The sequence below is a fragment of the Wielerella bovis genome (assembly GCF_022354465.1).
In the GTDB taxonomy this organism is placed as follows: domain Bacteria; phylum Pseudomonadota; class Gammaproteobacteria; order Burkholderiales; family Neisseriaceae; genus Wielerella; species Wielerella bovis.
Map to the genome: position 1 here is coordinate 230687 of NZ_CP092361.1, position 57671 is coordinate 288357.

The following is a 57671-nucleotide window of genomic DNA, read 5'->3' on the forward strand; positions in this document are numbered from 1 at the left end:
ACCATCTGCCGCATCAGCTTGTGGCGTACCCGATAATTTTAACATTTGTACCACCATATGCTGCACCTGTTCTTTCGCCGCTTTTCCTTGTCCCACCACCGCTTGTTTTACTTGTAACGCGGTGTATTCGTACACAGGCAAATCGCGCAACACCAACGCAGCCACCGTCGCACCACGCGCTTGTCCCAGCATCAGCGTGGCTTTGGGATTCACATTGACAAAAACCTGTTCAATCGCGGCTTGCGTGGGGCGATAAGTGTCAATGATTTCGCTGATATGGCGCACAATAATACCAATGCGTCCAGCCAGTTCATCATTGGGAATGGTTTTGATGCAGCCTGATGCGACATACAAAAAATCGCGCCCGACCACATCAATAATGCCAAAACCTGTGGTGCGGCTACCAGGGTCTATGCCAAGAATGCGTATGGGTTTATTCATTATTGTTGTTTATCCAAATGAGTGATTGAATTATATTTTAACATATTGATTTTTAGTATCAAATTTTATCAACCATAAATATAGTCGTAGAAATGAAAATGCAGTACAAGGCGACAATGCCCGCCGTGTACGAATAGTACATAAGGGCGTTGGCAACGCCGTACTGCTTTTTCAGTTCTGCGACTATATTATTCAAATCATTATCTAGCAAAATGTAGCCTGAAAACATGAATTTTATTTTCAGGCTGCCTTTTATACAATGCAATCAATGTGCATCGTCCCAATTTGCACCCACGCCGACTTCTGCCAACAATGGCACATTCAACACACCCTCTCCCACGCTCGCCATGATTTCAGGCAATTTTTGGCGGATTAAATCCAATTCATCTTGCGCCACTTCCAAAACCAATTCATCGTGAACCTGCATCACCAATTGACTTTTCAGGCTGCCTGAAAGCAAAAATTGTTGCACCGCAATCATCGCACGTTTAATCAAATCGCTCGCCGTGCCTTGCATGGGCGCGTTAATTGCTGCACGTTCTGCGCCAGCGCGTGCCATCGCATTTTTCGCATGAATATCAGGTAAATACAAACGTCGCCCAAACAAAGTTTCCACATAACCCAACGCTGCTGCCTGTTCTTTGGTACGCTGCATATAATCCGCCACACCGACATATCGCGCAAAATAGCGTTTGATAAACATATCTGCCGATACATTATCAATCCCCAACGATTTCGCCAAACCATAACTGCCCATGCCGTAAATCAAGCCAAAATTAATCGTTTTCGCATAACGGCGTTGTTCAGGCGTAATGTTTTCAGGCAGCATACCAAATACTTCTGCCGCCGTTCTGCGATGCACATCTTCATTATTTTGAAAGGCAGCCTGCAAAGTAGCATCGCCCGACAAATGCGCCATAATCCGCAATTCAATTTGCGAATAATCCGCCGAAACAATCACATATCCTTGTTGCGCAGAAAATGCACGGCGGACTTTGCGCCCTGCTTCTGTGCGAATCGGGATATTTTGCAGATTGGGATTATTGCTCGCCAAACGCCCCGTAATCGCCACCGCCTGCGCGTAATTGGTATGCACGCGCCCCGTTTGTGCGTTAATCATTTCAGGCAGCTTATCGGTATAGGTAGATTTCAATTTCGCTAAACTACGGTTTTGTAAAATAATTTTGGGTAAAGGATAATCGTCCGCCAATTTTTCCAACACGCTTTCATCGGTAGAAAAACCGCCTTTCGCCGTTTTTTTCACGCCTTTGGTGGGAATGCCCAATTTATCAAACAAAATTTCTTGTAATTGTTTAGGAGAATTGAGATTAAACGGTTGTCCAGCCAAATCAAAGGCTTGCTGCTCCAATGCCAATAATTCTGCGCCCAAAATCGTGCTTTGTTGCGCCAATTCCGCGCGGTCAATAAACACGCCCGTGCGTTCCATCGCAAACAAAACTTGTGCGACAGGCAATTCCATTTTTTCATACATTTCAAGTTGTTGCGCGTCCATTTGCGCTTTGAGATGCGATTCAATACGCAAAGCAAAATCCGCATCTTGGCAGGCGTATTCGGTGGCGTGTGCAATATCCACATCGGCAAACGAAATCGCTTTCGCACCTTTGCCACACAAACTTTCGTAAGTAATCGTTTCCAAGCCGAGCCATCTCGCCGCCAATTCGTCCAAACCGTGTCCTTTGTGGCTTTCCACAATATACGATGCGAGCATGGCATCACCCACAATTCCTTTTAAATCAATGCCATGGTTTTTGAAAACGTGTTGGTCATATTTCAGATTTTGCCCGATTTTGCCCAAAGATTCGTTTTCCAAAAATGGTTTCAGGCTGCCTGAAATGGTTTCCCAATCCAATTGTTGTGCGGCAAATGTGTGTGAAATGGGAATATACACCGCTTCTCCCGCTGCAAATGCGATGGAAATGCCCACCAATTGTGCGGCGAGTGGGTCAAGCGATGTGGTTTCCGTATCAAGCCCGATTTGTGAACAAGATTGCAATCGTGCCACCAAGTCCGCCAATTGTTCGGCTGTGGTAATCGATTGATAATTCAAATGATTGGGTTGTGGCGCAAGTGTGATTTCATTTTCAGGCTGCCTGAAAGTAGTTTGCGCTTCTGTTTCGGCTGATGCAAATAAATCGCCCGATTCACCTGTGGATAAGTGGCTTTCTGCTTCTTTGAGCCATGTTTTGAAACCCAATTCGCGAAACTGTGGCGCAAGTTCTGCCCACATCGGTGTTTGACGCGACAAATCGGCTAAACCGCGTGGCAATTCTGCTGACAAATCCACATCGGTTTTAATCGTAACCAATTCATACGACAATGGTAATTGTGGCAATGCGGCGCGTAAATTTTCACCAATTTTGCCTTTAAATTCATCGGCACGGCGCATAATTTCGTCCAGCGAATTAAATTCTGCCAGCCATTTTGCTGCGGTTTTTTCGCCACACTTTTCCACACCTGGTACGTTGTCCACTTTATCGCCCATCAGCGCGAGAAAATCGCGGATTTGCGTGGGTTTGACGCTGAATTTTGCCATCACGCCATTTTCGTCCAGCGTTTCATCTTTCATGGTATTAACCAGCGTGATGCGGTCATTGACCAGTTGCGCCATGTCTTTGTCGCCCGTGGAAATAATCACGCGCATATTTTGTGTGGCAGCCTGAACGGCGAGTGTGCCAATTACGTCATCGGCTTCCACATCGTTGATTTTTAATACTTTCCAGCCCATTAATTGTACCAATTCGGGCAGCTTATCGGCTTGTGGGCGCAAATCATCGGGCATGGGCGGACGAGTGGCTTTGTAATCGGGATACAGGGTGTGGCGGAAATTTTTGCCTTTGGCATCAAATACGACAGCGCAATATTCATGTGGTGTTTCATCGCGCAATTTTTGTAGCATTTTCAATACGCCGTAAATGGCGTTAGTGGGCATGCCGTTGGGCGCGGTTAGGTGTGTGAGTGCGTAAAATGCGCGGTATAAATAGGACGAGCCGTCCACGAGTAAAAGGGTTGGTGCGGTCATATTAGGCAGCCTGAAAGTAAAATAAATAAGGTGGAATTATACGCGAAAGGCAGCCTGAAAGTGTTCAGGCTGCCTTATGTTGATATTATCGTTTATTACAACGTTGCCAGTTCCCTGATGTACTTATTTGTACACGGGTTTTAGATTTTACATGCACCGCCAACGCAATTATCATCTTCTTGCGCAGCGTCTATGCCCCCTTCTACAACCATGCCGTCAAATTGTTCAAACAGATTGTCTAAATTGTCAAAATCCAAATCGTCTTGTTCGTTCATAATGTGCTTTCTTTAAAAATAGGATAGATTTCCAGCAAAATTGAATAGACTGCCTGAAAAATAAATGTATAGTGAATTCAATTTAAACCAGTATAGCGTTGCCAGCTCCCTTATGTACTATGTGTACACGGCGGTTGCTGTCGCCTTGTCCTGATTTAAATTGAATCCACTATATTTTTACTGGAAAACTAAATGGGTTTATGGAAATGGGAAAATAGGGTTATTGAGGTAAATTTCAAGTTTTCAGGCTGCCTTAATGATAAGGCAGCCTGAAAATAAATTAAAAACACCATTTGAATTTATGGTATTTTTTACAAAATTATTTAGCAGCAAACAGTTTCGCAAAAACTTTTTTCAAATCTTCTTCGGTTAAAGATAAACATTTGCGAATGTCGTCAAACGATAAACTACTTACGGCACGATTGACCAATTCTTCTGGTGCGCCCAGTTGTTTCAGTTTGGCGGCAAGCATTTGTCCCACCATAGATTCCAGAGCTTCTTGTCCTTCTGCTGAATTCATTTCCGTTCCTTTCAATTAGGGTCAAAATCAAAATTGCTATTATAACAATATTTTTTCAGGCTGCTTGATTATTTGCGCATTTCTGCTTCTAAAGCCGATAAATTTTGTTGTCTATCGTTGATTAATGTATTTAAGCGTGCAATCGTTGCGGTATTACCTGATTTTTGTGCGGCAGTCAGTCTTGTTTGTGCTGTACGCAACGCTAGTTTTTCGCGGTCAATTTCTTTTTGTAGAACTTGGCGACGGGTTAAAACTGGTGATTTAGCTGGTATGGCAACAACTTTTGCTGTTTGGATTCGGGTTTTGCTTTTGGGTTTATTGCGAACGATGGTTTTACTTTTAGTGGTTTGTTGAGTAGTATCTGTAATTGGTTTAGATGTGGGTGGAATAATTATCGTATCATCAAATGAACCGTATTCCGTTGTGTTCCAAATGCGACTGATTTCATCGTTAATGGTTTGAGGAACGCTGGTTGTTGACTCAATGGGTTCTATTGTATTGCTGCTGTCCACAGTTTGTATGATTGGTGCATCTATGATGGTATTGGGTGTTTGTGTGGCAAGAGCTAATGGTGTGTGAGCAGTGCTGTTGAGTGCTGAAATATAACATTGTCTACCTGTTTTTTGGGTGGTGTAGTAGGGTTTATCATTAATCACGCAGATATAGGTTGTTTGGGCGTATACGAGGGGGCTAAATAAACCTGCAAGTAGGAAAAATATTGTTGAAAATAAATGGGTTTTCATAATTTTAATGTAATGTGAGGCTATGTTAAAGTTGGTATTTATCAAGTTTCAGGCTGCCTGAATGGTTGAGATTAATGACATCGCTAGGCTGTTATTGACCCTTAAGGCAGCCTGAAAATATTTTTCAGGCTGCCCTTTTGTGTTTATTTTGAAATAAGCCAAATCATTTATTTTTTAACACGATTATTTTTTTTCACAGAAGTGTTTTTGGTGCTACTGCCTTTTGGCTCAGTTTTTTTCGTTTGGGCTTTTTTGGCAGATGTTTTTTTAGTGGCTTTTTCAGCATTTGGTTCAGTAGTTTGTTCGCCAATCATGATGCCATTTGCTGCACCCCATTCTTGCAGTTTTTGCAAGAATACACGTCCCATTGGGCGAGGGTCGCCAGTAAACAGGGTTTTTAAGCCATTGTTTTCAATGATATAGCGACGTAATGCCAAGCGTTCTTCATGGTTTTCAGCTAAACGAATCGCGCAAGCAACATAGTCATCGGCGGTTTTGGTAATCAACCATTCTGGCAAGCCCAAGCGTTTGAACAAACCTTCGTCAATGTGTTCGTGTACTTCTGGACCTGTTTTGCATACGCCCACCAAACCAAGTGTTACCATGTCAATGATGCCGTTGGTGTTGCCAAATGGGAATGGGTTAATCATCATGTCGCATTGATTCAAGGTTTCCAAATATTTATCGTAACCTTGATGTGGATGGGCGGTAACATCGTTGCCCAAATAAGATTTTAGGAAACGTTCTACATACGGATGTGTGACACCGCTGGATTGCCCCAATGCAAAATGGAAATGTACTTTAACTTTGGCACGGTCGCGAATGGCTTTGCATGCTTCCAAGAAATAAGGGTTTAATTTCATGGTGGTTGATGCAATACCGATTTGTACAACTTCTGGGTGATTGCGCAAACGGCATTTTACCTCGTTAGGTGCTAATGCCGATGGTACATAGGGCAGTGCATCTTTGGGTAAACGCAATAATTTTTCGCTGAAACATTCTTCGCTGCCAACGTAATCGTCTTCTACAACTACATATTCAATGAATGGCGAATGTGTTGTACCTGGGTGTCCCAAGGCAACAGCTTGAATCGGGGCAACGCGCGTGTTGCTTAAAAAAATCGGTGCCATGTCCATACCGATGCTTGGCATATACAAAATAGCAGGTTGTACTTGTTCACATATTTCACGAATGCTTAATAATTTATCTATTATGCTGCTGCGTTCAATTTCGTGGAACTCATCAAATACTTCTCGTCCCGCTTGGTCAACGGCTGGTCCACCGATACCAATCAGATGAAAATGTTCACGTGCAGCAACCATAGAAGTGGAATGTGTGCGATAAATGGAATGCGCAGAATGGAAATGTTCCAGCAAAACCACCATAACAGGTTTGCCATTTTTATAAGCAATTTTGCTAACATCGCGGTCTTTCCAGCCGTATTCTAGTAAATGACGGCGAATGACTTGGTTCAATGCGTCTTTTACATTGTGTTTATTGGCGGCAACGTCATAACTGCAATGCATATAAACATCATGGCTAATGTTACTTGGGACTTTGTTCAAGTTGGGCAATGTTGCCAATTTTTCAGGGAACCATTGCAGAATATTGCCGCGTTTGGTAAATGCTGCTTTTGTGCCAATAAAGCGAGGTGATTGCAAAGCAAAACATAAAGATGCGCATAAATCAGGGTCGGCATCCCATAACATTTGGAAATTCAAATCTACATTAGATTCTGGCAGATACATAATCGCAAATTTGTAAAATGCAGATTTATTGCTATCCAAGCTCATGGCTTTCCACAAAGAGTTGGGTTCAGGATTGCGATTATAGGTTGCCAAAATGTGGTCGGCATTGACGTAAGGCGATGATGCAAACACCATATTAATCCAACGTTGCAACAATAAAAAACGTTGTGCGCCTGCTTCGCTGATAGACAATGCTGGGTCGGTGAATAAAGTGGTTGCAGCGGTGGCAACGCGTGTACAAAAATGTTTAACCACTTCATATCCCATGCCATTTAATTGATTAGGATAAGCCATATCAATATTTTGCAATCCACCAAAGTTGGCATCTAGTTTTCCTAAAATGGCTAAAAATTCTTGACAAGCTGCTTCATAATTTTTGGCAGCAACGGCTTGTTCAAAACGTTCTACGCTGGGATTTTGTTGTGGGGTAGACGAAGTAGACATAGGGTAATTCCTTTTGAATTAATGGTGTAATTGAAAAATATGGCTAATGGGAACAGCGTTGAAAATTATTGCCATATTATTTGCATCGTTATTTGAAATAGAAATTAAGACAACGCAACCACGACCGTTGTGTACAAATTAAATAATTTATAGGAAGCTGGTAACGTTGTATTCATTATTATTTTAAACGGCTATACTGTTTGCGCTTCACTGTTTCGTCTCATTAAGTAATTTTTATTCATAAACATAAAATCAAACCATTAATCTTATGCTTATGAATACAGTTTCTATTAATTGGATTAAAGTGAGCTTACCTACATAATATGTTTGCACATTCTGTGTTGCTATCGTTTTGAACGATACACAAATTTAGAGTTGCGCAAAGATTTCAGTCCACAAGTAATCCGCCATAAATATAAAATTAAGCAAACAATATGCCGATGCCGTATGTTAAATTTAGATTACTGATTTGTAAATTGAAAATATCAAAAATCGTTTGTTGATATAACGACATGTAGATAAAATAACGACAAATTTAAGAATTTGAAAAAATGATAAGCTGAATTTTTATATTTCCAACGCAAATAGTGTAGAAATAAACCGCGTTGTTTACATAACAGGTTGAGAAAAATAAGCTTGTAGCATTTCAAATGACGTATCGCCATTTAGTGTAGAAATTATGGTGGATTCAATTTAAATCAGGACAAGGCGACAGCGACTGCCGTGTACACATAGTACATAAGGGAGCTGGCAATGCTAGTAATTTCTACAGACGTCAGATTCAAGAGTCCTACAGTTTTGGATTTTGAAAGATTTCAAGATGCATGATTGTAGCGTGAAAAACAGAAAAAGGCAGCCTGAAAAGTTTTCAGGCTGCCTTTTTGTTTGTATCGTATAAATTGAATAGAATCAATCAGAAGCTAATGACAGCGTTGTTTTCCTTTGGATTGAACGATTTTGTCTAAAAAAGTTTTGTATCCAATATTGCTGCACTGCTATTGTTTTTTAAACTATCCAATCTGATTTATACATCATACATGATGACGACTTTCGCCACTACCTTCAATATTCTCTACACATCGTGTACATAGGGTTGGATGCGCTGCAACTGTTCCCACGTTTGGTGTGTAGTGCCAACAACGTTCACATTTTTGTGCATTAGATACGGTAACTTGTGCGGCTAATTCATCGCCTTGTTGTACATGAATAGAGGATACCAACATCACAAATTTCAATTCATCTCCCAGCGTGTCAAGGGCTGAGAATACATCGGTAGGTGCAGTTAATAACACTTCCGCTTGTAGTGATGAACCAATGGATTTGTCGGCACGCAGAGGTTCAATTGCTGCATTTACAGTAGCGCGAGCAGTGCGGATTGCTGTCCATTTGCTCAATAATTCTGTTTCGCTAGTAGCAGAGATGGTTGGGAAGTTGTGTAAAGTGTGATACAACACGCTATCTTCTTCGCCACCACCGATAATGTCCCACGCTTCTTCCGCCGTGAAACACAACACAGGCGACATCAGCAAAACCAAACTGCGTGTAATATGATACAAAGCGGTTTGTGCGCTTCGGCGCGCGTGTCCGTCTGCTTTGGTGGTATACAAACGGTCTTTTAATATGTCCAAATAGAATGAACCCAAATCCTCTGAACAAAATTGCACCAAATCTTGTACCGCAAAATGGAAGGCGTAGCGTGGATAATAATCACCAGCAATGCGTTCTTGCAGTTGTCGCGCTAACAACAAGGCATAACGGTCAATTTCTACCATATCGGCAAATGGTACGGTGTCTTCAACTGGGTTGAAATCTTTTAAATTAGCAAACAAAAAGCTCAACGTATTGCGAATGCGACGGTAACTTTCAGTTACACGTTTCAAAATTTCTTTGGAAATCGCCAATTCGCCCGAATAATCGGTCGCAGCTGTCCACAGGCGCAAAATATCCGCGCCAAATTCATTGTACACTTCCTGCGGTGCAACTACATTGCCCAAAGATTTGGACATTTTATGTCCATTTTGGTCAACCACAAAACCGTGTGTTAATAGTTGTTTATACGGCGCACGCCCAATGGTGGCGCAACCTGTGAGCATGGACGATTGGAACCAACCGCGATGTTGGTCGCTGCCTTCCAAATATAAGTCAGCAGGATATGCTAATTCAGGGCGTTGTTTCACAACTGAATAATGGGTGCTGCCTGAATCAAACCATACGTCCATTGTGTCGGTTAGTTTATCGTACACTTCACAATCTTCGGGCGACAAGATTTCTGCTTTGTCCAAATCAAACCATGCGTTAATGCCTTTTTGTTCAATCAGTTTGCAAACTTGTTCCAAATATTCGGCAGAATTAGGGTGCAGTTCGCCTGTTTCTTTATGCACAAAAAACACCATAGGCGTACCCCATGAACGTTGGCGCGACACCACCCAATCGGGGCGACCTTCAATCATAGCTTGTAAACGCGCACGTCCCCATGCAGGGAAAAATTCGGTATTATCTACTGCTTTTAGGGCATTGTTGCGCAAGGTGTTGCCTGATGTACCTGCTTTGTCCATGCCGATAAACCATTGTGCGGTGGCGCGGTAAATCAGGGGCGTTTTGTGTCGCCAACAATGCGCGTAACTGTGTTCCAATTTTTTATTAGACAATAACACATTGTTTTCATTCAGCCATTCAATAATCGCCGCATTGCCTTGTTCAAACACGTGCATACCTGCCAAACGCGGTACTTCGCTGATGTAACGTCCTTGCGCGTTCACAGGGTTATACAATTCAATTTTGTATTTATTGCAAACAATATAGTCTTCCAAACCATGTGCAGGCGCAGTATGCACCAAACCTGTACCTGCTTCGGTGGTAACGTGGTCGCCGTTTAACATCAAAATATCGCGTTGCAAAAATGGGTGCGACAAAACCAAATGTTCCAATGCTGCACCTGTGGTTTCCGCCAACACAGGGCTGCCTGCAAAACCAAATCGTGCCAATGCGGCTTCTGCCAATTCTTTCGCCAACACCAATTTGCCGCGTGGCGTATCAATCAATTGATAAACAATGTCCGCGCCCGCAGAAATCGCTTGGCTGGCTGGGAGTGTCCAAGGGGTGGTTGTCCAAATCACGGCAAAACATTCGCCCGAAAGTTCAGGCAGCCTGAATGCTTTTGCCAACGCTGCGTTATCGTGAAATGGATACGCCACATCAATGGCTGGGGAAACCTTGTCGCGGTATTCCACTTCTGCTTCCGCCAAAGACGAGCCACAATCCAAGCAAAATTGGACGGGTTTCGCGCCGCGATACAAATAACCTGCTTTGTAGATTTCGCCCAAAGTGCGGACGGTGTCGGCTTCGGTTTTGTAATCCATGGTCAAATAGGGTTGTTCCCAATCGCCCATAATGCCCAAGCGGATAAAGTCTTTTTTCTGACGGGCAATTTGTTCGCTGGCGTATTCGCGGCACAGTTCGCGGAATTTGCCTGCGGGCATGTCTTTGCCGTGTAATTTTTCCACCATCACTTCAATCGGCAAACCATGACAGTCCCACCCCGGAACGTAGGGCGCGTCAAAGCCAGCCAAAGTTTTGCTGCGGATAATGATGTCTTTCAAAATTTTATTGACCGCATGACCGATGTGAATATCGCCGTTGGCATACGGCGGACCATCGTGCAAAATGAATTTTGGGCGACCTGCGGCTTTTTGACGCAGTTTTTGATAACGTTTTTCGTCTTGCCATTGTTTAACCCATGCTGGTTCACGCTTGGCAAGATTGCCGCGCATAGGGAAAGGCGATTCAAATAAATGGACGGTTTTGCTGTAATCGGACATGGTTTTTGCTCATAAAATTGTTAAGAAATAGGGTTTCAGGCTGCCTTTTTGCGTTACAAATTGCTTATTTTGTTAAAAAATACCCTTTCAGACTACCTGAAAAAAGTATTTCATTTTATAAGGATTTAGGCAGCCTGAAAAGCAACTTTTCGTGTAAATCGGGAAGTAAATTTCAGTTAAACCAATAACAAGTGACTACATTTTTTCAAACACTTGATTATAATGTTTCTCAATTACTCGCAAACGAAAGGAAATCGTTATGAAAAAAATTGCATTTTTAGCAACGGCTGCTGTTTTAGCATTGAGCGCGTGCAGTCAAACTTCTGCACCACAATCGCATAATCATCACAACCATCACAACCATTCTGTTGCGACTCATACCGCAAGCAGCTTGTCTGACCAAGTATTTACTTGCCAAAATGGTATGACGGCTACTGTGAAACACAATGTGGGCGAAGATAAAATCCGTTTGCATGTGGACACGATTGAAAGCAGCACTATTTTGAGCCTTGCTCCATCGGGTTCGGGTGAGCGTTATATCAATGCCAATGGTTTTTATAATAAAGCCACCGAGTTTCATATGAAAGGCAAAGAAGCTGCATTCAACTTCCAAGACCCTTATGGTAATCAAGTGCAAACGGCTTGTTATAGCAAATAATTTTCAGGCTGCCTGAAATAAACTTTTACCTTTAAAACAACTTATTTCTGAATAAGGAATTTATCATGAAAAAAATCGTATTGACTGTTTCTGCTGTTGCTTTGGCTTTGGGCATGAATGTTGCGCAAGCGGCACCCAAAAAAGTAACAGGGCAAAAATTTGAATGCAAAAACGGTGCGACTGTTACGATGAAACGCTTGGGTGGCGACAAAGTGCGTGTTTATGTGGATACGATTGGTGCAAGCACTATTTTGCGAGCTGCTCCAACGGGTTCAGGCGAACGCTACATCAGCAATCGTGGTTTCTACAAAAAAGGTACGGAGTTTCAAGTGAAAGGTAAAGATGCACACTTGATTTTCAACGACCCCTATAAAAATGTGGTGGAAACTTCTTGCCGTAGAAAATAATTTGCGTGTACCATTGATTCAGGCAGTTTGAGTTTTTCAGGCTGCCTGAAAATTTAAAGCTGTATCATTTTATTACATTTGAGGAATAGTACGATGAAAATCAAACACTTCATGATTGTTTCTGCGTTTGCAGCATTGGCAGCGTGTACCAACAATCCAAATAATACTTCTGCTCCAGCGCAGCCTGTTAAAACAGAAACTGCTGCATCTACTCAAACACAAGTGAGCAATCTGCATTCTGGCGATAGTCGTGTGTTTGTATGTGAAAACGGCATGACTGCTAATGTAACTTATATGATTGATGAGCGTGAGGATAAAGAAAACGCCATTCATTTGAATGTGGATACCATTGGTGCGAGCGCGCATTTGACACAAAAAGTTTCTGCTTCGGGCGAACGTTATGCTGCGGATAAGGGTTTTTATGATAAAGCAACCGAATGGCATGAAAAAGGTGGCGAGGCTTATTTTGAATTTACTGACCCTTATGGTAATAAAACCGAAACAACATGTAATGTCAAAACGAAATAAATGATTTTGTCATTAAGGCAGCCTGAAAAATACTTTCAGGCTGCCTTTCTTGTTGTTTGTTTGATTTTCTGCCACAATTATATAGTAGATTCAATTTATAGTGAATTCACTATAGTCGTTTAGTCGGGGTGCTGCGAATAGCGGCTGAGATGATACCCGTGAACCTGATGCAGATAATGCTGGCGTAGGAAACTAAAAAGCGTATATAAACGCAGAATATGATGACCGATTTCAGCATCGTTTTTATAAACTATGATGAATCGGTCTTTTTGCGTTTAACACGCGTCAGGCAGCCTGAAAGCATGATTTGCGATTTATCCACAAATCAACAAGGAAACAAAAATGAATAAAATTCATGCAACATTATTGTGTTTATCTATTATGCTGACTGCAAGCGCGTGGGCAAAAACCGAAGTGCGTTTGGCGGTACATGATTCGTATGATTTGCCCAAAGAAGTAGTGGCAAAATTTGAACAACAAAATGATGCGAAAGTGTCGGTCATCAAATTAGGTGATGGTAATGAGATGCTCAACCGTTTGATTTTGACGAGAAATGGTACGGTTTTGGCAGATGCGGTGTTTGGGCTGGATAATAATACGGTGTTGAAAGCATACGAAGCAGGTATTTTGGCAGCCAATCAGCCAAAAAGTGTGCCTACAATTGTTTCGCTGCCACATATTTTGGCGGTAGATTATGGTTTTATTTCTTTGAATTATGATAAAAAATGGTTTGCGGAGAAAAAATTGCCTTTGCCACAATCGTTGGCAGATTTGGCAAAACCAGCATATAAAAATTTGTTGGCGATGCCTAATCCCAATACATCTACCCCAGGTTTGGCGTTTTTATTAGCCAATATTAGTGGTTTGGGTGAAGAAGCGGCTTTTAAATGGTGGGGCGATATGCGACAAAATGGGGTTAAAATTACCAAAGGTTGGTCGGAAGCGTATTATACCGATTTTACTTTGAACGGCGGTTCGCGTCCTATTATTGTGGGATATGCCAGCAGTCCTGCGGCGGAAGTTTTTTATAGTAAAGGAAAATTGAAAACGCCGAATATGGGTAATTTGTTTTTGCAAGGTGGTAGTTATGTGCAGATTGAAGGTGCGGCGGTGTTGAATAAAGCCAAGCAGCCTGAATTGGCGGAAAAATTGGTGCAATTTTTACAAAATCCTGCGGTACAACAATCGGTTACAACTTCTATGTGGGTGTACCCTGCGGTGAAAAATACGCGGCATCATCCCATTATTGTTCATACATCAGCACCGAATAATGCAGAATTTTTGCCCGCAGCACAGGTCAATGCCAAACAAAAAGCATGGTTGGCGCGGTGGACAAAAACGGTATTGCGGTAAAAATCTTTCAGGCTGCCTATAATGTTTCACATGAAACATTATAGGCAGCCTGAAAACATATCGTAAAAATATCCCCTTTTTTTAAACTTTATATTAAAATCTAAATTTCAGGCTGCCTTTTATTGTAAATAGGCAGCCTGAAACCTTTGTTTTAAAACATATTTTAAAGGTTATTATGAGTAACGGTATTTTTTCATGCTTTGCCCAAGAAGGTGCATTAGACAAAGTACATTGTATTGTTAATGCTATTAGTAACCCCTTATGGGACTGGTTGGTTGTCATTTTATTGGGTGTGGGTTTTTTCTTTACCATTGCCACAGGTTTTGTGCAATTACGGTTATTTGGACGCAGTATCAAAGAAATTCGCGGTAGCCGACAAAACGCTAATCAAAACAGTGGGATTTCTGCATTCCAAGCGTTTGTAACGGGTCTAGCCAGTCGCGTAGGAACGGGGAATATTGCAGGTGTAGCATTAGCGATTTCTATTGGTGGACCTGGTGCCGTATTGTGGATGTGGCTGACTGCACTGATTGGTATGAGTTCTGCATTTGCTGAATCCACATTGGCACAATTATTCAAAGTACGCGATAAACAAACGGGATTATTTCGCGGTGGCCCCGCTTATTATATTGCGCATGGTTTGAATCAACATTGGTTGTCGGTGCTGTTTTCGGTCAGTTTAATTGTGTGCTTTGGTTTTGTATACGAAGCCATTCAAGCTAATACGATTGTGCAAGCCATACAATCAGCAAGCAATATGACTCCTGCTGATGGCGTTACCGAAGAAGTTTGGGATAATTACAAACACGGCATTGGTGCATTTTTAGTCATTATTACCGCCCCTATTATTTTTGGTGGTATCAAACGAGTAGCGCGAATTGCAGAAGGCATTGTGCCATTGATGGCGATTGTGTATCTGCTTGTTACATTGTATGTGATGATAACCAATATCAGCGAAATTCCGCGTGTATTTAATTTGATTATTCAAGATGCGTTTAGCAGCAAAGCCGTTGAAGGTGGTTTTTTAGGTGGCATCTTCTCGCAAGCCATGATGTATGGTATCAAACGTGGTTTATATTCTAACGAAGCAGGTCAAGGTTCTGCGCCCAATGCAGCGGCATCAGCAGACGTTAAACACCCTGTTTCACAAGGCTTAATCCAAATGCTAGGCGTATTTATTGACACAATGGTGGTATGTTCTTGTACCGCATTTGTCATTTTGCTATCTGATACATCACTGAATGCAGATTTAAGTGGCATTCAATTAACCCAAGCCGCATTGGAAAGTCATATTGGTTCATGGGCGCAACAATTCTTGGCATTTATTCTGTTTATGTTCGCGTTTACCACCATTATCGGTAACTATGCTTATGCTGAAACCAATATTCACTATCTACACAGCAACTGGCTGGTGTTGGCACTTTTCCGTATGGCAGTACTGGGCTTTGTGTATTTTGGCGCAGTCGCAAAAGTACCCGTTGTATGGGATATGGGTGATTTAGCAATGGGCGTGATGGCATTAATTAACTTGGTGGTTATTTTGCTGATGTACAAATACGTTTTACTGCTGTTGAAAGACTACACGGTGAAATTGCGTATGGGTAAAAAAGAACCTGAGTTTAAATTGAGTGAACATCCTGTGTTGAAACGCAAAATCAAATCCAATATTTGGTAAAAGATAGCATTAAAAAACAAAAAGGCAGCCTGAAAAATATTTTCAGGCTGCCTATCTTATTGTTCTGAATCCATATTCTTGTTTTCATTATCTGCTTCGTCATACGCTTCTACAATTTTTTGTACAAGCGGATGGCGAACCACATCTTCGCTAGTAAACGTATGAAAATACAAGCCCTCCACGTTACCTAATTTTTCACGCGCATCGCGCAAGCCTGATTTGATATTGCGAGGCAAATCAATTTGGCTCAAATCACCTGTAATCACGGCTTTGGTACCGAAACCGATGCGTGTTAAAAACATTTTCATTTGTTCGGGCGTGGTGTTTTGCGCTTCGTCCAAAATCACATACGCGCCGTTGAGCGTGCGTCCGCGCATATAGGCGAGCGGCGCAATTTCAATCAAACCTTTTTCCATTAATTTGGTAACGCGGTCAAAGCCCATCAAATCGTAGAGCGCGTCATACAGTGGGCGTAAATACGGGTCTACTTTTTGTGCTAAATCGCCAGGGAGAAAACCGAGTTTTTCGCCCGCTTCCACCGCAGGACGCACCAAAACAATGCGTTCTATTTGGTGTTTGTCCATGGCGTCCACTGCTGCTGCGACCGCCAAATAGGTTTTGCCCGTGCCTGCTGGCCCCAGTCCGAACACAATATCGTGATTGAGCAGGGCGCGAATGTAACCGTTTTGGCGTGGTGTGCGTCCGCTTATACTGCCACGTTTGGTGTGGAAATAGTAGGCGTGGTTTTTGTCGGTTTTTTCAATGTGTTGGCTGTCAGCGGTTTTCGCTTCTACGGCAGCAAGGTTGATGTCTTCATCTGACAAATCGCGTTGTTCAGCGATGTCCATTAAATTGACCAAGGCATTACGTGCTGCGTGGGCATGGCTGCCTGAAAACGTGAAATGGTCAAATCGTCGGCTGATTTGTGTATCCAAAATGTGTGCTAGCGCAGTTAAATTGTCGTCTAATGCGCCGCATAGTCTTTGTAGGGCGATGGGGTCGTAATCTTCAAATTGTAAATGTACAGTTGTCATATTTTGCTTTCGTGATTCGGATACGATACACATGATGTATAGTGGATTCACTAAATCAGGACAAGTCGGTAGCGAGAGCCGTGTACAGCTAGTACATAAGGGAGCTGGTAACGCTGTACTGGTTTAGTGAATTCACTATATAGTCGTAGAAGTGAAAATGCAATACAAGGCGAGCCAACGCCGTAGTACTTTTTCAATTCTGTGGCTATACTTGTTTTGCAGGAATTTCGGTAAACAATTTACCACAATCTAAAATGTTTCAGGCTGCATAGTGTGTTTTATTCGCTCCATGCAGCCTGAAAATTAGGATAAGCTATTATACTGCGATTGAGCTTTACGGTATCATTCAAAGATATTTTCAGGCTGCCTTTCTTTCACTAAGCACAAAGGATGCAATATGGAGCAACTCAATCTTATTTATCTGATTATGGCGGTATTGCTGTTTGCCAGCGTATTAGCAAGTCGCCTGTCTGCACGTTTAGGCATGCCTTTGTTGTTAGCGTTTTTGGGTGTCGGCATGCTCGCGGGCGAAGAAGGCATTGGCGGTATTGTGTTTAACAATTTTGTTGGTGCATCGCTGGTCAGTCAATTAGCATTGGCGATTATTTTGTTGGACGGCGGCTTGCGTACACAATATGCAACTTTCCGTATTGCGCTCAAACCTGCGGCGATTTTAGCCAGTTGGGGCGTATTGGCAAGTGTTGGTTTACTCGGTATTTTCACCACGCTGTTTTTGGGAATTGATTGGAAACTGGGTTTATTGATGGCAGCGATTGTGGGTTCAACCGATGCGGCTGCCGTGTTTTCTTTATTGCGTAACAGCGGCGTGCGACTCAATCCGCGTATTCAAGCCACGTTGGAATTGGAAAGTGGTGTCAATGACCCGATGGCGATTTTGTTGGTTAGTATACTTATCAGCTTGATAACGCAGCCTGAAAATACAACTTTTGCAAGCGCGTTTATCATGTTACTAAAACAACTCGGTTTGGGTTTGGTTGTAGGTATATTAGGTGGCAAAATCTTGGCGTGGTTATTGGCGCGTATTCGTCTTGCCGAAGGGATGTATGCCTTAATGATTGCATCGGGTGGCGTAGCCTTGTTTGCCCTAACCAATATGACAGGAGGGAGCGGTTTTTTGGCGGTCTATTTGGCAGGCGTATTGATTGGCAATGCACGCAATGCTTCTACCGAGCACGTTTTAACCGTGATGGACGGTTTGGCATGGTTGGCACAAGCTACCATGTTTTTGGTATTGGGTTTATTGGTTACGCCATCGCATTTGCTGGATAAAGCATGGGTAGCGTTGGCGATTGCCAGCTTCCTGATTTTGGTTGCACGCCCAGTAGCCGTGTACACTTCTATCAAATGGTTCAAATATCGCCGTGCTGAAATTGCCTACATCAGTTGGGTAGGATTACGCGGTGCCGTTCCCGTTACTTTGGCGATTATGCCGATGATGATGGGCGTAGAAAACGCACGATTTTTGTTTGATATTGCCTTTGCGGTGGTAATTTTATCGCTGCTGATTCAAGGCACGACCATTCCCTATTTTGCCAAAAAATCGGGCATGACTTTGCCACCGCAGCCTGAACCTTTGGAAACCCGCGAACTTTGGTTAGCTGATAAATTATCCGTTACCATGCAAGCCTTTCGCGTAGAAGAAAATTCGGAAGCCGTAAATAGCCACCCTTACGCCATGACACGCGATGCCCGTTTTTCAGGCTGCCGTTTATTTGTATTGGTACGCAATAATCAAACGATTAAAGTAGATTTCACGACACAAATGCAAGTCAATGATATAGCGTGGTACACCCTACCCGAAATACACGGTTCAGCCTTTGCACGACAATTTGCCGATGATTCAGGCAGCCTGAATGAACAACAATTCTATGGCGAATTTGAAGTTAATCCCAATGTAAAATTGAGTGATTTAGCATTTATGTATGGCGTGCAAGCAGCGGAAGAAGACCGAGAAAAATCACTGGCTGATTTGTTTAGCGAACGATTTGGCGGTATTCCTGTGGCTGGCGACCGAATTTATTTGGACAACTTTTGTTTAACTGTTAAAGTTTTAAATGAACAAGGCAAAATTCAATCGGTTGGTTTGAAAATGCCGAAAATAGCAGAATAGTAGGCTAAGGTTTTCAGGCTGTCTATCTACAATAGGCAGCCTGAAAACATAAAATCCCTGTATAATCCGCCGTACAGGTTGAACAGACAGTCGCCGCGTATCACAAACATACGGGGAGGAAAGTCCGGGCTACACAGAGCAAAATGCCAGCTAACGGCTGGGCATGGTAACATGACGGAAAGTGGAACAGAAAGCAATACCGCCGATGACGTGGCAACACGAACAGGTAAGGGTGAAAAGGTGCGGTAAGAGCGCACCGTGCAACTGGCAACAGTTCGCAGCAGGCTAAACCCCATTTGTAGCAAGACCAAACAGAACATATTGACGCTGCTCGCCGAGTGTTCGGGTAGGTTGCTTGAACGTACTGGTAACGGTACGTCTAGATGAATGACTGTCCAACGACAGAACCCGGCTTATCGTTTAACCTGTTTTTGTAGATTATTAGGCAGCCTGAAAACTTTTCAGGCTGCCTTTTGTATATGAAAATAATCTGAAAAACCATGTAAATCCAAAAGAAAAAGCAGCCTGAAAGCCATTATCAAATATACAAAATCCAGCAAAACTGTTATTCTAACAGCCTTTTTATTCAAGTTATTTTCTGAATGTTTTATTTACAAACCCTTATCGCCTTTGTTTTCGCCATCGTGCTGTTGGTTGGCTTGCACGAATTAGGGCATCTGATTGTCGCTCGATTGTGCGGTATTAAAGTAATACGCTTTTCTATTGGTATCGGCAAACCGTTCTACACCAAAATCTGGCGCAATATTGAATGGAGTATCGCACCGATTCCACTTGGTGGCTACGTCAAAATGGTAGATACGCGCGAAGGTAAAGTTGCTGATGAAGATTTACCCTACGCTTTTGATAAACAACATCCGCTCAAACGTATTGCTGTGGTTGCCGCAGGGCCTCTGACTAATTTGGCTTTGGCGATTATTTTGTATGCTTTTAGTTTTGGTATAGGAGGTGTCAAAGAAACACGTCCTTATATTGGCACACTAGACAGCCCGTCTATCGCCGCCAAAGCAGGTTTTCGTGAAGGTGATAAAATCATTAGTGTTAATGGCAAAGCTGTTAATACATTTAATGATGCCTACATCAATATGGTAATGAATTTAGAGGCAGGGAAAGTCTTGGTACAAGTGGAGAATCCACAAGGGCAGCCTGAAACACGCACCATTGATGCAGTCGGTACACCTGAAGCACAAGCAGTTGCGACACGACAAGCTAGCATCGGTATTTCTCCTGTGAAATTGAGTGAATATATTGGCGAAGTTGTACCCAATAAAGCTGCCGCCAAAGCGGGCTTACAAAAAGGCGACCGCATCATTCGCATAGATGGTATGGATACGCCTAAATGGGAACAATGGGCAAAAATTGTGCGTGAAAATGCAGGAAGAAACTTGAAAGTCGTTTATGTGCGAAATGGTACAGAACACGAAACCATATTGATGCCTGATGCACACGAATTACCTGACCGCAGTCAAATTATTGGTCGTGCAGGAATTGCTCCTGCCATAGATGAAGCATGGCAGAAAAAAGTTCATCATGTATACTATCCCAATCTAGCGCAATCTATGCAACTGGGTTGGCAAAAAATGGTGGATTATACCAATATCACACTCTCTTTCTTTGGCAAATTGATAACGGGTAACGCATCATTTGCCCATATTTCAGGGCCGATTACCATTGCCGAAGTAGCAGGGCATACTATACAAATTGGCTGGCAAAGTTATGTAGAATTTCTTGCACTTGTTAGCATCAGTTTGGGTGTGATGAATTTACTGCCAATACCTGTATTAGACGGTGGACATTTGGTTTACTATACTGCTGAATTGATACGCGGCAAACCATTAAGCAAAACCATACAAGATATTGGTTTGCGAATTGGCGTAGCAGCATTGCTTACTATGATGATACTGGCATTTTTTAACGATATTACTCGCTTACTTGGATAATACAATGAAACTAAACAAAACTACTGTTGCAACCTTATTTGCATTAGGTATTACAACCCCAGCTTTTGCGGAAGATTTCACCATTAGCGATGTTCGCGTGGAAGGCGAACAACATACTTCTGAAGCCACCGTGCGTTCATTGCTGCCTGTAAAAGAGGGTAGCCAATTTACCGATGAAGTAGGCGAAAATATTATCCGTAGTCTGCATGCAAGCGGTTTTTATGAAAATGTGTTGCTGGAACAAAATGGTAACCAACTGATTGTTACCGTCAAAGAGCGACCCATCATCAGTGATTTGATTATTAAAGGTACAAAAATTTTGCCCAATGCAGCCATTAAGAAACAAATGGCAGGGGTAAAAGCCAGCAAAGCAAGCAGTGATGAAGAACTGGTTAGCGGTAGAACCGAAGAGGGGCAAGATGAGCGACTGGCAAACTTTGAAAATGAAGCGACTTACAATACTTCGCAAGCATTGGCAGCTGCAGGTTTAGCAAAAGGTGATTTTTTCAGCCAAGAAGCATTGGTTCGTGCTTTGCGTGCTTTGGATGGCGCGTACAAAGAACAAGGCAAGAACAATGTCAAAATTACGCCAGAAGTACAGGAATTGGCTCGCAATCGTGTAGCAGTACTGATTAATGTGGACGAAGGTGAAACCACACGTGTCAGACAAATTGATTTTGAAGGCAATGAGAATTTTTCAGACTATCGTTTAAATCGTGTAATCGGTTTAACTGATGGGACATTGTTCTCATGGGCAACGAGAAGTGATGTTTTCTCATGGGAAAAATTTAGCCGTGATAAAGAACGCTTGGAAAGTTTTTACTATGACAAAGGTTTCTTTGATTTCAAGGTGGATTTTGAAGATGTAAAACGCCAGTTGAATGAAGATAAGACCCGTGAAAGTGTAACGATTCAAGTACACGAAGGCGAAAAATTCTATTGGGGCAATGTCAAAATTGTTGGCGATAACAAAGATGTGCCATTAGAAAATTTGGAAAAGCATCTGAGTAAACTCAAAGAAGGTCGTTTGAGTAACATGGATCGCTTGAAAGAGGCAATGGCGCGTATTCGTTTAGAATTGCAATCAGCAGGTTATGCCAATGCGCAAGTAAGCAGTGAGGCAGCTCGCCGTGTAGAAAATGGCAAAAATATTGCTGATATTACCGTGTTTATTACCCCTGGTAACCGAGTTGCTGTGCGTCAAATCACCATTAAAGGCAATAACAGAACGCGTGATGAGGTCATTCGCCGTGAATTGCGTCAAATGGAAGCAGCAACATTTGACCAATTTAAACTTGCACGTTCTTCGCAGCGTTTAAGTCAGTTAGGCTATTTTGAAGATGTGCAAATTGCCAGCAGAACACTGCCTGAAAATGAACAACAAGTAGATGTGGATGTTACAGTAAAAGAGCGACGTACTGGTAGTATCAATGCTTCGGCTGGTTGGTCGCAAGATGATGGCTTGGTGTTAGCGGGTAGTATGGCGCAAGATAATTTGTTTGGTACAGGTAAATCTGCTGCATTAAGTCTATCACGCAGTAAAGTATCACAATTAGTAAATCTGTCATTTACTGAACCCTATTTTACCAATGATGGGGTTAGTATGACTTATAACGTATTTGGTTCAAAGTATGACCCATCTAAATCCAATACCAATACACGCAACTATCGCATGGTGCGTTATGGTGGACAAGCAATGATGGGTGTACCCATTACCGAATATGACCGTGTTAATGTTGGTTTAGGTGTGGAACATATGGGCATTACCTTGTTCAATAACCCTCCCTATCGTTACCAACGTTATGTAGACCAAAATGGTCGAAATAACTGGATTTATAAAGGCTTGTTAAGTTGGTATCGCAATACCACTGACGATGGATTCTGGCCAACACGCGGTTACAATACCAATGTAACAGGTGAAATCGGTTTGCCAGGAAGTGGTTTGCAATACTATATGTTGGGTCATCAACAAACATGGTATTTCCCAATCAGTAAACACTTTACATTGATGCTAAATGGTCAAGTGGGCTATAGTGGTAGTTATGGCAAAACCAAAGAAGTGCCATTTATGTATATGCAATCAGGTGGTGGTTTAGGTTCGGTTCGTGGTTACCAAAGCGGTTCTTTGGGACCAAAAGTATATGACTATGACCCATCATCTAATACCTTTACTGATATTGAACGATACGGTGGTACATATTCTGCCAATGCTAATGCAGAATTGCTGTTCCCTTTCCCTGGCGTCAAAAACAGCCGTGCTGTGCGTTTGAGTTTGTTTGCTGATGCAGGCAGTGTGTGGGACGGTAAAACGTATACGCCAGCCATGTATTCAAGCAGCAACCCTTATGGCAGTAACCAATTCTACAAAACCGACCACAAATCTTCGTTTAAAAATGAATTGCGTTATTCCGCGGGTGCGGCATTCACATGGATTTCACCCGTAGGTCCAATTAAATTGAGCTATGCGTATCCATTGAAGAAAAAAGACGAAGACCAAATCCAACGTTTCCAATTCCAGTTGGGTACGGTATTCTAACAAGGCAGCCTGAAAAAAGGGGATGGTTTATATTAACCCATTCCCTACCCTAAAATGACTCTTAATATGAGAAGTATGATGAAAAACCAAACCATTAAAATGTTAAGCGCAGCTATATTATTGACAAGCAGCCTGAATGCCGCAGCTGAAATGAAATTGGGTTACGTCAATCCAGAGCGTGTTTACACTGAAACCCAAGCAGCACGTCGTATTGAAGCTCGTTTGCAACAAGAGTTTAGCGTACAACAACAAGCTTTAACCCAATTGCAACAAGAAGGTGTAGAGCTACGAACTCGGATTGCCAAAAGCAAAAATGCTAATGAACGCAAACGTTTAGAAGCACAACTGGAAGAAAAAGCACAACAATATCGTGTTGCATCAGCACGTTTATCCGAAGAGTTTAGCTTGGTACGCAACGAAGAGTTTGCTGCTTTGCAAAATAATGCCAATGCCATCATCAAAAACATTGCCGAAAAAGAAAAATACGATTTAATCGTGCAAGAAGCTGTATTTGTTACGCGCAAATACGATATTACCGACCGCGTGATTAAATTGCTGGACGAAATCAAATAATTTCAGGCTGCATCACAGCCCTATTTTCTATACAGGCAGCCTGAAAAATTCAATTATTTTCAGGCTGCCTTAATCTTAATTCATATATTCATATTTTGGCATAAAAAGTAGCCTGAAAACACAAGGAAAAATAATGTTTACCCTATCCCAAATCACAGAAAAACTCGGTGGCGAATGGCGTGGCGAAAATATTACCGTAACCGCCATCGCCCCCGCATCACGCGCCCAAACCAATGAAATCACTTTTTTAGCCAACCCCAAATACAAACAAGAAGTAACCGACAGCGCAGCAGGCGCAATCATCGTATCGGCAAAAACAGCAGATTTATTCCCCGAACGTAATGTGATTATCGCGCCAGACCCCTATTTGTATTTTGCCAAAGTCGCACGCTTATTCCACCCGATTGTGGCGGCGCGTGGCGGTGTGCATCCAACCGCTGTGATTGAACCATCTGCCGTTGTACCCACAAGTTGCGAAATTGGTGCGAACGTGTACATCGGCGCAAATACGGTGCTGGGCGAACGTTGCCGAATTCTGGCAAATTCGGTGGTGGAACACGATTGCGTGTTGGGCAACGATTGCTTTTTACACCCCAATGTAACCGTATATTTCGGTTGCACATTGGGGTATCGCGTGGAATTGCATTCAGGCTGCGTGATTGGTGCGGACGGATTTGGTTTGGCATTTTCAGGCAGCGATTGGTTTAAAATTCCGCAAACTGGTGGCGTTACCTTGGGCGATGATGTGGAAATCGGCTCCAATACCAATATTGACCGCGGCGCGATGTCGGATACAATAGTGGGACGTGGCACAAAAATTGATAACCAAGTCCAAATCGCACACAATTGCAAAGTTGGCGAACATACGGTTATCGCGGCGCAAACAGGGATTTCAGGCAGCACGGAAATCGGTAGTTATTGCGTGATTGGCGGTGGCGTGGGAACGGTGGGACACATCACGATTGCCGATAAAACCAATATTGGCGGCGGAACAAATATCACGCACAGCATTAAGGAAAGTGGTCAGCATTATGCTTCCATTTTCCCGATGCAAACTTATAAAGAATGGGTACGCAACGGCGTGCATATCAATCATTTGCATGAAATGCACAAACGTATCAAAGCTTTGGAAGCGAAATTGGCAGAGCAGGGCGCAGAATAATTTTTCAAGGTTGAAACTTTTGCAAAATCTATTTAGGCAGCCTGAAAAATATAAAGGATTGATTATGTGGCATATTGTCGCCATTGGTTATATTTTTGTAACTTTTATGTTTTCCATCGCACAAGGCAGCATCGCGCGAATTTTGATTTATTTGGTCTTTTGGACGATTTTACCCACCTTGTTTGCTTTTTGGGTCGCCATAACACGGCGGCGCAATAAATTGATGAAACAACAGGAATTGTTGGAACATCAACAAAAATACGCCTCAACGCAGCCTGAAAATAAATAAACCAATCAAATAGGCAGCCTGAAAACTTTTCAGGCTGAAACCTTTGCAAAACTGCGGAAACTTTTAAATCGCCGTCATTCCCGCGCAGGCGGGAATCCACTTTTAACTTTAAGAAACAAAAGTTTGTTTAACTCAACGTTGGATTCCCGCCTGCGCGGGAATGGCGATATTGGTAGTTTTGCAAAAGTTTCAGGCTGCCTATTTTCAAACCATACAATCATGTTTCCTATTGGTTAAAACTAGATTATATTTCCACCCATTGTTTTAACTATTGGTTATCATTATAATCCGTTCTTTCTTTAACAACACACACAACATCATGATGAAACAACCATTAAACAAATTTGAACCCTACGCTTTTTTATTGGCGCGTATTTTGATTGGCTATATGTTTTTGCTGCACGGCACGGCAAAATTCTTTGAATTTCCGCTGTCCATGACCGATGGCAACGGCAGCGTACCTTTGTTTTCGCAATACGGTTTGGCAGGGATGTTAGAAATTGTTGGCGGCATATTGTTTATACTCGGCTGTTTCACGCGTTCAGTCGCGTTTGTGCTATCGGGCATGATGGCTTTCGCGTATTTTGTGGTACACGGCGGCAATCCCTTGTTACCTATGCTGAACGAAGGCGAAGGTGCTGCTTTGTATTCATTGGTATTTTTGTTATTTGTCTTCACAGGCGCAGGCAAAATTTCGGTGGATAATCTCATCAGCCAAAAAATCCATCCATCGGATTTCAGGCAGCCTTACAGTACATGACAAAAACTTTGGGTTGCCTGAAACCTGTTCCCTCCCCCGTTGGAGACGGGGGAGGGAACAGGTTAGTGGTAACTTCAAAAAAATTGTCGTGTACTGTAAGGCAGCCTGAAAACGCCGTATCAACTATTTAATGATATAAATTAAATACTTATATCTATCTTTTACTATGCTGTATTTTCAGGCTGCATAAATGAAAGGCAGCCTGAAAATTTTATCTCCATACAGCGGTTATTTTTTCTGCCAACGATTCGGCAAAGCCGCAGGTGTTTGAGTCGCGTGGATTTGCGTAGCGATGGTTTGGGCGTGTTCAATGCGTTGCGCTGTGGCAGGGTGCGTACTCAACCATGTCGGATACGCAGCCACCTTGTATTCCTGTTCTACTGTTTGCAAAGTACGAAACAAATCCGTTACACCCGCCGCGCTACGATATTGTCCCACAACAGCATGAACAGCTTCGGCATCGGCACGGTATTCCAACTCGCGGCTGTAGCGTAAACTTTCCAAATGCACCAAATTGTGCAGTTGTGCTTCACTACCAAAAGCGGCGGCAAATACGCTATACAATAAATTGCGAGTCATACCGCGCATCGGGTCGCGATGTTTGATGTGTCCCATTTCGTGTGCCAATACTGCGGCAACGCTTTCTTCATTCGGTAAACGATTGAGTAAACCACGATACAACACGACATTGCCACCAAATGTCGCAAATGCGTTGGGCGTATCATCATCGCTAATGTACACATCAACCGAATTGGCGGGTAAATTCATGTGTACCGCCAGTTGGTCAGCCAATTCTTGCATATTAGGGTCGTGCTTGATGCTTTCATCTGCTAAAAGATGTTTGCCAACAAACGAAAACCATGCACGCTCACGTTGCAAACTCACAGTATATGGTAATGACCAAACAATCGCTTCCACCAACAACCAGACAAGCAAAATTGTCAGTAATAAATACCCCAACATGGCTCGCAATTCACCCAAATGTGATGTATCGTGAGAAATGTTGGGGTTTTGGCTTTCGTCAAATTTAGGTGCTTCCAATTTCATGCTGCACTTTGTTCTTTCTTACGCAGTTTGCCCGCTGTGCCATATGCCAGCACTTCCACCGTGCCATTGGCGGCTTGTTGGCGAGGGTCGTGGATATTGCCCAGCGTTGTGGTTTCAAATTTCATATTGATAATCATGCTTGACCCCATTTTTGCGGCTTCTTCTTTCATGCGCAACACAGCTTCACGTCGTGCACGGTCAAGCAAGGTTTCATACGCGCTGATATTACCACCGAAAAAATTGCGGAAACCTGCCAACAAGCGCGTGAAATAATTGCTGGATATTACTACACTACCACGTACCAAATGTTGATTACAGAAATTTTTTGGCGGTTTGCGTACCAATACCACCATAATATGACGTAATTCTTCTTCGCGGCGTAAAATGCTTTCATAGTGCTTTTTCTCATTGCGATTGCCAGTAAAAAACGCAATCAGCAACAAGACCAGCGTAATAATCCAGCCTGAGAATTCTATCAACCAATCCATGATAGACCCCTAGTCTAAAACAACTGCTGTACCATAAGCAAAAATCTCTGCTGCGCCAGCGGCTACCGATGAAGTAGAAAAACGTACATTTAATATGGCATTTGCACCTGCTTGGTGTGCTTGTCTCATCATACGATTTAAGGCTTCATCGCGTGATTCGTTGAGTAATTCGGTATAGCCTTTTAATTCTCCACCAAAAATATTTTTCAATCCCGCCATAAAATCACGTCCAGCGTGTTTGGAGCGTACGGTCGAGCCTTGTACCAAACCCAAATGTTTCACAATGCGACGGTCTGGAACGTATTCTAAATTGGTAATTAACATGGTATACATGATGTTTTCCTTTGTATCAATTTGAAAAAAACAGGTTTCAGGCTGCATTGTGTGGAATAGGCAGCCTGAAATAAACTGTATTGAGATTATATCGGTTTTTAAACTTGAATGGGGAAAATGATTAATATTTCGGTTAAGTGGAATAATGGTGGGGTTGGATACTTCTATCTGAATATTTTTATTTATAAAAAATTATATTAATTCAATAGTTTGATTTATTGAAGAATTTAATCTACGAATTTTCAGGCAGCCTGAAAAGGTTTTGCAAACGTTTCAGCCTCAAAGCATGTAAACCACCCCTACTGATAAAAAACATGGCACAATATCTGTTTTATAACCGCTAGGACAAGTCATGAAATCCACCTTAACCCTTATTGCCACCGCATTATTATTATCCGCTTGTGGCTCAACTCATTCCCCTGTTGCTGCCAAAGGTTCATGGACAAGCGTTGGCAAAATCCAAAATGGCGAAATTGAAGTGGCATACGACACAGACAGCATTGTGCGCCAAAGCCAAATTGTACGCCTGACCGACCGAAAAGTGGTACTTGACCCACAAAAAACCCGTTTCACACAAACGCCACCCTACAAAGCCGCAATTACAGATTGGGAATTTGATTGCAGTAAACGCACCAACCGCCCACTCAATACACGGTTCTACGATAAAAATGGAACGTTACTTGCCCAACATGGTTACACGCGTAGTCAAGTGGCTCCCCAAGCTATCGCACCCAATACTCCTTCTTTTGCATTATTCAATATTGCCTGTAAAAAATAAAAAAAGGCAGCCTGAAAACTTGTAGGTTGGATACTGATATCTAATAATTTTTAATATAGTGGATTCACTAAATCAGGACAAGGCGACCACGCCCGCCGTGTACAAATAGTACATAAGGGCGTGGGTAACGAAGCAGATTTCTTATTTTAATTTACTATACATTTACTATACATAAGGGAGCTGGCAACGCTGTACTGGTTTAGTGAATTCACTATAAAAAATAGTTGTTAAATATAAGAAATATTGGATTCAAGAATTTGACCTACAAATTTGGGTTTTGCAAAAGTTATGGTTGGTCAAAATGGCATAAAAATAAGGCGATTGCTACCATCTCGTCTTATTCCATTCAGTCGTTTTCTTGACAAGTCAGCCTATCGCCCCTAAAATTTCCATCTCCAAAAATTCTTTGCCATTTCAGGCTGCATTTTCCAAAAATATTTTATTATTTTTCAAACCCATTTCATGTTGCACAACAAGGCAGCCTGAAAACTTTTATACGAAATTTCATTATGCACGTTTCAGAACTTCAAACAAAACATATTACCGAACTCATCGCCCAAGCCGAACAAATGGGTATTGAAAACGCCAACCGCTTTCGCAAACAAGACCTTGTTTTTACTATTGTGCGCGAATTGATGAAAAACGGACAAGAATTTGTCTGTTCAGGCACGCTAGAAACGCTGCCCGATGGCTACGGTTTTTTACGCAGCGGTGCCACATCTTATCTCGCTTGCCCCGATGATATTTACGTTTCGCCCCATCAAATCCGCCGCTTCAATCTGCACACGGGAGACACCATTGAAGGTACGGTACGCGTCCCCAAAAATGATGAAAAATATTTTGCCCTCGTACGTTTAGATAGCATCAACGGCGATAATCCTGAAAGCTGTCGCCACAAAATTCTGTTTGAAAACCTAACCCCCTTATTCCCCACCAAACAACTCAAATTAGAACGCGATATTTCAACCGAAGAAAATATCACAGGACGGATTATTGACCTGATTTCGCCGATTGGTTTAGGACAACGCGCTTTATTGGTTGCGCCACCTAAATCAGGCAAAACCGTGATGTTGCAAAACATCGCTCACGCCATTACAGCGAACAATCCCGATGTAGAATTGATTGTATTACTGATTGATGAACGTCCCGAAGAAGTAACCGAAATGACCCGTAGCGTGCGTGGCGAAGTCGTATCGTCCACATTTGACGAACCCGCACAACGCCATGTTCAAGTTGCCGAAATGGTAATTGAAAAAGCCAAACGCATGGTGGAACACAAAAAAGATGTGGTGATTTTATTGGACAGTATCACACGATTGGCGCGCGCGTATAACACCGTTGTGCCAACTTCGGGCAAAGTGCTGACAGGTGGCGTGGATGCCAATGCCTTGCATCGCCCCAAACGCTTTTTTGGTGCAGCGCGAAATGTAGAAGAAGGTGGTTCACTGACGATTATCGCTACTGCGTTGGTGGAAACGGGTAGCCGCATGGATGATGTGATTTTTGAAGAATTCAAAGGCACGGGCAATATGGAGCTGAATTTGGAACGCCGTTTGGCGGAAAAACGTGTCTTCCCTGCGATTAATATCAACAAATCGGGTACACGCCGTGAAGAATTGCTGGTACCGAATGACCAGTTGCAAAGAATGTGGGTATTACGCCGCGTGCTGCATCCAATGGACGACATTGAAGCGGCAGAGTTTTTGTTAGATAAAATCAAGAAAACCAAAAATAATGATGAGTTTTTTGATGAAATGCGTGGTGGCAAAAGCAGTGTCGCTAAAAAAGCCACAAGCGTTGAAACCGTTGTAAAATCGACACGTGGACGCAAACCAAAAACGACAACAGAATAAATTTAAATTATATAGGCAGCCTGAAAATTAGTTTTCAGGCTGCATTTTATTTTTAGCAATTAAATTTCCTAAAATAAAAAAAATAGTCTTAAATAGATACAAAATTAGTTAAATCTAAACCATAATAAAATTAAATTTCAAAATGCAGCCTGAAAGCCTTGTCAAGCAGCGTATAAACCTTTATTCTGCACGCTTTATTGAATAAACGAGAATACAATCATGAACCGCTTACAAAAAACCGATGATGTGCGCATTCAAGCCGTAGCTGAGTTGTTGCCACCGATTGCACATTTGTATGAACTGCCCATTAGCGATGCAGCCGCTGAATTAGTAGTGAAAACGCGCCAAGAAATTTCTGATTTGGTGCATGGCAAAGACAATCGTTTGTTGGTGATTATTGGACCATGTTCCATTCACGATACGAAAGCGGCGATGGAGTATGCCCAACGTTTGTTGCCTTTGCGCCAAAAATATGAAAAAGAATTGTTGATTGTGATGCGTGTATATTTTGAAAAACCGCGTACAACAGTGGGCTGGAAAGGTTTGATTAACGACCCACATTTGGATGGCAGTTTTGACATTAACTTTGGTTTGCGTCAGGCGCGTAAATTATTGTTGGATTTGAATAATTTGGGTATGCCTGCTTCTACTGAGTTTTTGGATATGATTACGCCACAATATTATGCAGATTTGATTTCATGGGGTGCGATTGGCGCGCGCACGACGGAAAGTCAAGTGCATCGTGAATTGGCGAGTGGTTTGTCTTGCCCTGTTGGTTTCAAAAATGGGACGGACGGTAATTTGAAGATTGCGATTGATGCGATTGGTGCAGCATCGCATCCACATCATTTCTTATCGGTAACCAAAGCAGGACATTCGGCGATTGTGCATACTTCGGGTAATTCTGATTGTCATGTGATTTTGCGCGGTGGTAAAGAGCCAAATTACAGCGCGGAACACGTTCAGGCTGCATCGGAACAATTAAGCAAAGCGGGTGTTACGCCGAAATTGATGGTGGATTTTAGCCATGCCAATAGTCGCAAAGATTTCCGCCGTCAAATGGAAGTGGCGCAGGATGTGGCGCAGCAAATCCAAAATGGTGAACAAAATATTATGGGCGTAATGGTGGAAAGCCATTTGGTGGAAGGTCGCCAAGATAAACCTGAATGTTACGGTCAAAGTATTACCGATGCGTGCATTGGTTGGGATACCACCGAAGAATTGTTGGCATTGTTAGCAGAAGCTAATCGCGTGCGTGTATAAAAAGAAAGAGCAGTCTGAAAATTTGATTATCCAAATTATCAAGTTTTCAGGCTGCTATGTATTAATAAAAAATAAATTTACATGAAAAAAGCCTGTTCATACGAACAGGCTTTTGGAATGCTGGCACGCCCACGGGGAATCGAACCCCGGTTACCGCCGTGAAAGGGCGATGTCCTAACCGCTAGACGATGGGCGCGGATAAAATCTTTTCTGGCGCACCCGGAGCGATTCGAACGCCCGACCCTTTGGTTCGTAGCCAAATACTCTATCCAACTGAGCTACGGGTGCAGTTAAGAAAGGTCGAATGATACTGGCTTTGTTTTTATTTGTAAAGTATTGTATGGTATTAAATTTGTATCATTTTGTTTTATTTTTAAATTTTATTTAATCTTTGGGTTATAATAAACATTTTTTGCTTTCAGGCAGCCTGAAAACTATTTTGAAGAAAGTCATCATAAAAAATGATTAGCCGTTTAACAGGAATTTTGATAGAAAAATTGCCACCACATATTGTGATTGATGTACAAGGGGTGGCGTATGAAGTGGATGTATCCATGCAAACATTTTATGCACTACCTGCTGTGGGTGAGTCGGTGCAAGTGTTTACGCAGTTGGTGATACGAGAAGATGCGCATTTGCTATTTGGTTTTGCGGATAAATCGGAACGTGCTACCTTTCGTCAGTTGATTAAAGTCAGTGGCATCGGTGCGAAAACGGCATTGGGGATTTTATCGGCAATGACTGCGGATGAGTTGGCGCAGGCTGTGGCACAAGAAGATGTGAAACGATTGTCCTCTGCTCCTGGTATTGGTAAAAAAACGGCGGAGCGTATGGTGTTGGAATTGCGCGGTAAATTGGCGCATTCAGATGATGCGCACTTGGCTTTATTTGCAGCAGCAACACCTGTAAACGAGCGTGAAGATATCATAAGTACTTTATTGGCATTGGGTTATTCGGAACGTGAGGCACGAGCAGCAGTCAAAGGTTTACCTGCTGATGTGGATGTAAGTGAGGGTGTGCGTTTGGCGTTAAAAGGATTGTTGAAATAATTTTTAGGCTAAAATCTTTGCAAAATCCATTCAGGCAGCCTGAAAAATAAATTTTGGATAGAACGATGAAAGAAAATCACTGGGTTAATGGTCGCTGGCAAAATGCAACACAACTGTTTTCGCCAAATTATTGCGCTCGTCCAGAACATGAACGCATCAGTTTGATTGTGTTACACAATATTTCTTTGCCACCATTTGAATACGGTTCGGGTGCTGTGCAAAAATTATTTACCAATCAAATTGTGGCTGATGAACATCCCTTTTTTTCACAATTAACCACATTGCGCGTGTCCAGCCATTTTTTTGTGACACGATTGGGTGAAGTGGTGCAATTTGTATCATGCGATGATATGGCATACCACGCAGGTATTTCGTCTTTCAATGGACGAGAAAAATGCAACACGTTTTCTATCGGTATTGAGTTGGAGGGCTGTGATTTTGAACCATTTACCGAAGCGCAATATCACGCGTTGCTGCCTTTGTTAGATGCGATTTGTACACACTATCCCATTGATGCTATTACAGGTCATGAGCATATTGCGCCTAGTCGTAAAAGTGACCCAGGTCATTTTTTTGATTGGGAGCGTATTGCAAAAACCACAGGGGAAAATGTGTCAAAATAACTTTCAGGCTGCCTGAAAGGCTGAAATCCGTTATAATCTACACTACATTCGCCTATTCAAACGACTTCCATTTTGGAATACGCTATTATGAATTCTATCTATCTGATTATTATAATTTTATTGTTAACCGTGCTGCTAGCAGTGGTTGCATACAACATGTATCAGGAAAACCAATATCGCCAACGTATCCGCAATCAATTTGGTCATGCTGATGATGATGCGTTATTGGATAGTAATACACTATCGGTACGCGATGGTCAAAGCTTGCAATCATCAGGTTTACGCCGTGCAGCAGTGAAGACTAATCCAACGCAGTCTGAACAATCTGATACTGATGCCATCGCTGAATTAGACACACGTTTTGCTGATACTCGCGCAACAGAAGCCGATAAGCAGGATAATTCTGTGGTTGAAGTGGAAGAAATTGTTCAGGATGCTCATGATGTTGAAGAAACCATTACGATTACAACACAAAATGATGACATGGTAGAGCGGACTTTACTGAACAAATTATCCACACATGCCGAAAATCAGCCTGTCTTTTCTGTAATTGATGAGTTGCCACAACAAACTGAACCACAATCAAATAGCACGGGTTCTACCCATGTGATTTCGGAAACCACCTCCAAAATCAAATCATTGTTTACTTCTAAATTAGTGGCGAAAACTGAACCTAAACAAGAAGAATTAGATTTTGCTGCCGTACCAGAAAAGTTTGAAGCTGTACCTGAACCGATTTTTGCTGAACCTGTTATTGAGCCTGAATTACCACAAACGGGTCATCCAACCTTGGTTGATGTGCAGGATTTGGAACAAAGCGAGTTGCTTTGGTTTGATAAGCGTTTTGATTTTATGGGTTATATTGCCTTGCGTGAACCCAAAGAATTGCACGCTATTCCACGTTTATCAGGTCGTCATCGTTTCCAAATTATTGGCTGCACTATGGACGGACGTTTTCAGGCTGCCGAGCCTATTCCTGGGGTAGCGTATCAAGCATTTGTGGTGGGTTTACAAGCCATTAGTCGCAATGGCTTGGCTGAAAAAGCAGAATTGGAATATTTTGCAAATCAAGTTCGCCAATTTGCCAATAAAATGGATGGTGTTTCCAGCACAGCAAACGTAGATACATTCTTGGAAATTGCTAGACCTTTGGATGAATTGTGCGCTCGTGTAGACCAAACGATTGCATTACATTTGGTATCACGCGCCACCGTTTTGGGAACAGAAATCCGTTCTGCAGTAGAAAAATCGGGTTTTGAATTGATGCCAGATGGCACGTTCTCATTGCAAAATATCAATGGTGAACCCAAATACACCATTGCTGCATTAGATGGAAGTGCATTTACCGAAGCCCTGTTAAGTAGCCAGCCTTACAAAGGTTTCAGTATGTTGTTCGACATTACACGTATTCCCGATGCAGAAGCCGATTTCAATGGTTTTATGACACTTGCCGTTCGTTTATCGGGTGAGTTGGGATTGGATTTGGTGGATGACCAAGTTCGCCAACTTTCTACCGATTGGCTCAAAGAAGTTCGCACTTATGTGGGTGCGCGACAACATGAAATGAACAAAGTTGGCATTGAACCAGGTAGCAACTTGGCAAAACGTTTATTTTCTTAAATTTTAAAATGAAGGCAGTCTGAAAATATTTTTCAGGCTGCCTTTTTATTATATAAATTAATTAGTTGAATAAATCACAAGTACCATCTTCCGCACAATTTGTTTTGCGATACAAACGAATCAAACGTGAGGTAGAAGCATCATGTTTTTGTGGGTCAATCGCACCTGTCAGTTCTGCCAAAATGGTTTTTGCCAACTGTTTACCCAATTCCACGCCCCATTGGTCAAAACTGTTGATACCCCAAATCACACCTTGCGTAAACACTTTGTGTTCATACATCGCAATCAGGCTGCCCATATTGCGAGGATTCACCTCGTCCATCAAAATCATATTAGTTGGGCGATTACCGCTGAATGTTTTGTGTGGTACAAGTGTTTCAATTTGCTCATCTGACAAACCTTGAGCTTGTAATTCTGCGCGTGCTTCTTCGGGTGTTTTACCGCGCATAAAGGCTTCTGCTTGGGCAAATACGTTGCTCAATAAAATTTCGTGATGACCTGGTAAATTGCTGCGTTTGGTCAATGATGCAATCAAATCAATCGGCGTAACGTGTGTGCCTTGGTGCAATAATTGGAAGAAAGCATGTTGCCCATTGATGCCTGTTTCGCCCCAAATAATTGGACCTGTTTCAGTTGCCACAGGTTCGCCACCCATTTTGACTTGTTTGCCATTGGATTCCATATCCAGTTGCTGAATAAATTTAGGCAAACGGTGCAAATGTTGGTCATAGGGTGCGATGACATGGCTGCCTCCACCGTAAAAATTAATGTACCAAATGCCAATTAAGCCAAGTAATACGGGCAGATTTTTTTCCAATGGTGCGTTGATAAAATGATTGTCCATCAAATGTGCACCGTTGAGCATTTCAATGAAATTTTCTTCGCCCAAATACAGCATAATCGGTAAACCAATCGCTGACCACAAGCTGTATCGTCCGCCTACCCAATCCCAAAATTCAAACATATGGTCGGTATCAATGCCAAATTTTGCTACTTCTGCTTTATTGGTAGATACCGCAACGAAATGTTTAGCAATGTCTTTTTCGCTACCTTCTTTCAAGAACCATTGGCGTGCTGTGTTGGCATTGGTAATGGTTTCTTGCGTGGTAAAGGTTTTAGAGGCAATGATAAATAATGTGGTTTCTGGATGCACTCTTTCCAACACATCGCGCAGTTGTGCGCCGTCCACATTGGATACAAAGTGCATATTCAAACGCGGATGTCCAAAACCTTTGAGCGCGGTACACATCATCAAAGGACCTAAATCCGAGCCACCAATACCAATATTGACCACATCGGTAATCACTTGATTGGTGTAGCCTAACCATTCGCCGCTACGAACGGCATGTGAAAATTCGCCCATACGACGCAAAACATCGTTTACTTGCGGCATCACATCTTCGCCATCTACCAAAATAGGATTATTGGTACGATTGCGCAAGGCAACGTGCAACACGGCACGATTTTCCGTTTGATTGATTTTTTCGCCACGGAACATTTGTTGCATGCGTTCTGGTAAACCTGCTTGCTTGGCTAATTCAACTAAATTGCCCAAAATTTCATCATTGATGCGGTTTTTAGAAAAATCCACATGAATGCCGCCCACTTCTAAACAATAGCGTTCTGCGCATTGTGGGTCTTGTTCAAATTGGTCGCGCATTTGGATATGTTTGCTTTGTTCAAAGTTTTGTTGCAAGGCTTGCCATGCTGGAAAATCAATAGGTTGTGCCATGTTATTGTCCTTAATTGTTACTTGTTTGAAATAATACTACAAATAGAATTATAAAGCGAAGTTTCAAAAAAAGGCAGCCTGAAAACTATTTTTTTTTGCGTTTTCAGGCTGCCTTTATGGATTATGATGAATGATGATGCTCATCCATACGATGACGAATCACGCTACGCTTGCCTTTTTCCAGTTGCAAGCTGGCAGTTTCGCCCAATCTCAACGCCAAACCAATCGCCAAAATATCTATAATCGCCAGTTGCAACAAACGCGATACCATTGGCGTGTAGCGCGTGCTGTCTTCTTGTGCGGTTACGGCTAATACGCAATCGGCAAGTTGTGCCAATGGGCTGTCGGTACGGGTAATGGCAATGACTTGTGCGCCGTTTTCTTTGGCGATGCTGACCGCATCCAGCACTTCAATAGACGAACCTGAATTGGAAATAACCACCAGTACATCTTGCGGACTGAGTACCGCCGCAGCCATTAACTGAATATGTGTGTCAGAATAAGCAACGGTGGAAATGCCGAAACGGAAAAATTTATGTTGTGCATCTTGTGCCACAATGCCTGAATTGCCAACGCCATAAAATTCAATGCGCCGTGCGTGAGTCAGCATGGCAATGGCGTTTTCCAATTCGCTTTCTTTCAGGCTGCGTCTTGCGCCCAATAAGGCGGCGGCAGTGTTACCCAATACTTTTTCCATTACTTCACTCATGCTGTCATCGGTGTTCAATTCTTCGTGAACATAGGGCAGACCTGAATGGCTGATGCTGGCAGAAAGTGCAAGTTTAAATTCGGGTAAACCCTTGTAATTCAAGCTGCGACAAAAGCGAATAACGGTGGGTTGTGATACTTGGGCGCGGTCGGCAATTTCGGCAACGGCGGCATGCACAAACCATTTAGGTTCAGCCAGCGCACATTCGCCAACTTTGCGTTCTGCGGCAGATAGGCTTTCCAATTTTTCACTGATATTGCTTAACATAATTGTTCTTCCAGTTTAGTTTGCGTTGATTTTTTGGGTTTCAGGCTGCATTAAATAGGCAGCCTGAAATATTTATTCTCAGTTGTATAGTAGATTAGGCAGCCTGAAAATACCGCTGCAACAACATCAATGCCGACAACACTCGCGCATCGCCAAATTCAGCATCATCAATCAAATCATTCAATTGTGCCAATGGAATAGACACAGGTATCAGCGGTTCAGGTTCATCGCCTTGTCGTTTGGACGGATACAAATCCTGTGCAATAAAAACGTGCATCGGGCTATACATATGACTAGGCGATGAATACAACACGCGCAAAGGTGTGATAGTGTGCGCGCCCATACCGATTTCTTCTTGTAATTCACGATTGGCAGCTTGTTCTGGTGTTTCGTTCGCATCAATTAAACCTTTAATACAGGTCAATTCATGGCGTTCCGTGCCAACTGCGTATTCCCGAATCAGTGTCAAACAATCGTCCATAATCGGCAACACCATCACCGATGGACGGCGCGCTGGGGTCAGTCGCTCATAAGTGCGTTCCACGCCATTGCTAAAACGCAAATCCACCGATTGCACTTCAAACACGGCGGTTTTGGCAGCGGTGCGGACAGCTAAAATTTCGGGACGAATTTGCGTACTGTGCAAAATAGACATGGTAAAACTTTCTTGAATTATTTTTCAGGCTGCCTTTATTTAATCATCATATATTATTAAGGCAGCCTGAAAGCATTATAAAAAACAAAATTACATTTGACTACATATTATTTAAATGATTTTCCAATGCCACCGCTGCGCCTGTGATGCCAGGGTATTTGCTCAACACCACATAAACAGGAATGGTCGCCAAATATGCATCAAAACGTCCTTTGTTGTCAAAGCGATTGCGGAATGGCGAATATTTGAAATAATCAATAAAACGCGGAATGATGCCGCCGCACAAATACACGCCACCACGCGCACCCAAAGTCAAGGCTAAATTAGATGCCACCGTGCCGAGCATGGCGCAGAAAATATCCAAAGTTAAACGACACAAAGGCGATGTGCCGCTCAACGCACGTTCGCTGATTTCAGCAGGAGTCAAAGTTTGACGTTTTACGCCTTCGCGTTCTGCCAAAGCTTCGTAAATCAACACTAAACCTGCGCCGCTCAAAAAACGTTCGGCAGAAACGTGCCCAAATTTTTTCTTGGCGTATTGCCACACCATCACTTCGGCATCGTCAAATGGGGGAAAGCTGACGTGTCCGCCTTCGCCTGCCAAAGGAATGTAGCCACTTGGCGATGGAATCAAACCGCTCACGCCCAAACCTGTTCCAGGCCCTAAAACTGCTTTGGGTGCGTCTTCTTCGGCTTGCATACCACCAATTTGTACTAAATCGGCAGGGTCGGTTTTGGTAATGGCGAGTGCTTGCGCGGTAAAATCGTTGATAAACAACAAGGTTTCCAAATGCAAGGCTTGGCGTGTGGTTTCAATGGAAAACGACCAATGGTGGTTGGTCATTTGCAACCAGTCGCCAAACACGGGATTGGCAATGGCAACCGCTGCATGTTTAATCACTGGGCTGCCTGCACGTTTCAAATATTCTTTAACCGCATCTACAATCGTGTTGTAATCATTGCACGGTAATACTTCAATTTTTTCAAAAACTTGATTTGCTGTTTCCAATGCAAAACGGGCATTAGTGCCACCAATGTCGGCAACCAAACGGGGAAAATTAGTCGTTGTAGATGACATGAGTTTCTACCTTGTGTGAATTTAAAACATAACTAACAGGGAAAGTTTGTGTGGCAGCCTGAACTGCTTGCTCGTATACGGCACGTTTTTCTGCACCTGCGATGGCTAAATACACAAACGGCGTGGCTTCAATCGCGGCAAGTGTCATGCTGATGCGTTCGTGTGGCGCGGTAATGGGCGTGGTATGCAACAAGGGTTGCGGATAATCTGCGCGAATGGCATCGGCAAATTGTGGTGCTTGGGGGAAAATGCTGGCGGTGTGTCCATCGCCACCCATACCCAAAATCAATACATCAGGTTGCGTGTAATGTTGCAACGCAAATTCAACGGCTTGCGCGGTATTTTTCAGGCTGCCTTCGGTGGCATCATCGGCAATAACAGGCAACCATTTTGCTTTTTGTGCTTGATTTTGCAACAAATATTGTCGCACCAAACCTGTGTTGCTATCAGCGTGATGTGTCGGCACAACGCGCTCGTCCACCAAAGTAATATTGACGCGCTCCCAAGCCAAATCCATTTGATTGAGTGCTTGAAAAAAAGCAATTGGCGATTTGCCACCCGATATGGCAAGTGTGGCACGTTCTTGTTTTGCCAACACATCACGCAGATTTTGGGCAACTTGTTGCGCCAAATATTCTGCCGATTGGGTGGCATTTTCTGTTTGTGTGAATTGAACCATAATTGTTCCTTGTGATGATTGGTAATGATTTTTTCAGGCTGCCTGAAAGCCTATGTTTAGATATTTTAAATGACCGCAAACCCTAATTTCACGGCAAAAGTACAAAATAATAAGCCAACCAAAGCTAAACCTGCCGCGCCAACTTTGGGTTTACCGCCAAACCATGTTGCCAATTTGCTGCCTGCGATTGCTAGCATAAACAAATAACACATGCTGACCACTTGCAAAGTGATTGCCAACAATAAAAAACTCAACGCAGGATGCGGATAATTGGGGTCAACAAACGGGATAAAAAACGATAGGAAAAACAAAATCGCTTTTGGATTCATCAAACTCAATGTTAAAGCGTGTTTGAACACATTTTCGTGTGGCTGTTCAGATGTTATTTGCATGGTTTGTTCAGGCTGCCTATTGGGTGGTGGATTGGATAAGGCAGCCTGAAAACCTTGCCACGCATCGCGCAACATTTGCACACCCAAGTACGCCAAATACAAACCTCCGATTATTTTTAACACATTGAATAACATGGGATTGGTTCGTAAAACCGAAGCTGCACCCCCAGCGGCTAATGCCATTAGAATGCTGTCGCCAATAAAAACCGCTGCCATGGTTTTAGTCGCTTCACGCACGCCTGAACGTGTTGCTACTGCCAAACAATACATGGAGTTTGGGCCAGGCAAAAAAATAATCGTCAAGACCCCAATGAAATACAAAGGGTAATCTACAATGCCATACATAATTTTCTCGTTTACACCCTTTTCAGGCTGCCTTTTAGGGCTAATAGCAGTCGTAGGTCAAATTCCAACCTACGACATAAAAAAGAATGCAAATTCTTATTTTGCTTCTACTGGCACAACATTGGACTGACTAGATGCAGAAGGTGCATTGCTTGAACATTCCACCGCATTTTTGTAGGTAACACGACCTGATAATGCAGCCAATTCTTTCATACTCAATTTGCGGTCGCCATTGGTATCCAAAGTGTGAAATGTTTTGAGGCTGCCACGATTGAAATCACGCTCGAATGCTTTAACACCATTCATGTGTTTCCATTCATGTAAGCTGATTTGACCATCTTTGTTTTTATCCAAACGCTTACCAAATGCTTCCACCGCAGAAGTATTTTGACACGCCATAGCGCCAGAAGTTGCAGCTAATAATACAGTTGCTAAAATTGCTTTTACTTTCATCGTATTTCCTTCTAATATAATTGAATAAATAGGCAGCCTGAAAACTATTTTGCCTTTTTCAGGCTGCCTTATTTTATCGTGTACCCAAAAGGCTGCCTGAAAAATTACGCTTGGTCTTCCAACCACGCATTGCCATCACGCGCCAATAAATCTTGCGCTTCTTTCGGGCCCCAGCTATTTGCCGCATAACCATAAGGTTTAATTGGCGAAACCGCCCAATTATCCAAAATCGGCATCACCCATTCCCACGCTTTTTCCAATTCATCGCGGCGATTAAATAAGCCCAAACGCCCATCAATCACTTCACGCAACAGCAATTCATAGGCTTCGGCACGGCGGGCATCGGACACTTTGCCCATGTCCAACACCATTTCCGCAGGCTGCACGTCCAAACCGCTACCCACTTGTTTCACATACAATTTCAATGAAATCGTCTCATCGGGCTGCAAACTAATCACCAAACGATTGGGATTGGCACCAAACAAACCGTTTTCTTGTTCCTTGAAATTCAACACAATTTCTGCGGAACGCGCCGCCAAGCGTTTGCCCGTGCGCAAATAAAACGGCACACCCGCCCAACGTGGCGTATCAATTTCAGCGCGAATGGCAACATAAGTCTCGGTGCGGCTGTCGGCTGGCACATTGTTTTCCTGCAAATACCCTTTCAGGCTGCCTGAATCGGTGTATTGGGCGCGAATCACGTTTTTGTCCACATCGGCAGAAGTCATCGGTTTTAAGGCTGCCACGACTTTTAATTTTTCATCGCGCACATCGTCTGCATCCAAAGATTTGGGTTTTTCCATTGCGACAAAGCATAGCATTTGCATAATGTGGTTTTGCACCATATCGCGCAATGCACCTGTGATGTCGTAAAACTCGCCGCGTTCTTCCACGCCCAATTGTTCGGCGATGGTAATTTGTACGGATTTGACAAAATCTTTGTTCCAAACTTGTTCAAAAAACACATTGCCAAAACGCAAAGGCAAAACATTTTGCAAACTTTCTTTGCCCAAATAATGGTCAATGCGGTAAATCTGATTTTCTTGGAAATAGTGCGCCACATCGGTGTTGATTTCTTGCGATGATTGCAAATCTGTACCAAGTGGTTTTTCCAAAACAATACGAACATTGTCGGCATTCAAGCCCACGTTTGCCAAATTTTTGCAAGCAGGCGCGAAAAATTTGGGCGCGGTGGACAGGTAAATAATCACATTGTCGGTTTCGGTACGCGCTTTAACGATTTTACTCAATTCAGTAAAGTGTTCAGGCGTGTTCACATCTACGGTTAAATATTGAAGGCGCGCAATGAACGATGCCCACAATTCCTCGCTAAAATTTTTCTTCACATGAATTTTGCTATCAGTTTCCACTTTTGCCAAAAATTGAGCCGTATCAAATTGGCTGCGCGATACGCCCAAAATGCGACCTTGCGGATGCAATAAACCTGCTGCGTGTGCTTGATACAAACAGGGCAATAATTTGCGCATTGCCAAATCGCCCGTTGCGCCAAAAATAACCATGTCAAAATTATTTAATTGTTGGGACATTTTTGATTCCTTTCGGATAAAAGTGAGTAGAAATAAACAAAATTCTTTAATAACGCAGCCTGAAAACAGCTTATTTTTCTTTTCAGGCTGCTTTTTTACTGAAATTATATTGCCAATCAATAGACCAAAATAAGGGTTTTACACGGATTTCAGGCTGCCTTTTGGCATAGATTATTTAAATGCAGCCTGAAAGTATCTTTCCTCCTAGTAGCAATACTACACATTATTACACTTATTGTATATGATTAAATTTGGCAAGAATTTGATATAGCACAGCAAATAGTCTGATTTTATCCGCAAAATGTTGTAAAATTACAGCAATGGTTGCGCTATTTTCAGGCTGCCTTTTTCCAATTTATTTGTAACAATGCTACAAAAAACCGTTATAATCATACCATTAAATTAGCTTATAAGGATAAAACCACATGACAAATCTGCACCCTAAATTAGCGGAAATTACCAACCGTATTATTGAACGCTCACGCCCCACTCGTGAAGCCTATTTGGAACGGATTCGCGCACAAAAACAACAAGGTCGTGTGGAGCGCGACCAACTGGGTTGTTCCAATTTGGCGCATGGTTACGCGGCAATGCCCAAAACCATCAAAATTGAAATGCAAAAAGAAAATGTGCCTAATTTGGGTATGATTACGGCATACAACGACATGGTGTCGGCGCATCAGCCATTTAAAGATTTTCCTGATTGGGTTAAAGATGAAGTGGCAAAACATGGTGCAACCGCGCAAGTGGCTGGGGGTACGCCTGCGATGTGTGATGGCATCACGCAAGGTTATGAAGGCATGGAATTGTCGCTGTTTTCGCGTGATGTGATTGCGATGAGTACAGCGGTGGGTTTGTCGCATCAAATGTTTGATGGTGCGTTATTTTTTGGCGTGTGCGACAAAATTGTGCCGGGGTTGGTGATTGGTGCATTATCGTGCGGTCATATTCCTGCGATTTTCACGCCAGCAGGTCCAATGGTCAGCGGCATCGGCAACAAAGAAAAAGCGCGTACACGTCAATTATTTGCAGAAGGTAAAGTAGGACGCGATGCATTGCTGGAAAGCGAAATGGGTTCGTATCATAGCCCTGGTACTTGCACATTCTATGGTACGGCAAATTCCAATCAAATGATGATGGAATTTATGGGTTTGCATTTGCCAGCAGCAGCATTCTTTAATCCTTATACGCCTATGCGTGAAGCTTTAACACGTCATGCAGCAGCACATTTGGCGCAAAGTGTGAAAAATGGTACAGCCAAACCGATTGGCGAAATGTTGAGCGAAAAATCGTTTATCAACGCATTGATTGGTTTGATGGCAACAGGCGGTTCAACCAATCACACCATGCACTTGGTGGCAATGGCACGCGCGGCGGGTGTGATTTTGAATTGGGATGATTTTGATGAAATTTCGGCGATTGTGCCCTTGTTGATTCGCGTGTATCCAAACGGTCAAGCGGACGTGAATCATTTTGCGGCGGCAGGCGGTTTGCCATTTGTGATTCGTGAGTTGCGTAATGCAGGTTTGCTGCATGATGATGTGGACACGGTGGTGGGTCATGGTATGCAAGCCTATACACAAGAACCATTTTTGTTGGACGGCAAATTGGTGTGGCAAGATGCAGTAGCAGAAAGTCGCGATGAAAATATTTTGCGCACGATTGACAATCCATTCTCGCCTGATGGTGGTTTGCGTTTGATGAAAGGTAATATTGGTCGCAGCGTGATTAAAGTATCAGCAATGCGTCCAAACAGTTTTGAAATTGAAGCACCTGCGATTGTATTTGATGACCAACGTGATGTGTTGGCAGCATTTGAACGTGGCGAATTGGATGGCAAAGATTTTGTGTGCGTGGTGCGTTATCAAGGTGCGCGTGCCAATGGTATGCCTGAATTACATAAATTGACACCGCCATTGGCTATTTTGCAAGACCGTGGACAAAAAGTGGCGTTGGTTACTGATGGTCGTATGTCTGGCGCATCGGGCAAAGTTCCTGCGGCAATTCATGTTTCTCCAGAAGCCTTGATGGGTGGCAATATTGGCAGAATTCGTACGGGCGATATGATTCGTTTTAATGCGCATACGGGTGAATTGAATGTGTTGGTGAATGAACGTGAATTTAAAGCGCGTAGCGTGCCAGCACCTGATTTGTCTCGCAATGCCCACGGCATTGGACGAGAGTTGTTCGCAGGTTTCCGCAGCCATGCCAGCAGCGCGGAAACGGGTGCAATGAGTTTTGGCGGTGATTTTGCTTAATTATTTTCAGGCAGCCTGAAAACAAATATGGAACGTTAAATCTCAAGTTTAACGTTCCATTTTTATGGATGGAAACCTTTATAAAAGGCAGCCTGAAACCTTTCAGGCTGCCTTTTTATTATAAAAACATTACAAGTAGAATTTCTCAATCACATTCAATTTGTCGTCCAGTTTATACACCAAAGGCTGACCCGTTGGGATTTCCAAATCCATAATGTCTTCATCAGAAATGCCTTCAATGTGTTTAGCCAATGCACGCAAAGAATTGCCGTGTGCAGCAATCAAAACGCGTTTGCCTGACAAAATAGCTGGGGCGATTTGGTCATGCCAAAATGGTAAAACACGCTCCAAAGTAACTTTCAAATTTTCGCCATCGGGTACAACATCGGCTGGCAAGTTGGCATAGCGACGGTCGTTATGCGCTGAAAACTCATCATTTTTATCCAACAAAGGTGGCAATGTATCGTAGCTGCGACGCCAAATGTGAACTTGTTCATCGCCATATTTTTCGGCAGTTTGTTTTTTGTCCATGCCTTGCAATGCACCGTAATGACGTTCGTTCAAACGCCAAGATTTGATTTGTGGTACAAACAGTTGGTCGCTTTCTTCCAACACGATGTTGCAAGTTTTGATGGCGCGCGTTAAAACGGATGTGAAGGCAATATCAAATTCGTAGCCGTGTTCTTTCAATTTTTTGCCAGCAGCGGCAGCCTCTGCCAAGCCTTGTTCTGACAATTTGACATCGCGCCAACCTGTGAACAAGTTTTTCGCATTCCATTCGCTTTGACCGTGGCGGATAAATACCAATTCCATAAGTGCTTCCTTTGTTGTTTGTAGGTAGAAAAGTAGCTTTATAACAAAATTTGCTTGTTTTTGCTATATAGGCAGCCTGAAAACCGATTTTTCTTGTTTTCAGGCTGCCTATAGATTGGGTTACGAATAAAAACGTGGGACACAAAATAAATTGTGTCCCATTTGAAGTTACAATACAAGTATCAAAAGAGTTGCTGTCTCGGTTGAGAATATACGCGATTGATGCCGTAAAAACAAAGAAGACTTTTTTATTTAAGATAGTGCCAAAGGCTATATAAAGTTTCGCAGTTGTAGGTCGGGCATTCATGCCCGACACAATGCTGTGATTCATCATGTCGGGCATGAATGCCCGACCTACAATTGTCATGCAGCCTGAAAATGATAAGGAAAGAAAATGCAGCCTGAAATCACATTTGTTGTACCTGCTTACAATGTGGCGGAATATTTGCCTGATTGTTTGGAAAGTTTGCTTGCCGTGCCTGTGGCGAAAGAAATTATCTTGATTGACGATGGTTCTACGGATAATACGGGCGAAGTGGCGCAAGATTTTTTCAGGCTGCATGATTGCATTACCTTGATTCGACAGCATAATCAAGGCGTATCAGCAGCGCGAAATCGTGGTATTGCTCTGGCGCGTGGTCGGTTTGTGCAATTTGTGGATGCGGACGATATACTACGCAATCAAGCGCACTATCCCGCTTGGATTGAGTTTGCGACCCAGCAAAAAATAGATATTGTGAAGACGTTGATTCAATGGATAAAACACAATGGCGAATATTTGACCACGCAATCGCCCTATCATCAATTTAATGGAGAAGCCTATGTGTCGCATGGACATGATTATTGGCATCAAATGTTGTTGGTCAATTGGTTTCCATTGGCGACAAATGGTTTTTATCGTACGCAATTATTGCAGCAACATGGGCTGCGTTTTCCCGAAGGTATTTCGCATAGTGAAGATGCACTGTTTTTTGCTGATGTAATGTGCAGTCAGCCCGATATTCGCGTGCTGGAAATCAAGCAAGTGGGTTATGTTTATCGGCATCGTGTAAATAGTGCATCGCACTCGCTTGATAGTAATATGCGCGGATGTGTAAGTACCTGTGAAATTGTGAAATTATTATGGCAGCGCATGGAATGGGCAAAACAACGTGCGATGCAGTCTGAAAATCAAGCGCATTGGCAGAGAATGCATAAGCATTTAATCAGCACAATAGCGGTTCAAGTCATGGTGTTGTATGACAGATATTATGTATATTTGAATGAAACGCAAAAAGCCAGTGTGCGTCATTATTTCACGCCTGAATTATTGGCGTTGGTTCAGCCGTTTAGCAAGATAGATATTGTTTTGTAAAACATGATGTTATTGGGAATTTTGTGAAATAGGCAGCCTGAAAATAAAAATATAGTTTTCAGGCTGCCTTTTGGAAATAAGATTAAATATCTTTTCGCTGTTTTACATTTTCGCCAATAATTTCACATTTATTTATGCGATACTGCGCGCAGTCTTTGTCAAACAACTCGGGAGAGTAATTATGAAATCTATCGTAAGCAAAACGGCTGCTATTATTTTGATGACCGCTACTTTGGGCGCATGTACCGCAAATGGTGGCGTGGGTCTGTCGCCATCCCAAGCCAATACCGCTTTGGGTGCAGTAGTTGGTGCAGCAGCGGGTAACTTAATCGGTCATGATACCGAAGCGACTTTAACTGGTGCAGCTTTGGGTGGTTTGATAGGTAGTCAAATCAACCGTTAATTGGATTATTTAATGGCAAAAGGCAGCCTGAAAAATTATTTTCAGGCTGCCTTTTCGTACATATAAATACTGTGAATTGCATAGTCATGTGAATTCACTATAAAGAGTGGGGAAATGTTGGGTTCAAGAATCTGACTTACCGTTTCAGGTTTTGCAAAGGTTTCAGTTTCCTAATATTGAATCGCAAGGACAACAAATTGTATTCGTATTACCAAGTCAATATCTAGGGAAATATTTCTCCCTAGTTCGCGTTATAATCGGTTTTTTCCTGCGAAATAGATGTTCAGATTCTTGAATCTGACAAATTTTATGGTGGTAGGAAATATCGGCTAATCCGAACTACCCTCATTTCGTTTTGCAAAAAATGACTATAATCATAAAAAAGGCAGCCTGAAAATGCATACCAAACTAGAAATTGAACGCCGTTTTCTCTTAAAAAACGACACTTGGCGCGAACACGCCAGCGCACCCAAAACGCTGCAACAAGGCTATTTGAGCGTAGAAAAAGAGCGCACCATTCGCGTGCGTATTGTGGGCGAACAAGCATGGCTCACACTCAAAGGCTACATCAGCGATGCCACTCGCAGCGAATTTGAATACGCAATCCCACTCGCCGATGCACAAATGATGATGGATACCATGTGTCCATTCAAAATCCAAAAAAATCGTTATCTGGTGGAATATTCAGGCTATACTTTTGAAATTGATGAGTTTTTTGGCGACAATGCGCCATTGATTTTGGCAGAATTAGAATTGCCCAGCGAAGATACCGATTATCCACGTCCCGATTGGTTGGGCGAAGAAATTACCGCCGATGGACGTTTTACCAATGCCTATATTAGCCAACACCCATATAGCACATGGTAACTTTCAGGCAGCCTGAAACAAAAAAACCTTTGTCATACAACAATAAACCTTGTATAATCCGCCGTTTTCGTAGGCAAATTTCTGCGATTTACCCTATTTGGCAAGGCACAAGCCCCAAAAATAACAACTAAATCCTTGTAAATATTGCCCAAAAACACGGTTTATGATATAAACCGCGTTTCATTTTTGATAAATTTTTTCATTTTTAAGTTTGGAGACCAATCATGGCAAAAGTTTGCAAAGTAACTGGCAAACGTCCAATGTCTGGCAACAACGTATCACATGCCAACAACAAAACCAAACGTCGCTTTTTGCCTAACTTGCAATCACGTCGTTTTTGGGTTGAGAGCGAAAACCGTTGGGTTCGCCTTCGTTTAACTAACGCAGCATTGCGCACTATTGACAAAAACGGTATTGATGCTGTTTTGGCTGACTTGCGTGCACGCGGTGAAGCGATTTAATTGCTGGAAAAAGGATTAATATCATGCGCGATAAAATCAAACTGGAATCTTCTGCTGGTACAGGTCATTTCTATACCACGACTAAAAACAAACGTACAATGCCAGGCAAAATGGAAATCAAAAAATTTGACCCAGTTGCTCGCAAACACGTTATTTACAAAGAAACCAAATTGAAATAATTTTTATGGTTTTAAATAAAAAAATCTCCGTATCATTTTTTATGACGGAGATTTTTTGTTGTGAAGAAATGATAAAGGCAGCCTGAAAATGCACGCTAAATTGGATAAATGGCTTTGTGAACATCCGCGCCGACCGAGACTTCATGGTTTCCCGCGTTTTTTAACGGAATTTTGGTTTTTTGGTTTGAAAGAGGCGCGTGCGTGTGTGTTTGCAGGTTTGTTTTTTGTGGCGATGTTTTTGGTGCCTAAATCGGGCATCTTGGGTTTGCCACGCTATGATGTGCTGTTAATTTTTGCGATAGTGGTGCAGTTGGGTATGTTATGGGCAAAATGGGAAACTTGGGACGAAATCAAGTCCATCACTTTGTTTCATATCGTTGGTTTTATATTGGAATTATTTAAAACATCGCCCGATATTCAGGCTGCCTTATTGCCTGCGGATGCGCATATTCGGGCATCTTGGGCTTATCCTGATTTTGCGTACAGCAAAGTGTTTGGTGTGCCGTTGTTTACGGGGTTTATGTATGCGGCGGTGGCGAGTTATATCATTCAGGCATGGCGATTGTTTGATTTGCATGTGTACCGAATGCCACCATATAGTTTGGCAACATTGACGGCTATTGCGATTTACTTGAATTTTTTTACGCATCATGCGATAGCAGATTTGCGTTGGTATATTGCTGCGTTTGTGATGGGCTTGTATGCGCGAAGTTATGTGGTGTTCACGCCGTATGATACGCCACGCAAAATGCCGATTTTGTTAGCCTTTGTTCTGATTGGTTTTTTTATTTGGTTGGCGGAAAATATCGGTACGTTTTTGGGTATTTGGCAGTATCCTAATCAAATGGGGGCGTGGTCATTGGTGCATATCAGCAAATTCAGTTCATGGTCGTTGTTGGTGATTATGACTTTTACGATTGTTACGCATTTGAAACATATTAAAGCAACGGTATTTGTTGCGAAATGAAATAGGCAGCCTGAAAATATTTTCAGGCTGCCTGAATAATTATTGCATGATTATTTTGCACGCAATGCCGCTGCTTCTTTTGCTAAACGTGTAATCGTATCCCAATCTTTATTTTGTACTGCTTCTTTTGGCGTCAGCCATGTGCCGCCTACGCATAATACGTTAGGCAAGGCTAAATATTCGGGTGCGGATTGCAAAGTAATCCCGCCAGTTGGACAAAAACGAATGTTTGGATAAGGACCATACAAGGCTTTAAGCATGGCTTTGCCACCCACCACTTCGGCAGGGAATAATTTTAAGGTATCAATGCCATGTTCCAATGCCAGTTGTACTTCACCAGGGGTAGCGATACCAGGAATTAAGGGAATATCAACATCGTGGCTGGCTTTTGCCAATGATTCATGCAAACCAGGGCTGATAGCAAAAACTGCACCTGCATCGGCAACCGCTTTTAATTGTTCGGGATTGGTTACCGTACCTGCGCCAACAATCGCATTAGGTACTTCTTGTTTAATCAATTTAATGGCATCTAAACCCACAGGTGTGCGCAAAGTGATTTCCAAAGTGGGAATGCCACCTGCTACTAATGCGTGTGCTAAATCAACGGCGGTGTTTAAATCATCAATCGCCATAACGGGAACAACCGCGCCTGCGGATAAAATGTCGCGTGGAGTCATATTTTTTCCTTGTATTTAATGTGTTAGATGGATTTCAGGCAGCCTGAAACTATGTAAATCCTAATGTTTGGCGGAGTTCTGCGTCATGCGTGACTCAAAAGTTTTCTATCATTGATGATAGGTATGCACTTTTTATGTTGTTATGACTTTGAACTATGCGCAAATCTAGGTTTTTGCAAAGACTTTAGCCCTGAAAAAGATAAGTGGTGTTATTTTACACCTTAATTTGTTATTTTGTTACATTGGTATTTTTTTCAGGCTGCCTATAAAAATAACACCTTATTTCAATTCAAAAATTTCCCGTACAATGATTTTATAAAACGCGAACGCATCTAATGCACCTTTTAATGCAGCGGTACGTTCTTCTTCAGTTAGAGATAAGGTATTCAGTTGAGCGACAAAATCACGCCAATGTTTACCGCGTCCATCAGCATGTGGTGCCAAATGGCGTGCACCATATTCAGCCCCCAAACCTAATTTATTTTGTGCATCTTTAAACAAAAATGCTGCGCCTACATTGGAGCCTTCTGCACAATACAGCCAACCTAAAATTTCAGCACCTGATAACTGTGGCAATGGGGTTTTAATGGCTTTTTCACTTGTATTCAAATCTTGTAAATCTTGTATTACAGAATCGTAACGCGCCAATTCAGACAAACCTTCAATTTTTTGATTTAAATCAGGATTTTTATAAATATCATCTACAATTTTATGAAAAATGGCTTGCAGTTGTAAAAATCTGATGTAGTTTTCAGGTGTATCAAAGGGTTTGACTGACATAACTAAATTATCTACGCTATCGTGCGTCGTTTGGCAATTGTATTTCAAAAATTTGGCAAGAGTTAAATTGTCCAAATTTTCATTTTTTTCATCGCAATTGGTATGATTGAACATTGTTTATCTCCTCTGAAAAAATCTATATTATGGTAATGAGTCTAAGAACCTGTATTCATAAGATTGATGGCTTGATTTTATTGACACACTTGCGAATACAAGGCGACTTTTCATGTCAATATTGAACATATTGGCATGAAAAGCCAACGCAGTAGGCGCATGAAGTGGCGATAAAAGCAAGCTCAATATTGTGAATACAGGTTCTAAATATTTAGGCAGCCTGAAATATTTGAAAAATAAATATCTTTGGTGCATTCCTGTCATGTACTACTCAAAAGTTTGCCTATATTTTGTGATTGGTCTGAACTTTAATATTTTCTAGATGACTAAAATTTATTGAAAATATTTTAGGTTGAAATCAAATCAATCACATATTCAAAAGATTATGCAATCTTTACGTTTTTTTATGTGGGAAGTATAATCATAAAAGAAAATAGAAATTAATATTAATTTCATTATTAATTATGGAGCATTTTTATGAGAATAACAAGGGTACTGGCATGCAAAGTAGCGAAATGAAAAAATTATCCTTATTGCTACTGATGGTTTGTTTAGGAAATCAATCGATTGCTGATAGCGTAATTCATGCGCAAGAATTGGAAAATATTCATGTAATAGGTAAACGCCAGCGTGGTTCGGTTATTTCGGAAACGAAAAATCGCGCCACGATTACGCGTGAGATGATTCGTGATAATCGGGATTTAGTGCGGTATAGTGCTGATGTAGGCGTAGCGGAAAATGGGAGACACCAAAAAGGGTTTGCTATGCGTGGTGTAGATGATAATCGCGTTGGTATTGCCATTGATGGTATTACTTTGCCTGATTCTGAAGAAAATTCGCTTTACAAACGTTATGGTAATTTCAATCATTCACGCCTGCGCATTGACCCAGAGTTGGTACGCAATATTGAAGTGATAAAGGGTTCGGATTCTCTTAATTTTGGTAGTGGCTCGTTAGGTGGGAATGTGAATTATCGTACTTTGAGTGTAGGCGATATTGTGCGAGATGACCGTCATTTTGGTGGTATGTTGCGCAGTGGTTACAGCACTAAAAACCGTGAGTGGGTGAATACCATGGGTTTAGGCTTTAGGAATGATGCTTTTGATGCTGTCATTTTGTATACCCATCGCCATGGTCATGAAACTCAAAATCATGACAATACTGCTGAGCCAAGAGTAGGGGAAAGTGATGAAGTACGTGCTAAATTTGCTAGGCATGGTATTAATCAAATTAATCCAGATCCATCACAACACAATAATAATGGTTGGTTGGCAAAATTGGGCTGGCAAGTTAGTCCTTCACAGCGCATTGCTTTAACATACAATGGACAACGCAATAGCAATTTTGTGAACGAATTTTCTTACGAGCATCCTACATGGCTTACTGGGCGCGGTTGGCGCGATATTGATGACCGCCAACGTATCAGTAATACTGCTCTTACTTATGAACTTACACCTGAAGCATCGCCTATTTCTGTGTTTAAGGTAGAACTTGATCATGCGCGTACGCACAATGGTATTAATATTGCAAAAGGACAATATAACTACATTTCATTCAATAATTATGGTTATGATAAACAGCACACAGAAGAATATTTTCAACGCTACAATAAAACTAAATTAAATCGGTTGTCTTTGTTTACAGAAACAAACCCATTTCAATTTTTGGGGCAACATACTTTGTCATTTAAAATATTGGGAGGACTGCGTGAATTTGAAAACATCAATAACGACCAGTTTTTCAAGGCGGATGGGACATTAGAAGACAGAGGATACATCAACTGGACAACAGGTGAAAAAATGCCTAATCCAGATATTTATACGATTCAACATCCTGTGAAAACGACATTTTATGGCATAGCGGTACAAGACAAAATTAAATGGAACCAAACTTTTTCATCTCAAATTGGTATTCGATATGACCAAGAAAAATACAGCCCTCAACACAGTAGCATAGCTTGTGGTAATGCTACACGTATGGGGCGATTATGTGGAGCTGCCAAAGATAAAACTTTCCGAAATTGGAGTGGACTTGTGGGATTAAATGCTCAATTGAATGATAATTGGCATTTGGGCTACCAAATCAGCAGTGGTTTTCGTAATCCTACTGCTTCGGAAATGTATTTTACATTTGAAAGTTTTGCAGGAAATTGGTTTGCCAATCCCACCTTAAAAGCAGAAAAAAGCATAAATCATAATATTACACTTTCAGGTAGTGGGCATTATGGTAAATTGAATTTAGGAGCTTATCACAGTCGTTATCGTGATTTTTTGTATGAGCGCGAAGGGTGGGTTAATATTGAAAATCCATATTGCAATTCTTCTTGGTGCGATCGTTATGTTTCCACGCCATACCAACAATTTTTTAATGCTGATAAAGCCAAAATCAGCGGCATAGAACTGAAAGGTAGTCTGAATTTGAATGTCATTGGTTTTTTACCGCAAGGTTGGCAAATGTCAGGAGCATTGGGTTGGAGTAAAGGACAAATGTATAGCGAAGGGCGTAAAGTCAATTTGCTGGCCATTCAACCTTTGAAAGCCATTATTGGTTTGGATTATGAACATCCTAGCGAAAAATGGGGTATTTTCTCGCGACTAACCTACAATAAAGGTAAGAGCCCTAAAAATGCTCAGTATTTACAAGGAGAACGCCGTTGCATTCGTGAAGAATTTGACTATTGGTATGGTTCATCCATTTGTCGCGCTTACGATACTGCACAACCATCAGTACAACAATTTCCTTGGTGGAATCAATCTGCATGGATATGGGATATTTATGGCTATTATCGTCCTATGAAGAACTTTACTATGCGTGCTGGCATATACAATGTTACCAATCGCAAATACCACAGTTGGGATACATTGCGCGGTTTGAATTTAACAGGCACATCTGACCGTGTTGCTCGAGCTAACGATAGAGGAAATCATAATCAAGGCTTGGAACGTTTTACAGCACCTGGTCGTAATTATGCTGTTTCTTTAGAATATAAATTTTAAAGCAGCCTGAAAATTAATGAAGTGTATAGATTTGGATATTGTGAGTTTTATTGATTTTTCAGGCAGCCTCTCCATCACAAGAGACTGGTAGCATAGAAACCTTTGCAAAAAAACTATTCAGGCAGCCTGAAAACTCGTAGGCTGGATACTTGCATCTGATAATTTTAAAATAAAAACAAATGCCTGTTCAATATAAAAAATATTGGATTAAAGAATCCAGCCTGCCATTTGGGGTTCTGTAAAGATTTTAGCTTGAAAAATAAACCACTTGATTTTTTTATAAAAACAGGCGATAATTTCGCCTTTCAGATTTGGCGGAGCGATAAACATCGTTCTGCTTTTTTGTGTACAAGCAAATAGCTTGGCACTGTTCTTTTAACTTGTTCTTTATAGAAGGAATTTAGCTCATGGCTAAGGAAAAATTTGAACGCAGCAAACCCCACGTAAACGTAGGTACAATCGGTCACGTTGACCATGGTAAAACCACTTTGACTGCTGCATTGACCACCATTTTGGCTGAAAAATTCGGCGGTACAGCAAAAGCTTACGACCAAATTGACGCGGCTCCCGAAGAAAAAGCACGCGGTATTACCATTAACACCGCTCACGTTGAATACGAAACCGAAACTCGCCACTACGCACACGTAGACTGCCCAGGTCACGCAGACTATGTGAAAAACATGATTACTGGCGCGGCTCAAATGGACGGCGCAATCTTGGTATGTTCTGCTGCTGACGGTCCTATGCCACAAACTCGCGAACACATCTTGTTGGCTCGCCAAGTAGGCGTTCCTTACATCATCGTGTTCATGAACAAATGCGACATGGTTGATGACGCTGAGTTGTTGGAATTGGTTGAAATGGAAATCCGCGACTTGTTGTCTAGCTACGATTTCCCAGGAGATGACTGCCCAATCGTTCAAGGTTCTGCTTTGCGCGCTTTGGAAGGCGACGCAGCTTACAAAGAAAAAATCTTTGAATTGGCTGCTGCATTGGACAGCTACATTCCTACTCCAGAACGTGCGATTGACAAACCATTCTTGTTGCCAATCGAAGACGTATTCTCTATCTCTGGTCGCGGTACAGTAGTTACTGGTCGTGTAGAACGCGGTGTAATTAAAGTAGGCGAAGAGATTGAAATCGTTGGTTTGAAAGACACGCAAAAAACCACTTGTACTGGTGTGGAAATGTTCCGCAAATTGTTGGACGAAGGTCAAGCAGGCGATAACGTAGGTGTATTGTTGCGTGGTACCAAACGTGAAGAAGTTGAGCGCGGTCAAGTATTGGCTAAACCAGGTTCTATCACACCACACACCAAATTTGAAGCAGAAGTGTACGTATTAAGCAAAGATGAAGGTGGTCGTCATACCCCATTCTTCGCAAACTACCGCCCACAATTCTACTTCCGTACAACTGACGTAACTGGCGCAGTTACTTTGGCTGAAGGCGTAGAAATGGTTATGCCGGGTGAAAACGTGAAAATCACCGTTGAATTGATTGCGCCTATCGCAATGGAAAACGGCTTGCGTTTCGCGATTCGTGAAGGTGGTCGTACCGTAGGTGCGGGCGTTGTGGCTAACGTAATTGCTTAATTCAAAAGGATAAAGACAAATGGCTAACCAAAAAATCCGTATCCGTTTGAAAGCCTACGATTACAGCTTGATTGACAAATCAGCCCAAGAAATCGTTGAAACCGCAAAACGCACTGGCGCAGTGGTAAAAGGCCCGATTCCTTTGCCAACCAAAATTGAACGCTTCAACATCTTGCGTTCGCCACACGTGAACAAAACTTCGCGTGAACAGTTGGAAATCCGCACGCATTTGCGTTTGATGGACATCGTGGATTGGACGGACAAAACCACTGATGCTTTGATGAAATTGGACTTGCCTGCTGGCGTGGACGTTGAAATCAAAGTAAAATAATCTGATTGTAAAATCGACAAAATCCCCTAAACTAAAATGATTTAGGGGATTTTGGTTTTATGGAAATTTATTTTCAGGCTGCCTGAAAACGAAATATGGTTAATCATAATTTAAGATTTAGTATATAGTGAATTCAATTTAAACCAGTACAGCGTTGCCAGCTCCCTTATGTACTATGTGTACACGATAGCCATTGTCGCCTTGTCCTGATTTAAATTGAATCCACTATAACGTTAGTTCGTTTTATGCGAATCTATATGCAGTTAAAATAAAAAATAATACAGTGTTGCCAATTCCTTTGTGTACTTATTTGTACACGACGGTCGCTGCCGCCTTGTCTGAGTTTATTTTAACCGACTATAAATCCAATCTTTTGTAAATAAGAAATATTATCATTTAAGCAATAAAAATACAAAATCTAATATCAAAACTTTTAAAGATTGCTGAAATTGGTTAAAATATAAAGTTACGCTAATTAACTTGCCTAATAAGGTCAATTTTATGTTGTCAAATTACTTCCCTGTCCTAATTTTCATTATTGTTGGGTTGGTGGCGGGTATTCTCTTTTTGGTGCTGGGCAATTTGCTCGGACCCAAACGCCATTATCACGAAAAAGACACCCCCTTTGAATGCGGCTTTGAAGCCTTTGAAAACGCGCGCATGAAATTTGACGTGCGCTATTATTTGGTGGCGATTTTGTTTATTTTGTTTGATTTGGAAGTCGCGTTCATGATTCCATGGGCTGTGGTTTTCAAAGATTTGATGGCTGAAACGGGTGCGTATGCGTTTTGGTCTATGTTTGTGTTCATCGTGATTTTGACGGTGGGCTTTGTTTACGAATGGAAAAAAGGTGCGCTGGAATGGGAATAGAAGGC

52 protein-coding genes, 2 tRNA genes, 1 other RNA gene and 1 riboswitch (2 of these 56 running past the window's edge) are annotated in these 57671 nt (G+C 42.2%); of the genes, 31 read left to right on the forward strand and 24 right to left on the reverse strand.

The features are described from left to right. From ruvC to ileS, 7 genes are all read right to left on the reverse strand, one after another. Window positions 1–441 carry the 5' portion of a crossover junction endodeoxyribonuclease RuvC gene (gene ruvC / locus MIS45_RS01185; protein WP_249450742.1) on the reverse strand. The gene continues 90 nt to the left of window position 1, outside the view, so the window shows 441 of its 531 coding nt (coding positions 1–441); its start codon is at window positions 439–441; the stop codon falls past the left edge of the window. Between the two features lie 265 nt (window positions 442–706). Next, entirely contained in the window at window positions 707–3481 is a 2775-nt protein-coding gene (gene polA / locus MIS45_RS01190) for a DNA polymerase I (protein ID WP_249450743.1), read from the reverse strand. Between the two features lie 140 nt (window positions 3482–3621). Beyond that, on the reverse strand, window positions 3622–3756 hold the full coding sequence (locus MIS45_RS11295; RefSeq protein ID WP_283397272.1) for a hypothetical protein: 135 nt from the start codon (window positions 3754–3756) through the stop codon (window positions 3622–3624). 319 nt (window positions 3757–4075) lie between these two features. Next, window positions 4076–4276 carry a hypothetical protein gene (locus MIS45_RS01195; protein WP_249442828.1) on the reverse strand — a complete coding sequence of 67 codons (201 nt, stop codon included), beginning with the start codon at window positions 4274–4276 and terminating at the stop codon, window positions 4076–4078. Window positions 4277–4344: 68 nt separating this feature from the next. After that, on the reverse strand, window positions 4345–5019 hold the full coding sequence (locus MIS45_RS01200; RefSeq protein WP_249450744.1) for a DUF4407 domain-containing protein: 675 nt from the start codon (window positions 5017–5019) through the stop codon (window positions 4345–4347). 167 nt (window positions 5020–5186) lie between these two features. Next, the gene (locus tag MIS45_RS01205; RefSeq protein ID WP_249450745.1) at window positions 5187–7211 is read right to left on the reverse strand and encodes a UDP-glucose:protein N-beta-glucosyltransferase; all 2025 of its coding nucleotides are present in this window, start codon (window positions 7209–7211) and stop codon (window positions 5187–5189) included. 1031 nt (window positions 7212–8242) lie between these two features. Then, window positions 8243–11029, reverse strand: coding sequence for an isoleucine--tRNA ligase (gene ileS / locus MIS45_RS01210; RefSeq protein WP_249450746.1), 2787 nt, complete (start codon window positions 11027–11029; stop codon window positions 8243–8245). A 259-nt stretch (window positions 11030–11288) separates the two neighbouring features. On the opposite strand from ileS, the gene MIS45_RS01215 reads away from it, so the two are divergent. The 5 genes from MIS45_RS01215 to MIS45_RS01235 all read left to right on the forward strand — a co-directional run bounded on the left by MIS45_RS01215 (window position 11289) and on the right by MIS45_RS01235 (window position 15650). Further along, window positions 11289–11687: an MliC family protein gene (locus MIS45_RS01215; protein WP_249450747.1), complete on the forward strand. Its 399-nt coding sequence runs from the start codon at window positions 11289–11291 to the stop codon at window positions 11685–11687. A gap of 65 nt (window positions 11688–11752) precedes the next feature. Beyond that, a complete protein-coding gene (locus MIS45_RS01220) occupies window positions 11753–12094 on the forward strand; it encodes an MliC family protein (protein WP_249450748.1) in 342 nt (113 codons plus the stop codon). A 93-nt stretch (window positions 12095–12187) separates the two neighbouring features. Next, window positions 12188–12622, forward strand: a complete 435-nt coding sequence (locus MIS45_RS01225) for an MliC family protein (RefSeq protein WP_249450749.1) — start codon at window positions 12188–12190, stop codon at window positions 12620–12622. 114 nt (window positions 12623–12736) lie between these two features. After that, window positions 12737–12830: riboswitch (TPP riboswitch) on the forward strand. Window positions 12831–12964: 134 nt separating this feature from the next. Then, the gene (locus MIS45_RS01230; protein WP_249450750.1) at window positions 12965–13975 is read left to right on the forward strand and encodes a thiamine ABC transporter substrate-binding protein; all 1011 of its coding nucleotides are present in this window, start codon (window positions 12965–12967) and stop codon (window positions 13973–13975) included. Between the two features lie 175 nt (window positions 13976–14150). Further along, entirely contained in the window at window positions 14151–15650 is a 1500-nt protein-coding gene (locus MIS45_RS01235; protein ID WP_249442820.1) for an alanine/glycine:cation symporter family protein, read from the forward strand. A gap of 56 nt (window positions 15651–15706) precedes the next feature. Here MIS45_RS01235 and MIS45_RS01240 read toward each other — a convergent pair whose 3' ends face one another. Then, window positions 15707–16684, reverse strand: a complete 978-nt coding sequence (locus MIS45_RS01240) for a PhoH family protein (protein ID WP_249450751.1) — start codon at window positions 16682–16684, stop codon at window positions 15707–15709. 397 nt (window positions 16685–17081) lie between these two features. On the opposite strand from MIS45_RS01240, the gene MIS45_RS01245 reads away from it, so the two are divergent. From MIS45_RS01245 to MIS45_RS01280, 8 genes are all read left to right on the forward strand, one after another. Continuing rightward, complete coding sequence (locus tag MIS45_RS01245) at window positions 17082–18815, forward strand: potassium/proton antiporter (RefSeq protein WP_249450752.1); 1734 nt, start codon at window positions 17082–17084, stop codon at window positions 18813–18815. 74 nt (window positions 18816–18889) lie between these two features. Next, window positions 18890–19247: RNase P RNA component class A (rnpB, locus tag MIS45_RS01250), an RNA gene on the forward strand. A 170-nt stretch (window positions 19248–19417) separates the two neighbouring features. Then, window positions 19418–20773, forward strand: coding sequence for an RIP metalloprotease RseP (gene rseP / locus MIS45_RS01255; protein WP_249450753.1), 1356 nt, complete (start codon window positions 19418–19420; stop codon window positions 20771–20773). Between the two features lie 4 nt (window positions 20774–20777). Further along, complete coding sequence (gene bamA, locus MIS45_RS01260; protein ID WP_249450754.1) at window positions 20778–23309, forward strand: outer membrane protein assembly factor BamA; 2532 nt, start codon at window positions 20778–20780, stop codon at window positions 23307–23309. 78 nt (window positions 23310–23387) lie between these two features. Next, a complete protein-coding gene (locus MIS45_RS01265) occupies window positions 23388–23882 on the forward strand; it encodes an OmpH/Skp family outer membrane protein (RefSeq protein ID WP_430472161.1) in 495 nt (164 codons plus the stop codon). A 133-nt stretch (window positions 23883–24015) separates the two neighbouring features. Continuing rightward, the gene (lpxD, locus tag MIS45_RS01270) at window positions 24016–25044 is read left to right on the forward strand and encodes a UDP-3-O-(3-hydroxymyristoyl)glucosamine N-acyltransferase (RefSeq protein ID WP_249450756.1); all 1029 of its coding nucleotides are present in this window, start codon (window positions 24016–24018) and stop codon (window positions 25042–25044) included. 64 nt (window positions 25045–25108) lie between these two features. Then, entirely contained in the window at window positions 25109–25333 is a 225-nt protein-coding gene (locus MIS45_RS01275; protein WP_249443748.1) for a hypothetical protein, read from the forward strand. A gap of 322 nt (window positions 25334–25655) precedes the next feature. Then, window positions 25656–26093, forward strand: a complete 438-nt coding sequence (locus tag MIS45_RS01280) for a DoxX family protein (RefSeq protein WP_249443749.1) — start codon at window positions 25656–25658, stop codon at window positions 26091–26093. Between the two features lie 228 nt (window positions 26094–26321). Here the strand turns inward: MIS45_RS01280 and MIS45_RS01285 are convergent, their stop codons facing one another. The 3 genes from MIS45_RS01285 to MIS45_RS01295 are packed head-to-tail and all read right to left on the reverse strand — an operon-like array spanning window position 26322 to window position 27961. Then, window positions 26322–27140, reverse strand: coding sequence for a M48 family metallopeptidase (locus tag MIS45_RS01285; protein WP_249444313.1), 819 nt, complete (start codon window positions 27138–27140; stop codon window positions 26322–26324). After that, window positions 27137–27628, reverse strand: a complete 492-nt coding sequence (locus MIS45_RS01290; protein WP_249448817.1) for a YbjQ family protein — start codon at window positions 27626–27628, stop codon at window positions 27137–27139. The genes MIS45_RS01285 and MIS45_RS01290 overlap by 4 nt, the downstream gene beginning before the upstream one ends. Before the next feature lie 9 nt (window positions 27629–27637). After that, window positions 27638–27961 carry a YbjQ family protein gene (locus tag MIS45_RS01295; RefSeq protein WP_249450757.1) on the reverse strand — a complete coding sequence of 108 codons (324 nt, stop codon included), beginning with the start codon at window positions 27959–27961 and terminating at the stop codon, window positions 27638–27640. 352 nt (window positions 27962–28313) lie between these two features. On the opposite strand from MIS45_RS01295, the gene MIS45_RS01300 reads away from it, so the two are divergent. The 3 genes from MIS45_RS01300 (at window position 28314) to aroG (ending at window position 31855) form a co-directional block, all read left to right on the forward strand. Beyond that, a complete protein-coding gene (locus MIS45_RS01300) occupies window positions 28314–28739 on the forward strand; it encodes a surface-adhesin E family protein (protein ID WP_249450758.1) in 426 nt (141 codons plus the stop codon). A 509-nt stretch (window positions 28740–29248) separates the two neighbouring features. Continuing rightward, a complete protein-coding gene (gene rho / locus MIS45_RS01305; RefSeq protein WP_249450759.1) occupies window positions 29249–30592 on the forward strand; it encodes a transcription termination factor Rho in 1344 nt (447 codons plus the stop codon). Between the two features lie 219 nt (window positions 30593–30811). Continuing rightward, complete coding sequence (aroG, locus tag MIS45_RS01310) at window positions 30812–31855, forward strand: 3-deoxy-7-phosphoheptulonate synthase AroG (protein WP_249450760.1); 1044 nt, start codon at window positions 30812–30814, stop codon at window positions 31853–31855. Window positions 31856–31976: 121 nt separating this feature from the next. Here aroG and MIS45_RS01315 read toward each other — a convergent pair. Together MIS45_RS01315 and MIS45_RS01320 are read right to left on the reverse strand one after the other, a co-directional pair. Further along, window positions 31977–32051: transfer RNA gene (locus MIS45_RS01315), tRNA-Glu, on the reverse strand. Window positions 32052–32066: 15 nt separating this feature from the next. After that, window positions 32067–32143, reverse strand: a tRNA-Arg gene (locus MIS45_RS01320). A gap of 173 nt (window positions 32144–32316) precedes the next feature. Between MIS45_RS01320 and ruvA the strand changes: the two genes are divergently transcribed. The 3 genes from ruvA to MIS45_RS01335 all read left to right on the forward strand — a co-directional run bounded on the left by ruvA (window position 32317) and on the right by MIS45_RS01335 (window position 35147). Then, window positions 32317–32904: a Holliday junction branch migration protein RuvA gene (gene ruvA, locus MIS45_RS01325; protein ID WP_249442864.1), complete on the forward strand. Its 588-nt coding sequence runs from the start codon at window positions 32317–32319 to the stop codon at window positions 32902–32904. A 65-nt stretch (window positions 32905–32969) separates the two neighbouring features. After that, the gene (gene ampD, locus MIS45_RS01330; RefSeq protein WP_249450761.1) at window positions 32970–33527 is read left to right on the forward strand and encodes a 1,6-anhydro-N-acetylmuramyl-L-alanine amidase AmpD; all 558 of its coding nucleotides are present in this window, start codon (window positions 32970–32972) and stop codon (window positions 33525–33527) included. 102 nt (window positions 33528–33629) lie between these two features. After that, the gene (locus tag MIS45_RS01335; protein WP_249451315.1) at window positions 33630–35147 is read left to right on the forward strand and encodes a cell division protein ZipA C-terminal FtsZ-binding domain-containing protein; all 1518 of its coding nucleotides are present in this window, start codon (window positions 33630–33632) and stop codon (window positions 35145–35147) included. Between the two features lie 61 nt (window positions 35148–35208). On the opposite strand, the gene pgi is transcribed toward MIS45_RS01335, so the two are convergent. The 8 genes from pgi to zwf all read right to left on the reverse strand — a co-directional run bounded on the left by pgi (window position 35209) and on the right by zwf (window position 43004). Beyond that, entirely contained in the window at window positions 35209–36879 is a 1671-nt protein-coding gene (gene pgi, locus MIS45_RS01340) for a glucose-6-phosphate isomerase (RefSeq protein WP_249450762.1), read from the reverse strand. Between the two features lie 121 nt (window positions 36880–37000). Then, window positions 37001–37855, reverse strand: a complete 855-nt coding sequence (locus MIS45_RS01345; protein WP_249442866.1) for an SIS domain-containing protein — start codon at window positions 37853–37855, stop codon at window positions 37001–37003. 94 nt (window positions 37856–37949) lie between these two features. Further along, window positions 37950–38510: an ADP compounds hydrolase NudE gene (nudE, locus tag MIS45_RS01350; RefSeq protein ID WP_249450763.1), complete on the reverse strand. Its 561-nt coding sequence runs from the start codon at window positions 38508–38510 to the stop codon at window positions 37950–37952. 100 nt (window positions 38511–38610) lie between these two features. Next, window positions 38611–39588, reverse strand: a complete 978-nt coding sequence (locus MIS45_RS01355) for a glucokinase (RefSeq protein WP_249442868.1) — start codon at window positions 39586–39588, stop codon at window positions 38611–38613. Beyond that, window positions 39569–40267 (reverse strand): 6-phosphogluconolactonase, encoded by a 699-nt coding sequence (pgl, locus tag MIS45_RS01360; protein WP_249450764.1) that lies wholly within the window; start codon window positions 40265–40267, stop codon window positions 39569–39571. Before pgl ends, MIS45_RS01355 begins: the two co-directional genes overlap by 20 nt. 65 nt (window positions 40268–40332) lie before the next feature. Beyond that, the gene (gene leuE / locus MIS45_RS01365) at window positions 40333–41004 is read right to left on the reverse strand and encodes a leucine efflux protein LeuE (RefSeq protein WP_249450765.1); all 672 of its coding nucleotides are present in this window, start codon (window positions 41002–41004) and stop codon (window positions 40333–40335) included. Window positions 41005–41100: 96 nt separating this feature from the next. After that, window positions 41101–41457: an EF-hand domain-containing protein gene (locus MIS45_RS01370; protein WP_249450766.1), complete on the reverse strand. Its 357-nt coding sequence runs from the start codon at window positions 41455–41457 to the stop codon at window positions 41101–41103. A gap of 104 nt (window positions 41458–41561) precedes the next feature. Next, complete coding sequence (zwf, locus tag MIS45_RS01375) at window positions 41562–43004, reverse strand: glucose-6-phosphate dehydrogenase (RefSeq protein ID WP_249450767.1); 1443 nt, start codon at window positions 43002–43004, stop codon at window positions 41562–41564. A gap of 425 nt (window positions 43005–43429) precedes the next feature. Between zwf and edd the strand changes: the two genes are divergently transcribed. Next, window positions 43430–45262, forward strand: coding sequence for a phosphogluconate dehydratase (edd, locus tag MIS45_RS01380; RefSeq protein WP_249442873.1), 1833 nt, complete (start codon window positions 43430–43432; stop codon window positions 45260–45262). Between the two features lie 129 nt (window positions 45263–45391). On the opposite strand, the gene MIS45_RS01385 is transcribed toward edd, so the two are convergent. Beyond that, a complete protein-coding gene (locus MIS45_RS01385; RefSeq protein ID WP_249442874.1) occupies window positions 45392–46075 on the reverse strand; it encodes a 2,3-diphosphoglycerate-dependent phosphoglycerate mutase in 684 nt (227 codons plus the stop codon). 394 nt (window positions 46076–46469) lie between these two features. Between MIS45_RS01385 and MIS45_RS01390 the strand changes: the two genes are divergently transcribed. The 6 genes from MIS45_RS01390 (at window position 46470) to MIS45_RS01415 (ending at window position 50306) form a co-directional block, all read left to right on the forward strand. Further along, on the forward strand, window positions 46470–47429 hold the full coding sequence (locus MIS45_RS01390) for a glycosyltransferase family 2 protein (RefSeq protein ID WP_249450768.1): 960 nt from the start codon (window positions 46470–46472) through the stop codon (window positions 47427–47429). Window positions 47430–47610: 181 nt separating this feature from the next. Continuing rightward, window positions 47611–47832: a glycine zipper 2TM domain-containing protein gene (locus MIS45_RS01395; RefSeq protein ID WP_249450769.1), complete on the forward strand. Its 222-nt coding sequence runs from the start codon at window positions 47611–47613 to the stop codon at window positions 47830–47832. A gap of 396 nt (window positions 47833–48228) precedes the next feature. Next, the gene (locus tag MIS45_RS01400) at window positions 48229–48699 is read left to right on the forward strand and encodes a CYTH domain-containing protein (protein ID WP_249450770.1); all 471 of its coding nucleotides are present in this window, start codon (window positions 48229–48231) and stop codon (window positions 48697–48699) included. Between the two features lie 224 nt (window positions 48700–48923). Next, on the forward strand, window positions 48924–49160 hold the full coding sequence (gene rpmB, locus MIS45_RS01405) for a 50S ribosomal protein L28 (RefSeq protein ID WP_249442878.1): 237 nt from the start codon (window positions 48924–48926) through the stop codon (window positions 49158–49160). A gap of 23 nt (window positions 49161–49183) precedes the next feature. Further along, window positions 49184–49339, forward strand: a complete 156-nt coding sequence (gene rpmG, locus MIS45_RS01410; RefSeq protein WP_002642891.1) for a 50S ribosomal protein L33 — start codon at window positions 49184–49186, stop codon at window positions 49337–49339. A gap of 88 nt (window positions 49340–49427) precedes the next feature. Further along, the gene (locus MIS45_RS01415) at window positions 49428–50306 is read left to right on the forward strand and encodes a DUF817 domain-containing protein (RefSeq protein WP_249450771.1); all 879 of its coding nucleotides are present in this window, start codon (window positions 49428–49430) and stop codon (window positions 50304–50306) included. A gap of 50 nt (window positions 50307–50356) precedes the next feature. Here MIS45_RS01415 and MIS45_RS01420 read toward each other — a convergent pair whose 3' ends face one another. Further along, the gene (locus MIS45_RS01420) at window positions 50357–50983 is read right to left on the reverse strand and encodes a bifunctional 4-hydroxy-2-oxoglutarate aldolase/2-dehydro-3-deoxy-phosphogluconate aldolase (protein ID WP_249450772.1); all 627 of its coding nucleotides are present in this window, start codon (window positions 50981–50983) and stop codon (window positions 50357–50359) included. A gap of 279 nt (window positions 50984–51262) precedes the next feature. Beyond that, on the reverse strand, window positions 51263–51877 hold the full coding sequence (locus tag MIS45_RS01425) for a biliverdin-producing heme oxygenase (protein WP_249442881.1): 615 nt from the start codon (window positions 51875–51877) through the stop codon (window positions 51263–51265). A 515-nt stretch (window positions 51878–52392) separates the two neighbouring features. Between MIS45_RS01425 and MIS45_RS01430 the strand changes: the two genes are divergently transcribed. From MIS45_RS01430 to MIS45_RS01450, 5 genes are all read left to right on the forward strand, one after another. After that, complete coding sequence (locus MIS45_RS01430) at window positions 52393–54873, forward strand: TonB-dependent hemoglobin/transferrin/lactoferrin family receptor (RefSeq protein ID WP_249450773.1); 2481 nt, start codon at window positions 52393–52395, stop codon at window positions 54871–54873. A gap of 407 nt (window positions 54874–55280) precedes the next feature. Then, window positions 55281–56465, forward strand: a complete 1185-nt coding sequence (gene tuf, locus MIS45_RS01435) for an elongation factor Tu (protein WP_249442883.1) — start codon at window positions 55281–55283, stop codon at window positions 56463–56465. A 19-nt stretch (window positions 56466–56484) separates the two neighbouring features. Beyond that, window positions 56485–56796: a 30S ribosomal protein S10 gene (gene rpsJ, locus MIS45_RS01440; RefSeq protein WP_249442884.1), complete on the forward strand. Its 312-nt coding sequence runs from the start codon at window positions 56485–56487 to the stop codon at window positions 56794–56796. 501 nt (window positions 56797–57297) lie between these two features. After that, window positions 57298–57666: an NADH-quinone oxidoreductase subunit A gene (locus MIS45_RS01445; RefSeq protein ID WP_249444333.1), complete on the forward strand. Its 369-nt coding sequence runs from the start codon at window positions 57298–57300 to the stop codon at window positions 57664–57666. Next, window positions 57657–57671, forward strand: partial view of a NuoB/complex I 20 kDa subunit family protein gene (locus MIS45_RS01450; protein WP_249450774.1) — the start only. 465 nt of this gene lie beyond the right edge of the window; 15 of the gene's 480 nt are visible here — the first part of the coding sequence; the start codon lies at window positions 57657–57659; the stop codon falls past the right edge of the window. The genes MIS45_RS01445 and MIS45_RS01450 overlap by 10 nt, the downstream gene beginning before the upstream one ends.

What these genes read in the sequence shown, in the direction of transcription:
- polA (WP_249450743.1), bottom strand. Translation starts at nt 3,481, where the DNA reads ATGACCGCACCAACCCTTTTACTCGTGGACGGCTCGTCCTATTTATAC.
- MIS45_RS11295 (WP_283397272.1), bottom strand. Translation starts at nt 3,756, where the DNA reads ATGAACGAACAAGACGATTTGGATTTTGACAATTTAGACAATCTGTTT.
- MIS45_RS01195 (WP_249442828.1), bottom strand. Translation starts at nt 4,276, where the DNA reads ATGAATTCAGCAGAAGGACAAGAAGCTCTGGAATCTATGGTGGGACAA.
- MIS45_RS01200 (WP_249450744.1), bottom strand. Translation starts at nt 5,019, where the DNA reads ATGAAAACCCATTTATTTTCAACAATATTTTTCCTACTTGCAGGTTTA.
- MIS45_RS01205 (WP_249450745.1), bottom strand. Translation starts at nt 7,211, where the DNA reads ATGTCTACTTCGTCTACCCCACAACAAAATCCCAGCGTAGAACGTTTT.
- ileS (WP_249450746.1), bottom strand. Translation starts at nt 11,029, where the DNA reads ATGTCCGATTACAGCAAAACCGTCCATTTATTTGAATCGCCTTTCCCT.
- MIS45_RS01215 (WP_249450747.1), top strand. Translation starts at nt 11,289, where the DNA reads ATGAAAAAAATTGCATTTTTAGCAACGGCTGCTGTTTTAGCATTGAGC.
- MIS45_RS01220 (WP_249450748.1), top strand. Translation starts at nt 11,753, where the DNA reads ATGAAAAAAATCGTATTGACTGTTTCTGCTGTTGCTTTGGCTTTGGGC.
- MIS45_RS01225 (WP_249450749.1), top strand. Translation starts at nt 12,188, where the DNA reads ATGAAAATCAAACACTTCATGATTGTTTCTGCGTTTGCAGCATTGGCA.
- MIS45_RS01230 (WP_249450750.1), top strand. Translation starts at nt 12,965, where the DNA reads ATGAATAAAATTCATGCAACATTATTGTGTTTATCTATTATGCTGACT.
- MIS45_RS01235 (WP_249442820.1), top strand. Translation starts at nt 14,151, where the DNA reads ATGAGTAACGGTATTTTTTCATGCTTTGCCCAAGAAGGTGCATTAGAC.
- MIS45_RS01240 (WP_249450751.1), bottom strand. Translation starts at nt 16,684, where the DNA reads ATGACAACTGTACATTTACAATTTGAAGATTACGACCCCATCGCCCTA.
- MIS45_RS01245 (WP_249450752.1), top strand. Translation starts at nt 17,082, where the DNA reads ATGGAGCAACTCAATCTTATTTATCTGATTATGGCGGTATTGCTGTTT.
- rseP (WP_249450753.1), top strand. Translation starts at nt 19,418, where the DNA reads ATGTTTTATTTACAAACCCTTATCGCCTTTGTTTTCGCCATCGTGCTG.
- bamA (WP_249450754.1), top strand. Translation starts at nt 20,778, where the DNA reads ATGAAACTAAACAAAACTACTGTTGCAACCTTATTTGCATTAGGTATT.
- MIS45_RS01265 (WP_430472161.1), top strand. Translation starts at nt 23,388, where the DNA reads ATGAAAAACCAAACCATTAAAATGTTAAGCGCAGCTATATTATTGACA.
- lpxD (WP_249450756.1), top strand. Translation starts at nt 24,016, where the DNA reads ATGTTTACCCTATCCCAAATCACAGAAAAACTCGGTGGCGAATGGCGT.
- MIS45_RS01275 (WP_249443748.1), top strand. Translation starts at nt 25,109, where the DNA reads ATGTGGCATATTGTCGCCATTGGTTATATTTTTGTAACTTTTATGTTT.
- MIS45_RS01280 (WP_249443749.1), top strand. Translation starts at nt 25,656, where the DNA reads ATGAAACAACCATTAAACAAATTTGAACCCTACGCTTTTTTATTGGCG.
- MIS45_RS01285 (WP_249444313.1), bottom strand. Translation starts at nt 27,140, where the DNA reads ATGAAATTGGAAGCACCTAAATTTGACGAAAGCCAAAACCCCAACATT.
- MIS45_RS01290 (WP_249448817.1), bottom strand. Translation starts at nt 27,628, where the DNA reads ATGGATTGGTTGATAGAATTCTCAGGCTGGATTATTACGCTGGTCTTG.
- MIS45_RS01295 (WP_249450757.1), bottom strand. Translation starts at nt 27,961, where the DNA reads ATGTATACCATGTTAATTACCAATTTAGAATACGTTCCAGACCGTCGC.
- MIS45_RS01300 (WP_249450758.1), top strand. Translation starts at nt 28,314, where the DNA reads ATGAAATCCACCTTAACCCTTATTGCCACCGCATTATTATTATCCGCT.
- rho (WP_249450759.1), top strand. Translation starts at nt 29,249, where the DNA reads ATGCACGTTTCAGAACTTCAAACAAAACATATTACCGAACTCATCGCC.
- aroG (WP_249450760.1), top strand. Translation starts at nt 30,812, where the DNA reads ATGAACCGCTTACAAAAAACCGATGATGTGCGCATTCAAGCCGTAGCT.
- ruvA (WP_249442864.1), top strand. Translation starts at nt 32,317, where the DNA reads ATGATTAGCCGTTTAACAGGAATTTTGATAGAAAAATTGCCACCACAT.
- ampD (WP_249450761.1), top strand. Translation starts at nt 32,970, where the DNA reads ATGAAAGAAAATCACTGGGTTAATGGTCGCTGGCAAAATGCAACACAA.
- pgi (WP_249450762.1), bottom strand. Translation starts at nt 36,879, where the DNA reads ATGGCACAACCTATTGATTTTCCAGCATGGCAAGCCTTGCAACAAAAC.
- MIS45_RS01345 (WP_249442866.1), bottom strand. Translation starts at nt 37,855, where the DNA reads ATGTTAAGCAATATCAGTGAAAAATTGGAAAGCCTATCTGCCGCAGAA.
- nudE (WP_249450763.1), bottom strand. Translation starts at nt 38,510, where the DNA reads ATGTCTATTTTGCACAGTACGCAAATTCGTCCCGAAATTTTAGCTGTC.
- MIS45_RS01355 (WP_249442868.1), bottom strand. Translation starts at nt 39,588, where the DNA reads ATGTCATCTACAACGACTAATTTTCCCCGTTTGGTTGCCGACATTGGT.
- pgl (WP_249450764.1), bottom strand. Translation starts at nt 40,267, where the DNA reads ATGGTTCAATTCACACAAACAGAAAATGCCACCCAATCGGCAGAATAT.
- leuE (WP_249450765.1), bottom strand. Translation starts at nt 41,004, where the DNA reads ATGTATGGCATTGTAGATTACCCTTTGTATTTCATTGGGGTCTTGACG.
- MIS45_RS01370 (WP_249450766.1), bottom strand. Translation starts at nt 41,457, where the DNA reads ATGAAAGTAAAAGCAATTTTAGCAACTGTATTATTAGCTGCAACTTCT.
- zwf (WP_249450767.1), bottom strand. Translation starts at nt 43,004, where the DNA reads ATGTCCCAACAATTAAATAATTTTGACATGGTTATTTTTGGCGCAACG.
- edd (WP_249442873.1), top strand. Translation starts at nt 43,430, where the DNA reads ATGACAAATCTGCACCCTAAATTAGCGGAAATTACCAACCGTATTATT.
- MIS45_RS01385 (WP_249442874.1), bottom strand. Translation starts at nt 46,075, where the DNA reads ATGGAATTGGTATTTATCCGCCACGGTCAAAGCGAATGGAATGCGAAA.
- MIS45_RS01390 (WP_249450768.1), top strand. Translation starts at nt 46,470, where the DNA reads ATGCAGCCTGAAATCACATTTGTTGTACCTGCTTACAATGTGGCGGAA.
- MIS45_RS01395 (WP_249450769.1), top strand. Translation starts at nt 47,611, where the DNA reads ATGAAATCTATCGTAAGCAAAACGGCTGCTATTATTTTGATGACCGCT.
- MIS45_RS01400 (WP_249450770.1), top strand. Translation starts at nt 48,229, where the DNA reads ATGCATACCAAACTAGAAATTGAACGCCGTTTTCTCTTAAAAAACGAC.
- rpmB (WP_249442878.1), top strand. Translation starts at nt 48,924, where the DNA reads ATGGCAAAAGTTTGCAAAGTAACTGGCAAACGTCCAATGTCTGGCAAC.
- rpmG (WP_002642891.1), top strand. Translation starts at nt 49,184, where the DNA reads ATGCGCGATAAAATCAAACTGGAATCTTCTGCTGGTACAGGTCATTTC.
- MIS45_RS01415 (WP_249450771.1), top strand. Translation starts at nt 49,428, where the DNA reads ATGCACGCTAAATTGGATAAATGGCTTTGTGAACATCCGCGCCGACCG.
- MIS45_RS01420 (WP_249450772.1), bottom strand. Translation starts at nt 50,983, where the DNA reads ATGACTCCACGCGACATTTTATCCGCAGGCGCGGTTGTTCCCGTTATG.
- MIS45_RS01425 (WP_249442881.1), bottom strand. Translation starts at nt 51,877, where the DNA reads ATGTTCAATCATACCAATTGCGATGAAAAAAATGAAAATTTGGACAAT.
- MIS45_RS01430 (WP_249450773.1), top strand. Translation starts at nt 52,393, where the DNA reads ATGAAAAAATTATCCTTATTGCTACTGATGGTTTGTTTAGGAAATCAA.
- tuf (WP_249442883.1), top strand. Translation starts at nt 55,281, where the DNA reads ATGGCTAAGGAAAAATTTGAACGCAGCAAACCCCACGTAAACGTAGGT.
- rpsJ (WP_249442884.1), top strand. Translation starts at nt 56,485, where the DNA reads ATGGCTAACCAAAAAATCCGTATCCGTTTGAAAGCCTACGATTACAGC.
- MIS45_RS01445 (WP_249444333.1), top strand. Translation starts at nt 57,298, where the DNA reads ATGTTGTCAAATTACTTCCCTGTCCTAATTTTCATTATTGTTGGGTTG.